Source organism: Silvimonas sp., assembly GCF_031291215.1.
Taxonomy (GTDB): Bacteria; Pseudomonadota; Gammaproteobacteria; order Burkholderiales; family Chitinibacteraceae; genus Silvimonas; species Silvimonas soli.
On sequence record NZ_JARLJK010000009.1, the window covers coordinates 1 to 56,995 of the forward strand.

Sequence of the window (56,995 nt, forward strand, 5' to 3'; positions counted from 1 at the left end):
AACTGATACTAATTGCCCGTGAGGCTTGATCCTATAACCTGAGCGTTGTTTCGGGTTGTGTTGGTGACGAGCTCGAACAGAAGTACGAAAGTACGAATCAACCCCAAGTAATACGATACGAACGAATTGAGTCGGTGGTGGGTCAGGGTGAAAACCGGACCGGCCACGCTAAACAGCAGGCTTTGTCTGCAGCTTCTTCCAGAATCAGAGCAGCGACGAATAACAGTCGTGACTCTAACCAGTTACGTCTGGCGACCATAGCGAGTTGGCCCCACGCCTTCCCATCCCGAACAGGACCGTGAAACGACTTAGCGCCGATGATAGTGCGGATTACCCGTGTGAAAGTAGGTCATTGCCAGACACCCCTTTGAACGCCCGGACAGGAACCTGTACCGGGCGTTTTGCTTTGCACCGTGCGCAAGGCGCGCAAGGCAAAAGGCAGTACGCAAGGACAAAGCCCCGCAGCGATGAACTGCGGGGCTTTGTCGTCTACTATTCCACCTCTAGATCATTAAGAGCCTGCCGCGCGTAATCTATGGTTTCTCCGGCAGTCAGTCCGATGGCGTTAGGGAAGGCTTTGACCCAGTTGTCGGCCGCCGCGCCATGAATAAATACAGCCACCCTTGCTGCGTACGGGGGGTCAAGCCCCTGGCCAAGCAAAGCCGTAATGATGCCGCCGAGAATATCCCCTTGCCCCGCCGCGGCCAGCGCGGCGTTGCCAGATGAATTGATCGAAGTTGTTGTGCCATCACAAACGACAGTGCCCGAACCCTTCAATACGGCAACGCAGGTGAATCTCCCTGCCAAATCACGGGCTGCGGAAAGCCGATCAGCCTGAACTGCCGCTGTTGTTGTGCCCAACAAACGCGCAGCTTCAGTGGGATGCGGTGTGATGACGGCACGGGTGCCACGCCTTTGGCATGCGCTGGCAAGTTTGCTATCGCCCGCGATAAGGTTCAGCGCATCCGCATCAATGACCAAGGGGCCTGGTTTGCTCAGCGCATCTTCCAGCAATTTATGCGCTTGTTCCGTACGTCCCAAACCTGGACCAATCAGATGCACATCACATTGCTGTTCCATTAACGCTTCGGCACTGTTGAGCATGAGCTCGGGATAAAGCGGGTCAAGACTCACGCCCTCACCGAGCAGACCAATGCGGACTTTGCCTGCTCCGAGTTTCAGCGCGGCCCGTCCGGCCATTAGCGCGGCTCCGGTCATGCCCTTTGCGCCGCCGATGATGCCAACCGTGCCGTAAGTGCCTTTGTGACTCTCTTGTTGTCGGCGCAGTGCGCCCGGAAGTTGTTTCAGAGCAAATAGCTGCAAGTCGGACTCGGGGAAGGCATCCTGTGATATCCCGAGGTCAAACACGGTGACGTCACCCGCATAATCCCGCCCATTGGCAGTATGCAAGCCGGGTTTGTCGCCGATGAAGGTGAGTGTCGCTTGAGCGGGGAGTGCGGCGCCGAGAATCGCGCCAGTATCAGCGTGCAACCCACTGGGAATATCCAGGGCTATCACTCGCTGGCGGGAGGCGATAATTGAGCTAAACAATTGTTGCAGATCAGTCGGCACATTGCGGCTAAGCCCGATACCAAACAATGCATCGATGACTACGCCGGCATCCGCTGTCCATTGTTCATCCAGCCGCCCGCCTGCTTGTTGCCAGAGTTTATGCGCATTGGCCGTCGGGGGGGATGCTTGCTCCGGATTGCCCACATAATGCACCCGCACCGAATATCCGGAGGCCTTCAAATGCCAGGCGACGGTGAGGCCATCGCCGCCATTGTTGCCTGGGCCAACCAGTACTGTGATGGGGGTCGTGAGTGCAAAACGCCGCTGAATCCAGTTGGCGGCAGCTTCGCCTGCCCGAGCCATGAGCGGGACACCTGCAGAAGCTTGAATCTGTTCGATTTCGCGCGTGATGCCTGCGCAATACAATGGGTGAGTCATGCAAAGCTCCAGAGCAACCAAACGGATTGCCCGGAATGATTAATTGGCGCGGGGGCGGGTTTTACAGAGCTAAGGCGCCGAAAGTGGTTGGGCGCTCAAGCAGCATTTGTACCTCATCCAGCCGGGCTCGTTCCCGCTCGTCGCGACGTGGATTCTGGCGCTCGGCAACTTTGGGGCGCACGTGTAACTTGATCTGGGTGTCGTCATACCAGAATGCCAAAGTCGGATACGAAGCATGCCGGTGTGCGGGGGGAGGTTCCAGATGCTGATATTCGATGCGTTCGTTCAGTAAAAAGATTTCAACGCTCTTCGGGTCGTCGGTATATAGCAACATGTTGATATCGGACTGCTCGCCAGCGACGCCAGACAAAACCGACCCTGTTAGATAGGGAGAGAACGGGCTCAGCAGGCGCATCATGCTTACCGCTTTTAGCCGTAGCTGTTTCAGGCTGTCGCCATGCTCTGGTTGATAGATCGACCGATAGCTTTCCAGCGCATCTTCGATTTCCTGATTGGATGGCAGAACGTGCGCTTCAGAGACCCCCAGTTGTCGCGCTGCTTTTTTCTTGGCTAACGCGAAATCATGCAAATGATCTTCGGCGATCATGCGTGCGGCATGATGTGCGATTTCTGCGCGCAAAGTCATGGTGTGACGATCGGCGGAAAATGCTTTACCCATGATGGTGGTTCTCCCGTTTGCAGTCAGATTGAGCAGGCAGGCAGTGATTTCACGTGCCGTCTTTTCAGCTGTAAGAAGCGTCAGGTCGGGAACCTCCGGGGCGTCATCTCGGGGGAAGGGTGAGATCGATTGCACTGGCAACGGACCTCACTTGCATAACAGTAATTCATTACGCGCATTTAAGCGAATCAGAACAGCAAATCCTTTATCTCATCCAGCGGTTGCGTGGCTGCAGTACCACTCCCCAGGCCCAGATCAGGGTTGGTCTGCGTGTATTCGCTAAAGAAATACTCAGTGCGATCACCCTTCTCGGTCTGAATGGTTTGGGCAACAAGGCCATTGGGTACTGGGTATTGCCGCTCCGGCATATCTGCCAGCACTTTACCCATATAACTGATCCAGATCGGTAGCGCAGCGGCACCGCCGGTTTCCGAGCCACCCAGTGAGCGAGGCTGATCAAAGCCCACCCAGGCAACCGTGACCACATCCGGGTTGAAGCCAGCGAACCAGGCGTCGTGCGTATCGTTGGTGGTCCCGGTCTTGCCGGCCAGATCCGTTCGGCCCAATACCCGCGCTTTTGAGCCAGTGCCGTAGCGCACGACATCCTGCATCATGCTGGTCATCACAAACGCATTACGGGCTTCGAGGGTGCGTTTGGCATTTTGCCCGGCGACTTGCGGTGCCATCTGCGCCAGCAAGTTGCCGCGACCATCCATGATCTTGTCTACATACCAGGAATAGACCCGGTAGCCAGTGTTGGAGAACACGGCATAGCCTTCCGCCATCTGCTGCGGTGTCACGCTACCGGCGCCCAGGGCCATGGTGAGATAGGCCGGGTTCTGTTGTACGGTGAAGCCAAAGCGGGTGTCAAATTGCTGAGCAAACTGCGGGGTGATCGATTGCAGGATGCGGATCGACACCAGGTTCTTGGAGTGCGTCAGCGCATTACGCACCGTCATCATGCCCTCGTACTTGCCATCGTAATTCTTGGGTTCCCACTTCTGCCCGCCAACCTGGTCCGGGTTGATCACGATTGGTGCATCGTTGATCAGCGTTGCAGGGGTAACCCCTTTTTCCAGCGCAGCAGAATAGACAAAGGGTTTGAAACTGGAGCCCGGTTGCCGCCAGGCTTGGGTGACGTGATTGAAGTTGCTGCGGTTAAAGTCAAAGCCGCCCACCATGGCTTTGACCGCCCCGTTCTGGCTGTTCAGTGAAATCAGCGCACCTTCGACTTGTGGCAACTGGCTAATCGCCCATCCGTTATCGGTTTGTTTGACCCGGATGATCGCGCCTGGCCGTATGCGCGCGGTGGGGTTGGCTTTGTCAGTTAATGCAAAACGCACAAATTTGAGCCCATCATCTTCAATAGTGATGTTCTCGCCACCTTTAAGCCACGCAGTGACGGACTTGGGTGAGGATTGCCGAACCACTGCTGCCAGCAAATCGCCCGAGTCCTTCACGTCAGCAACCGCATCGTCCAGCGCCTCTTCATTACCAGACTTGAAAAGATCAGGGTCAATAAAAGCCTCAGGGCCGCGATATCCATGACGAGTGTCGTAATCAATTAACCCCTTGCGCAGGGATTCATACGCGGCTGTCTGGTCCTTGCTGTCGAGTGTCGTGTAAACCTTGAATCCGGCGGTATACGCGGCATCCTTGTAACGGTCGACCATCATTTGTCGTACCGCTTCCGCAACATATTCGGCATGAACCGGGAAATCCTGGACCATACGTTTGATTTGCAGCGGCGTATTCAGTGCACTGGTGTACTGTTCGTCGGTGATGAAATGCAGCTCATGCATGCGCCGTAATACATATTGTTGGCGTAATGTAGCGCGTTTGAAATTGGCAACTGGATTATACGAAGAAGGCGCCTTGGGCAGTCCTGCCAACATGGCCGCCTCAGCAACATTTAATTGTTTTAGATCTTTGCCGAAATAGGTTTGTGATGCAGATGCAAAACCGTATGCACGCTGGCCGAGATAAATCTGGTTCAGATAAAGCTCAAGAATCTGATCTTTCGAGAGATTGTGCTCGATTTTGAATGCCAGTAATGCTTCGTTGAATTTACGGTTAAATGTTTTTTCGTTGGATAAATAAAAATTACGGGCAACTTGCATGGTGATGGTGCTAGCGCCGGATTGCGCATGACCGGACACGATATTTCCAGCCATCGCCCGCATTACGCCCACGTAATCAATGCCACCGTGTTGATAAAAACGTTCGTCTTCGGCGGCGAGCAATGCTTGTTTCATGACCGTTGGTACCTGATCAATGGGCACGAATGCGCGGCGTTCTTCACCGAATTCACCGATTAATATCTCATCGGCGGTGTATACCCGTAATGGGATTTTGGGGTGGTACTCGGTTAATGCTTCAAGCGACGGTAAACGCGGATATGTCAGAAGGACGGCAAAAAAAGCCAGACCAACGGCGAAAATAATAAGGCCGCCGAAGATGCCAACGCAAATAAGCAGGATTCGTTTTGTCATGTGTGGTTCATTAATGGCAGCATTACAGGCAATTTACGATATTCGCTGCCTGTTGCAAAAATAAACGTAAATTACAGGCGCTTCTTTACAGGTCTGGCCAGTGCTTGTTAGGATTTTCACGCATTCTGACAGGATATCATTCTACTTTCCTGTTTTTAAAAGGAAATTGTGTTGAATCTCGACTTTCTCAAACCAAAGGCGCCGCCATTGATCGGAGTGGATATCAGCTCCTCGGCCGTCAAGATGGTCGAACTGGGTCAAACCGGGCGCAATTACAGTCTTGAGCGCTATGTCATTGAGCCGTTGCCGAAAGATGCGGTAACCGATGGCAATATCGCTGATATGGACGCTGTGGCCGAGGCGTTGCGCCGTGCATGGCGGCAAATGGGATCCCGACTGAAAAATGTCGCGATTGCGTTGCCTGCTGCGTCGGTCATCACCAAAAAAATCCTGGTTCCGGGGGATTTGTCTGATCGCGATCTGGAAACCCAGGTCGAGACCGAGGCAAACCAATACATTCCCTTTTCGCTGGACGAGGTCAATCTCGACTTCCAGGTGCTGGGGCCTGCGCCCAACGTGCCGGAAGAATCCGAGGTCTTGATCGCGGCGGCGAAAAAGGAAAAAGTTGAAGAGCGCGTTGCTGCCATTGAGTCGGCCGGTCTGAAAGCTTTGGTGGTGGATGTCGAATCCTACGCGACACAAGCGGCCTTCGAATTGATGCGGCCACAGTTGCCCAGCAACGGTGACAACCAGATTGTGGCGGTGGTCGACATCGGCGCGACTGCGATGCACATGAATATTTTCAAAGATGGGCAATCGATCTATAGCCGGGATCAGGCTTACGCCGGAAACCAGTTGACCCAGGAAATCCAGCGCAAGTTCAACCTTTCTTCGGAAGAGGCAGAGTCCTCCAAGAAAAATGGTGGCCTGCCGGAAAATTACGAGCCCGAAGTGCTGCAGCCGTTCATGGACACCATGGCGCTGGAAATCTCGCGTTCACTGCAATTCTTTTACACGTCCAGCAATTACAACTCGGTTGATCACATCTTGCTCGCGGGTGGCTGCAGTGCCATTCACGGTCTGGATGACGCGGTCTCCAGTCGTACCCAAGTGACCAGCACCATGCGCGCCAACCCGTTCTACGGCATGGCGACAGGCAAGGTCCGCGGCAAGCAGATTCAGCTGGACGCACCTTCACTGTTGATCGCATGTGGTCTGGCCATGCGGAGGTTTGACCCGACATGATCCGCATTAACCTGTTACCGCACCGCGAACAAGCGCGTAAAGCGCGACATAACCGTTATCTGGCTGCTCTTGGATTTACTTTTGTGGCTTCTGCTGCAGTGGTGGCGTTGGGTTATTTCTTCTATCAGGCACGGCTTGATACGCAGAACGAACGCAATACATTCCTGACCCAGGAAAACGCCAAGCTGGACCAGCAGATTGCCGAGATTGAAAAGTTGAAGCTGGAAAAGCAACAGCTACTTGATCGCAAAAAGGTGGTTGAGCGCTTGCAGTCCAACCGTTCTGAAGATGTCAAAGTGCTGGACCAACTGACTCGCCAGACGCCTGAGGGTATCTATTTGAAGTCGGTAAAGCAGAAGGATGCGTTACTGGTCTTGAATGGCTACGCGCAATCGAACGCCCGCGTTTCAACCTTGATGCGCAATCTGTCTGATTCACCGGTGTTCGAGCAGCCCACGTTGGTTGAAGTGAAGTCGGCTCAGGTTGCCAACCAGCGCTTGTCCGAGTTTACGCTCAATGTCGCTATTACCCGGGTCACCGACGATGCGTCGGCACCCGCTGCTGCCGCGCGCCGTCCGGCATCTGCTGCCGGAGGAACCAAATAATGACTCTGGACGATTTGCGCAATCTTGATCCCAAGGATATGGGGAACTGGCCACGAGGCGCCCAGATAGGTCTGGCGGTGCTGGTGTTCGTGGTCGTGCTGGGTTTGGGGTATTTCTATCTGTGGAGCGATCAGATGGACCAGCTTTCTGCTGGACAACTGAAAGAAGAAGCGCTCAAGACTGAGTACCTGGATAAAGAAAAGAAAGCCATCAACCTGGAAGCATACAAGCAGCAGCTGGCGGAAATTCAGCAGTCGTTTGGTGCATTGCTGCGGCAACTGCCGACCAAGTCGGAAATGGAAACATTGCTGACCGAAATCAACCAGGCGGGTGTAGGGCGCGGTCTGCAGTTTGATCTGTTCAAGCCTGGTGCCGAGGTCAAAACGGCTGAGTTTGCCGAAATGCCAATCGACATCAAGATCACCGGCAGCTATCACGATCTCGCGGCATTTGTGAGCGATGTGGCGCAGCTTTCGCGCATCGTGACGCTGACCAATATCGAACTGTCGGTGCCAAAGTCGCCTGACATGCTGGCGATGTCTGCTGTAGCCAAAACCTATCGCGCGCTAGATGACAGTGAAGCGCAGGCGGTGCGCCAGGCTGAAGCTGCGGCGAAGAAGAAGAACAAATGAGGACCACTCGCATGGATTATCGAGAGAAACGCCTGATGGTGCGAGGGGTGGCAGTGTCGTTGCTGGCTTTGGCTTTGTCCGGCTGCTTTGGCGATCAAAACAGCGATCTCAAGGCCTGGATGCGCGAAAGCAGCGAAGGCATGCGTGGCAAAGTTGAGCCGCTGCCGGAAGCCAAACCGTATACGCCGTTTACTTATAACGCATTTGATGTGGCTGACCCGTTCAACCCACACAAAATGGATATGGCGCGCAAGGGCAACGGCGGCGTTACGCCAGATATGAATCGCCCTAAAGAAGCACTCGAAAGCTACGACCTCGAAAAGCTCACTTTTGTTGGCACATTGCAGCAAGCAAAAACGATACAGGCCCTGATTCGGGCGCCTGACGGCAATCTGTACCGGATCAAGGTCGGTAATTATATGGGACAAAATTTCGGCAAGGTACTCGCGATCAGCGAGACGGAAGTGAAGCTTAAAGAAATTGTCGAAGACAGCGGCGGAGACTGGGTGGAGCGCGATACGTCGCTTCCCCTGCAAGAGGCGGAGCAAAAGAAATGATCAAAGCATCGTTCCTGCAACGAGTGTTGCTGGCAAGCACTACGCTGGCAGCATCATGGACGTTTGCGGCAGATATTACCGCCGTGGATGTAACTACGGTCTCTGCAGAAAAGCAGGTGATCAAGCTGACCTTTAATGGCGCGGTGCCTACACCGACCAGTTTCTCGGTCAATACGCCGCCCCGGATCGCCTTTGACTTTGCCGGTGCCGCCAATCAGGCGGGCAAGAGCTCGGTTCAGGTCAACGGCAGCGCGTTGCGGCTGATTAATCTGGCCGAAGGCTCGGGTCGTACCCGTGTGGTGTTGAACCTGCAAAAGCAGGCTGGCTATACCACCAAGGTCGACGGGAACTCGTTCCTGATTACCCTGGATGGTTCGCAGTCCGCCGTGGCCCCTGAAGCGCGTCCGGTGCACTTTGCCGATGTTAAACCTTCAGCCACTACGCAATCGATCAAGGCTGTTGATTTCCGTCGCGGTGCCAACAACGAAGGCCGTCTGGTGGTCGACTTGTCTGACCCGAATGTGGGGATCGACATTCGCCCGCAAGGCAAGAGCCTGGTTGTTGATTTCACCAAGGCTACCTTGCCCAAGGCGCTGGAACGTCGTCTGGACGTGACCGACTTTGGTACGCCAGTGGTCAAGGTTGATTCATTCGCCCTGGGCGACAACGCCCGCATGGTGATCGAACCCAAGGGTAACTGGGAATATTCGGCCTATCAGACTGAAAACCGTTTCATTGTCGAAGTCCGGGAAAAACTGGATGAAGACAAGGCGGCCAAGGCCAAGCCTGTCTATAAGGGCGAAAAGCTGTCGCTGAATTTCCAGAACGTGGAAATCCGTACCGTGCTGCAAGTGATCGCCGAGTTTACTGGTCTGAATATCGTGACCAGCGACACGGTGAACGGCAACCTGACCCTGCGCCTGAAAGATGTGCCATGGGATCAAGCGCTGGATATCATTCTGCAAGCCAAGGGCCTGGATCAGCGTCGCAGTGGCAATGTGCTGTGGATTGCGCCACGTCAGGAACTGGCCGACAAAGAAAAGCAACAGTTTGAAGCCCAGAAGTCTGTGGATGATCTCGAACCTACACGTACAGAAGCCTTCCAGCTGAAGTACCAGAAGGGCGATGACATCAAGAAAATGCTGAGCGATGGTGGTCAGCAAATGCTGTCCAAGCGCGGCAGTGTGGTGGTCGATCCACGTACCAACACCTTGTTCATTCAGGATGTGTCGAGCAAGCTGGAGCAGATTCGCGCCATTATCAACAAGGTCGATATCCCGGTTCGCCAGGTGTTGATCGAAGCGCGGATTGTTGAAGCATCGGATACCTTTAGCCGTGAGCTGGGTGCCCGTCTGGGTTGGGCTGCCTTGGGTCACAGCGGTGGCACAACTATCGGCACGGCACCAAGTTTGAACAACTTCACCCAGACCGGCTCTTCGTCATCGTCCAGCAGCTCGTCGTCATCGTCCTCCAGTAGCACGCTTGGCGGGACTTCTGCGACCAATCTGCTGAACGTGAACCTGCCAGCAACCGGCTTGGGTGTGGGTAATGCCTCCACCTTTGCTCTGGTCGCAGCAAGCGCCAACTGGCTGGTCGGTCTGGAATTGTCCGCGCTGGAAGCCGACAGCAAGGGCAAGATCATCTCCAGTCCGCGTCTGGTTACCGCCGATCAAGTTGAAGCGGTGATTGAGGACGGTCAGCAGATTCCGTACTCGCAAAGTGCACAGAACGGCGCGACCACCATTGCGTTTAAAGATGCCACCTTGTCGCTGAAAGTCACTCCGCAAATCACGCCAGATGGCAATGTGATCATGGATGTGAAGGTCAACAAGGACAGTGTGGGGCAGACTACCGCTAACGGTCCGGCGATCAATACCAAGCACATTGAGACCAAAGTGCTGGTTGAGAACGGTGGCACGATTGTGATCGGTGGTATCTACACCCAGACACTGTCGAACTCGGTCAACAAGACACCGTTGTTGGGCGATATTCCGGTCTTGGGCAACTTGTTCAAATACAAGATTGATACCGATAACCGTGCTGAATTGCTGATCTTCATTACACCGAAGATTCTGCAGTCTGATCTGACCCTGCGTTAATCCGCCTGGGTTTAATGAAAAAAGGGAGCTTCGGCTCCCTTTTTTATTTTGCGGTGAACAGTCAGTTTGCATGCCCGGCCCCACGTGCCTTAGGCTAGCGGCTTCCTGTACAATCATATTTATGAAAATGCCAGGCAACTTCTTTCTGGTCGGCCTGATGGGCGCGGGTAAAACGACCGTCGGTCGCGCATTGGCGCGCGCTACCGGTAAAACCTTTTATGACTCCGATCATGAGATCGAAGCGCGTACCGGCGTGCGCGTGCCGACTATTTTTGAGCTCGAAGGCGAGGCCGGCTTTCGTGCGCGCGAATGCGCGGTGATTGCCGAACTTGCGGGCATGAAAGAGATCGTGCTGGCCACCGGCGGTGGTGCGGTGCTCAATCCGGACAATCGTGCCAGTTTGCGACGCGGCGGCTTTGTGATTTACCTGCGCGCCAACGTGGATGACTTGTACATGCGCACGGCCCACGACAAAAACCGCCCGCTGCTGCAAACGGCCAATCCTAAACAGCGTTTGGCCGAGTTGTTTGAAGCGCGCGATCCCCTCTATCGCGAAGTTGCTGATCTGGTCATCGATACCAGTCGGCAAACCGTCCAGCATTTGACTCATCAACTGTTGCAGCAACTGGAACACAAAGCGTATGCGCACCGTTAAGCTCGACCTTGGCACCGATTCTTATGACATTTTGATCGGCCGCGGGGTGCTGGCACAGGTAGATCGCATTACGGCGTTGCTGCCGCAACCACGCGTAGCCATCGTCACCAATACCACCGTGGCGCCGCTTTATCTGACGCCGCTGCAAGCAGGTCTCGAGGCCGCAGGCGTGCAGGTCTTCACGATTGTGCTACCCGACGGGGAGCAATACAAAACGTGGGAAACGCTGAATTTGATTTTTGATGGCCTGTTGCGCGCCCGCGCTGAACGCAAGACCACACTGATCGCGTTGGGTGGTGGCGTAGTGGGCGATATGACGGGCTTTGCCGCAGCGGTCTACCAGCGTGGCGTGCCGTTTATCCAGATTCCGACCACGCTGCTGGCGCAAGTGGACTCTTCCGTTGGCGGCAAAACAGCGATCAATCACCCGCTGGGCAAGAACATGATTGGTTCGTTCTACCAGCCCAAACTGGTGTTGGCGGATCTGGCCAGTCTGGATACCTTGCCCGCGCGTGAATTCTCCGCCGGCCTGGCCGAAGTCATCAAATATGGTTTGATTGATGATCTGGCGTTTTTTGAATGGCTGGAAGCCAACATTGAGCGCTTGATGGCGCGTGATACCGACGCGCTGGCATACGCGGTCGAGCGCAGCTGTCAGAACAAAGCACGCATTGTCGGCGAGGACGAAAAAGAACATGGCGTTCGCGCCTTGTTGAACCTGGGGCATACCTTTGGTCACGCCATTGAAACGGGCCTGGGTTATGGTGCGTGGCTACATGGTGAAGGCGTTGCTGCCGGAATGGTACTGGCTGCGCGTGCTTCGCTCGAACTCGGTCAGATCACCCAGACCGATCTGGATCGCATCATCAAGCTGATCGCGGCTGCGGGCTTGCCGACGATTGCGCCTGATTTGGGATTCGAGCGCTTCTCGGATTTGATGGCGCAGGACAAGAAGGTCGACGCTGGCAAAATCAAGTTCATCTTGCTGCGCAAGCTGGGTGAGTCCTACATCGGCTCGCTCACGCCGACGGTCATCGCAGCGGCCCTTCAGGCTGGCTGTTCTGCCGACGCAGTGGCTTCCAGCGCGGCGTAATCAGCCAGACTCTCACTCAGGGAATGGCGCATCTGGCCGATCAGCTCTGCCAGATGTTGCCCGTCATGCGCGTAAAGAGGTGATACGACATGTTCGAATACCTCAACCAGCGTGATGCGTTCCAGGGATATCGCCAGCAACCACGCGTCGTCGCTGACCTGTTCCACCCAACCTTTTTCCAGCATGCGTTCCAGCAAGGAGTGCGCGGTATCCAGCCCAAGGCTGACCTGGCGGCGTAGTGCGTCAATATGCATGATCTCGCCGCGATGGTGAGCCCGAGATAGCTCGACCAGCAAGCGCAAAGCCTGTTCGAAACGAATGCTGGCAAAGCTCTGCCAACGCCAGGCGTTGCCGTGCCAGTACGACAGGCTGGCGGAAAACACTGCGCCGCCCAATACTATCACCCAACACATATAGAGCCAGGTGAGAAAGATCGGGAAGCTGGCAAAGGCCCCATAGACCAGTTTGAGCGTGACAAATTGTTTGATATACAAGCCAAACAGCGCCTTCATCAATTCCAGCGCCACCCCGACCACCAGGCCCGCAGCGACGGCGTGACGCCGCGGTACGTAGCAATTGGGGATCATCTTGTACATCAGACTGAGCATGGCGAAGGTCACAAACCAGGGGCCGACGCGCACCGTGCTGTCGAAAATGCGAATCCCGCCGATCAAACCACCGCTGTGGTGGTAGATCCAGGAAGTCATGGATAAACTCAGGCCCAGCGCCAGCGGCCCCAGCGTGATGGCGGCCCAGTAAATCAGCGTTCTGGACAATAACTTGCGCTGGCGTTGCACGGCCCAGATCTGGTTGAACGTCTTCTCGATATTGAAGACCAGCAGCAATGCCGTGACGGCGAGGCCGATCGTGCCAAAGGCCGTGAGTTTTTCGGCGTTATCAGAGAACTGGCGCAAATAAACGCTGATGACCTTGCCCGAGGCATCGGGCACCAGGTTGGCTACGATAAAATAACGGAAGCGGGTGCTGTAATCGTCGAACATCGGAAACGCAGAAAACAACGTCAGCGCGATGGTGAACAGCGGAATAATCGCCAGCAAGGTGGTGTAGGTCAGGCTGCCGGCGGTTTGCATGCAGCGGTCTTCCAGCAAACGGCGCCCGACAAATTTTAAGAATCCCAGCAAGCGGCGCCAGAACTGCAGGGTGAGCAGTACCTCTAATTTTTGTTTTGCCAGCGCAGACACATTCATGAGTTCGGAAGCTTCCTGAATAAATGGCCCATCAAGGGGCCGGCGAGAATTTATAATACGCAAGTTTAACCATACCGCCGCAGTTTAGCCGCGCCATTGTCATGGAGTGCTTCACTGTCCGGTACACATTCTGTTTTCTGCATCTGGAGTTTTCGTTGGCCGATATCCTGGTTCTGTACTACAGCACGCATGGCGCAACCCGCCAGCTGGCACAACTCATTGCACGCGGTATTGATGCGGTGCCTGGCGCGACCGCGCGGCTGCGCACAGTACCGAAGATATCCACGGTATGTGAAGCCACCGAGCCCGCTGTGCCAGAAACTGGCGCTCCCTATGTCTCGGAGCAAGACTTGATCGAATGTGTCGGGCTGGCAGTGGGTAGCCCGACCCGATTCGGCAATATGGCTGCACCCATGAAGTACTTCTGGGATTCGACCATCAATGCCTGGCTGGCTGGCACACTGGCTGGCAAGCCGGCATGCGTGTTCACCAGCACGGGCTCCATGCATGGCGGGAACGAAGCAACCTTGCTGACCATGATGGTGCCACTGCTCCATCACGGCATGATCTTGCTCGGTACGCCGTATACCGAACCGGCACTTTCTGCCACCGATACGGGCGGCACGCCATACGGCGTGAGTCATATTGCCGGCATGCGCGGCGAACAGCCCATCTCCGAACATGAACGGCAACTGGCCGTTGCCCAAGGCAAGCGGCTGGCTGAAGTGGCCCTCAAACTGGCGGTGGCAGCATGAGCCCGGCAGTGCGGCGCGCGTGGGCGCAATGGACGTCTGTAGTGTGTGTGTTGCTGTTGATCGCGCTGTGTCTGGCGTGGGAGTTATGGCTGGCGCCTTTGCGGCCTGGTGGTTCTTCGTTCGCGTTCAAGGCTGTGCCGCTTCTATTACCACTGCGTGGTTTGCTGCATGGGCGCCGTTACACCTACCAGTGGGCGTCGATGTTTATTTTGCTGTGGTGGATGGAAGGCTTGATGCGCTCATGGAGTGACGTTGGCTTGTCGCGCAATCTGGCGATGATTGAAGTGGCCATCACCACGGTCGCGTTTTTTGCGATTTCGTATTACGCCAAGTGGACGCGGCCCAGCGTATTGAAGGCTGAAGCTGAAGCAGGAATGTAAAAGCGGGAAGTGGCTGGCTGAGGTATTGCAGAAGGGAAGGGGAAAATAGTGCCGGAGCCTTGGGGTTCGCCGCAGAACGTCTGGTTCTGTGCGCCCAAGGTGTCAAAGGTTTTGGTAAAACCTTCGCCTGTCCTGCCTTGTGGGCGGATGGATTCCGGCAACTCCGCACTGCGAGGTGAACCGGGTCAGCGGCCGCTGACCCGTTCGCAGAATGCGCCATTGCGCCGATAAGCGACTTACACGGGTTGCGGATGGGTACGTGTGATTTTGCTATGTAACTTGTTGACGGCTGAGATATACGCCTTGGCGCTGGCCACCAGAATGTCGGTATCGGCGCCCTGACCATTAACCACGCGGCCTTCTTTGGAAAGACGCACAGTCACTTCGCCCTGGCTGTCCGTGCCTTGGGTAATGGCGTTCACCGAATACAACTGCATTTCAGCGCCGCTGCTGACAATCGATTCAATGGCGCGGAAGGTTGCATCAATCGGGCCATCGCCATCACAGGTGGCGCGTTTTTCGGCGCCGTCATCAGCCATGACCAGCGTGGCACTTGGTGTTTCGCCGGTTTCCGACACCACCTTCAGCGATGTCAGACGATATTTCTCTTGTTCGATGGCGATCAGTTCGTCGGACACCAGCGCATGCAGGTCTTCGTCGAAAATCTCGCGTTTGCGATCGGCCAACTCTTTAAAGCGGGCAAAGGCCGCGTTCAACGATTCTTCGCTGGCCAATTCAATACCCAGCTCGCCCAACTTGGTCTTGAAGGCATTACGGCCCGACAACTTGCCCAAGGTGAGGCGGTTGGTCGACCAGCCGACCGATTCGGCACTCATGATCTCGTAGGTTTCGCGATGCTTGAGCACGCCATCCTGGTGAATACCGGATTCGTGAGCAAAAGCATTGGCACCCACAATCGCCTTGTTCGGCTGCACCGGATAACCGGTAATGGTCGAAACCAGCTTGGAGGTCGGCACAATCTGCGTCGCGTCGATACGGGTTTCCAGGCCAAAGACGTCCTTGCGGGTTTTCACCGCCATGACGATCTCTTCCAGGCTGGCGTTACCGGCACGCTCGCCCAGACCATTGATAGTGCATTCCACCTGACGGGCGCCGCCCAGCACGGCGGACAGCGAGTTGGCGACCGACATGCCCAAGTCATCGTGGCAATGTGCCGACCAGATCACTGAATCACCGCCCGGGGTCGCGGCGATCAAATTGCGGAAGAACGATTCGGTAAAGTGCGGGACGGCATAGCCGACGGTGTCGGGCACGTTGATGGTTTTGGCGCCAGCCTTGATCACTTCGCCAAAAATACGGGCGAGGAATACCGGGTCAGAGCGCAGCGCGTCTTCGGCGGAGAATTCGACATCATCTGTGTATTCCAGACCAATCTTCACGGCTTTCACTGCGGCCTCGACCACTTGGTCCGGCGTCATGCGCAGCTTCTTTTCCATATGGATCGGGCTGGTGGCAATAAAGGTATGCACCCGGCCACGTGCGGCGTGTTTGATCGCTTCACCGGCAGCGCGTACATCACGCTCGTTGGCGCGAGCCAGCGAACAGATGGTGGATTCCTTGATGATTTCCGCAATCAGGCGAATCGACTCGGCATCGCCCGGGCTGGCGGCAGCAAAGCCGGCCTCGATGATGTCGACACCCAGGCGTTCCAGTTGGCGGGCGATACGGATTTTTTCTTCGCGAGTCATCGACGCGCCGGGCGATTGTTCGCCGTCACGCAATGTGGTGTCGAAAATAAACAAACGATCGCCCATATTCGGTGTGCTCCGTGTGCTCGGCGCGGTGGAAGCGCCGGTAAAGAAAGACTGGATGTCGAAAGATCGCCCCTGGCTGGCGGCGAGTCGGGTAAGACGGTTCAGTGCGGAGAGGGGCATGCTGCCGCGTTCACGCCATTTGTAGATGGCGGCGCGGGACACAGGATCGTCAGGGGAAAGGCGGTTGAGCGCATCGGCCAGCTCGCTGGGGCCGCCAAAGTGCTCGATCAGACGTTCAATGTCCACAGACATGTCATGCTCCAGACCAGTAATTGGACTCAAGCATAAAACGCTGTGGACATTTGGTCAAACGGTTTTGTCGAATTTCAGAACGAAATGACAGTTAGCTTGACCGGTTGGACATTAATTACTACAAAATGTCTAATTTTCTGGAGGCGCCGAGTGGCTATTGCTACGTTCAACGGGTTTTTTACCCCGGCGCAGCATGTTCCAGGCCGACATGACATAGCCCGATGCGCCATAAGCAATAAACAGGCAGAACAAGACCAGCGGCGGCTTGGCGACAATCAGCATCAACAGCAGCAACATGACCAGCAGTGCCACAAACGGCACGGTCTTGCGCATATTGATTTCCTTGAAGCTCCAGAATTTGACGTTAGACACCATGGTCAGACCGGCAAACAGCGTGAAGAACAGCGCAATAAATGGCAGGGCATCGCTGAGCGGCGCCAGTTCTTCAGCGTATTCGTGGCTAATCCACACCAGGCCTGCGACCAGCGCGGCGGCCGAAGGGGAAGGCAGGCCCTGGAACCAGCGTTTGTCGCCCGTTTCCAGATTGGTATTGAAGCGTGCCAGGCGCATGGCGGCACCGGCGCAATAAACGAACGCGACCATCCAGCCAATCTTGCCGAAGTCGCGCAGCGCCCATTCGTACACCACCAGTGCTGGCGCCACGCCAAACGAAACCATGTCCGACAAGCTATCGAACTCAGCGCCAAAGGCGGATTGCGTGCGAGTCAGGCGCGCTACGCGGCCATCCAGCCCGTCCAGGATCATGGCAATGAAAATGGCCACGGCGGCGGGCACGAACATTTTGTTCATTGATTGAACAATGGCGTAGAAGCCGGAGAACAAGGCGGCCAGCGTGAACAGGTTAGGCAGCAGGTAAATACTTTGGCGGCGCAGAGTAATGGGGCGTTTGGATTGCATCGGCTATCCCTTATTGTTTGTAATGGTGAAAGCGCTAACAGAACCATTCTGTCGCGGCCTTGGCCGGGTATGGGCTGAAACGGTTGTGTTAGCGACCTGGAACGCTCCAGGTCAACAAGGTCTGCCTTGTTGGGCAGACCTTGCCGGGCTGACGGTGGAGATGAGACTTCCCGCCGTCATGACTCATACTGAATGCGGGTTTATTGCAGTTCGGCAAGGATGGTTTCGGTGGCCGAAACTTTGTCGCCAATCGTCACTCGCGGCTTGGCAGTGAGCGGCAAGTACACGTCAACGCGCGAGCCAAAGCGGATAAAACCGTAACGCTGGCCGCGAGCCAACTGATCGCCCACTTTGGCGTAGCAAAGAATACGGCGGGCTACCAGGCCAGCAATCTGCACAAAGGTGATCTGCGTGCCGTCGGCCAGTTTGGCCAGCACGGCATTGCGCTCATTTTCTTTGGAGGCTTTATCCAGCGCGGCGTTCAGGAACGAACCGGCGTTGTATTCGATATGTTCGATGGTGGCATCAACCGGGCTGCGGTTGGAGTGCACGTTAAACACGTTCATGAATACGCTGATCTTGAGCGCTTCGACCTTGCGGTACGGGTCCATGGCTTTTTCGACGACCACGATACGGCCATCAGCCGGGCTCAGAATAGCCTTGGGGTCGGCCACGATAACGCGAGGCGGATCGCGGAAGAACTGCACGACAAATACGGCAATGATCCAGAACGGAATCGACCATGCGCCAGCGAGCGCAGTCACCACGATGGCGACGATCAGGCTCAGGGCGATAAAGGGCCAGCCTTCGCGTGCCAGGATCGGATGTGGATAGTGCTTGTTCAAATTATTCCCCGGTACAAATTCGCAAAGAGCGAATTGTAACTCAGGGGCTGCTGATACGGGACGCCACGGTGTCGGGCGGCACACCAGCAGCCGCCGTCCGGGCATTCCAGCGCGCCCGGGTCAGACCATAACAATAAACATCTTCCGGATTGCCGCGGCTGGAGCCCCAGCCGGGACGCAGACCTTCACGCTGCATGCCCAGTTTTTCCAACAACGTGATCGAGGCGATATTGCGCGTGAACACTGTCGCATCCAGCCGACGTAGCGCCAGAGCGTCGAAGGCGTATTCGACCAATGCTCGTACCGCTTCGCTGGCATAGCCCTGTCCTTGCCACGGCAAGGCAATCCAGTAGCCCAGTTCGGCGCGGTGCTGTGGCACCAGATCGTGCAACTCAACACAGCCTATCACCTGGCCGTTGCCACGCAGGCGGATAGCCAGGTAAATGGCCTGCCGGTTCTGATAAAGGTCGGGATGTGTGGCTATCCAGCGCTGGGCTGCGCCGTCAGGATAGGGCCAAGGTGCATTGTCCAGCATCTCTATCAGCGTCGATTCGCCGGCGAATAGCTGTACATAAGCGGCGTCGGTTGGCGTGAACGCAGTCAACAACAAGTTGGTCGTGACCAACAACGGAAAATCGCCCACGGCATTATCCAGAAGAAACACTACTCTGGATAATGCGCATGGGCGACTTGAGGTTGACCGGCTAGTTACCGCTGGGCGAGTTTTGAGTGGCGGCGTGAGTAACCGAAATACACCACAAAGCCAATCAGTAGCCAGATGCCAAAGGCTTGCCAGGTAATCGCTTGCAGGTTGCTCATCAAGAACAGGCAGAAAGCGATGCCCAGCAGCGGCAGGAACGGCACGCCTGGGCAACGGAAGGCGCGATGCAGCTCGGGCCGGGTTTTGCGCAAGACAATCACTGCTACCGAGACCAGCGAGAACGCGGTCAAGGTGCCGATATTGATCAGTTCGGCCAGGATATTGAGCGGAATCAGCGCGGCGATAATGCCGAACACGATGCCGACGACCCATGTCGTGATAAACGGCGTGGCAAAGCGCGGATGTACTTTGGCCAGTTTTGCCGGCAGCAAGCCATCGCGCGACATGGCAAAGATCACGCGGGTCTGGCCATACATCATCACCAGAATCACCGTTGTCATGCCCAGGATGGCGCCCAGATCGATAAACCCGGCTACCCAGTTCTGCCCGGCATATTGCAATGCCAGCGAGACCGGGTGATCGACACCGGCAAACTGCTGGTATGGCACGATACCGGTCATGATGGCGGAAACGGCGACATACAAAATGGTGCACACTGCCAGCGAACCGATAATGCCAATAGGTAGATCCCGCTTGGGGTTTTTGACTTCTTCGGCGGCGCTGGAAACGGCGTCAAAACCAATAAAAGCAAAGAACAGCAAGGCCGCGGCGTTAAACATGCCATGGAAACCAAACGGCATGAACGGGGTCCAGTTGGCAGGTTTTACGTAACCTACGCCCACCACAATAAACAGCAGCACCACACCAATCTTGATCGCCACCATGATGTTGTTCAGGCGCGCAAAGCCCGCCACGCCAATTGAAACCAGCGTGGTGATCGCCATCATGATGAGGAAGGCGGGCAGATTAAACAGCGTATGCTTGCCCGGAACAGCACCTGGCGCGGCGGTCAGAATGGTGGGTAAATCAATACCAAAGCCGTGAATCAGCGACTGGAAATAACCTGACCAGCCCACGGAAACCGCCGACGTAGCCAGACCGTATTCCAGCATCAAATCCCAGCCGATAATCCAGGCGACCAGTTCGCCCAGCGTGGCGTAGGAATACGTGTAGATAGAGCCGGAAACTGGAATGGACGACGCGAATTCGGCATATGCCAACGCAGACAAGCCGCAGGCGATGGCGGCGATGACAAACGACAGCGTGAGCGCTGGACCTGCAGTCAGCGCGCCAGTGCCGGTCAGAACGAAAATGCCGGTGCCGATAATCGCACCGATGCCCATCAAAACCAGATCGGTTGGACCAAGGGCTTTTTTGAGGCCAGACACGCCGGATTGACTCGCGGCCACCATGGCGTCGATATTTTTGGTACGGAATAAACTCATGATTTCAGCTTTCGAAGATTGCGGCGGGACCGCCGGGTGCAAACTGCAACCCGGCTGCGTCGATTGCTCGCCTCGTGGGCTAACAGGAGCGGCGTAGCATTCCAGATGCCGGGGTGTGGCCGGGAATGGACGCCGGGTAGATGAACAGGACGGCCAGTCATACGGGTTGACCGATTCGCTGGCGCTGTCAAGATTCACTTGATGGGGTGTTCGCACAGTACATGCTTTGGTTTGGGCTTGTAAGGTTGAAAATCCCCACTTGCTTTCCTGGGTTTTCTATAGTTCAACTGTGCAAAAAATGGGCAATAAGTTTGCCCTATCGCGCCAGATTGTTTGCCATCCGGCACAGCAAAAGGATGCTTGAATGTGGAACGAAATCGTCGCTGAACTGGCTACAGTTATTGAGCGGCCACTGCAGTTTCGCCGGGCCGAAGTGGTGGCCGGAGGGGATATCAATGAGGCATGGCGCTTGCGCACTGACCAGGGCGACTGGTTCGTCAAACTGAACCAACACAATCGCCGCGAGATGTTTGAGGCCGAGCGAGAAGGTTTGTTGGCACTGGCTAAAGGGATTCACGTGCCGTCACCCGTGGTTTGTGGTGTGGCGGCGGGAAGTTCGTTTCAGGTGCTGGAATGGCTGGATTTACGGCGGCGTGGCGATGAAGCACAACTTGGCCAGCAACTGGCGCAACTGCATCGGCTAAGCGCAGCGAGCTTTGGCTGGCAGCGTGACAACACCATCGGTTCCACACCACAGCCCAATGGCTGGATGGACGACTGGGTCGAGTTCTATCGTGAGCGGCGTTTGCGGCATCAGTTTGATCTGGCGGCCAGCAACGGGTTGGCGCTGCACGATACCGAGCCATTGCTTGATGGGCTTAATGATTTCTTCGGCCAGCGCAAAGTAGTGCCTTCGCTGTTACACGGTGATCTGTGGGGCGGCAATGCGGCGTATCTGCCGGATGGCAGCCCGGTGGTGTTTGACCCCGCCTGCTACTATGGTGACCGCGAAGCAGACTTGGCGTTGACCATGTTGGTTGGTGGATTCAGCCCGGCGTTTTATCAGGCTTATCAGGCAACGTGGCCGCTGGATAGCGGCTTTGAACGGCGCCGCGATCTTTACAATCTTTACCATGTGGTCAATCACGCCAACATGTTTGGCGGCGGCTATGTGCATAGAGCGCAGACGATGATTGACGCGCTGCTTGTGAACATTTCGGCTTGACGCTACCTGCCGGTTTTACCGTTTAATGCTGCTCCGCCGCAAATGCCATCGGCAAGACGGCGTGCAGCGAATATATATAAAACAAATACATAACAATCGATCGCCCAGATCGTGAACTTGACCCACTCCAGGAGAATGCATGCAAGCAACCTTGCACGCCATGATAGATGCATCCCCCGAGCGCGCCCCGGAGTTGCTGCGGCAACTGGTTGCGGCCATGCGGCCACGCCGGGTAGACGACACGCAAGCCGCCATCAACAGCGTGCGCTCGTTGGCGTATTTGCTGGAGCAATCGCCCCAAGCTCGTGCCGCCGTGCGCCGTTGTCTGCTGTCGGTGCTGTCGCGCAGCGAGCAAGTGCAGTTCTTTGCCGACACCGGCATTTTGTCGAACGAGAGTTTTTTTGCCGCGGTATCGCGCCGCATTGGCGACCGCATCCTGCCGCCCGCGCCCATTCCCGGCTCGCTGCGCGATCTGTTTGGCAGCGTGTTTTTTCGGCATAACGATTACATCTGGCTCGAGGCGATTCCGCAGGACATCTGGTTTAGCCTGGGCCGGGCGCTGCATATCGAAGAGGAAACCGACTTCGAGCAAATCGGGCGGATTCGGGTGCAAGTGCTGGAGGCCATTGAGGTCCTGTCGACGCGCATTGCCGCGATCGGGCTTGAGCCGGAGATCGTGCGCAATCATCCAGACGCCAAGCGTTTTGTGTCGCCGTTCGTGCGGCAGAATCTGGAAGTCCATACCTTCATCGAACACAACCTGCAGGCAATGACCAACAAGGTGCCGCCGCAGGAAGACGAGCGCCACATTCTGGTATTGCTGGAACAGTGTGAAGAAGTGGTGGTGCGGGTGCGCAAACACGCGCTGCGCAACGGGGTATCGGTGAGCCTCACGTACCATCTGCTGCGCCTCACTCAGCATATTGAACGGCTTAAAGCCCTGCTGCGGGTGGTTTCAGTATCTCGCACCAAGGAAAAAGGCGAAGCCATGCTGGGCGTCAGTATCGCCCTGGTCCGTGCCGAAAACCGCAAACACTCCTTGCGGGACGTGTTCGCTGAAAATACCGAATTGCTGGCGCTGCAGGTGACTGAACATGCCAGCCACACCGGCGGCCACTACATTGCCGAGTCGCGCAAGGAATGGCGCAACATGTTCCGCTCGGCCGCGGGCGCCGGGTTGATTGTCGGCTTTATGGCGCTGTTCAAGCTGCTGGTGGCCAAAGCGCACTTGCCGCTATTGCTGGAAGCGCTGGTTTTCGGCTTGAACTACGCGTTTGGTTTCATGCTGGTGCATATCGTTCATTGCACTATCGCTACCAAACAACCGGCGATGACGGCAGCGAAGATTGCCGCCACGCTGCATGAAGGCACGCGCTCGGGCAAGCTTAAGCCGGAAGACATCAACCAACTCAGTGAGTTGATCGTCAAAGTCTTTCGCACCCAGTTTGTGGCGATCATGGGCAACGTGCTGGTGGTGCTGCCAACCGCGTTGCTGATTGCGCTGGCGTGGGTCTGGGTAACCGGTAGCCCGGTGGTGGACGTCGACAAAGCCCAGCATCTGTTGCACGACCTGAATCCGATCCAGAGCCTGGCTTTGTTTCACGCTGGTATCGCCGGGGTATGCCTGTTTCTGGCCGGATTGATCTCGGGTTATTACGACAACAAAGCGTTGTATAACCAGATTCCGCAACGGATCGCTGCCTTGCCGTGGCTGAACAGGCTGGCCGGCGAATCGCGCGCCAGGCGGCTTGGTACTTACATTGGCGACAATCTGGGCGCGCTGGCTGGTAATTTCTACTTTGGCTTGATGCTGGGCACGATTGGTACCATAGGCGTACTACTGGGCTTGCCGATTGATATTCGCCATATCACTTTCTCGTCTGCGTATCTGTCGTTTGCCGCAGTGAGTTATGACTTCACGCTGGACTGGCACGTAGTGGCCATTTCGGCGGTCGGCATCGCGCTGATCGGCTTGATCAACTTGCTGGTGAGTTTCGGGCTGGCGCTGTGGGTGGCGCTGCGTTCGCGCAAACTGACCCTGCGTTCGACTCGTCCCATTGTTGGCAGACTGCTGCGACGCGCGTTGACTCGTCCACAGGACTTCCTGATTCCGCCGCGCGCCAAACCGGAAGAAACCAGGGTTATCGAATTAACAGGAGAATCCGTTGTTGAGTGGGTACAACACCGTCGTGCAAGCACTGGTCGATGAAGGCAAGTTTGTCTGGCCAGGGTTTTTGAATCCGCAACAGGTCGCCGCACTGCGGGCCGATATGGACGCGCTCCAGGCTGATTTTCGCCCTGCCGGGATCGGGCGCGAGCAAGGTTATCAGCGTGATATCAGCATTCGTGGGGATGAAGTCCTGTGGCTGGACAACGATGCGCCGCTCGCGGTGCCGGTGCTGGACCAACTGGAAGAATTGCGCCAGGCCTTCAATGCCAGTCTTTATCTGGGACTGGTGGAATTTGAAGCCCATTTCGCGGTCTATCCGGCCGGTGGCTTTTACCAGCGCCATCTGGACCAGCACCGCAACGCTGATACGCGGGTTGTGACCTTCGTGCTGTACCTGAACGAAGACTGGCAAGATAGCGATGGCGGCCAGCTGCGCATTTATCTGGACAGCCAGGACCATGGTCGCACGCAGGATGTGACTCCGCATGGCGGTACGCTGGTGCTGTTTCTGTCTGACCGCTTCGAGCATGAAGTGCTGCCGGCGACACGAGAACGCCGCTCACTGACTGGCTGGTTCCGGCGGCGGCCAGTGTGAATGTTGCGGCGTCAGGTGCTACCTGAAGCAACTATAATGTGTTGATTCCTTGTGAAAATTCATACGTACTTCAGCATCCGGAGATAGCCATGAAACTGCGCAGCACCCTTGTCATTGCTCTTGCCGCTACCTCGCTCGCGCTGGTCGGTTGCGCCAGTGATTCGGCCAACACTTACACTCGCAGCCAGGCCATGCGTACCTCTACGGCGCAGGCGGGGATTGTGGAAAGTGTTCGTAACGTGCGCATTCAGAATGACACTAATGCAATCGGCACCATTGCGGGTGGCGTGATTGGCGGGGCAGCTGGTAGCCAGATTGGCGGTGGCAACGGCGCGATTGTGGCGGGTGTGCTGGGCGCGATTGCCGGTGGGGTAGCGGGTAACCAGATCGAAAAGAACTCATCGACGCAGGCTGCGCTGGAAATTACCGTGCGCCTGGATAACGGCCAACGCTTGGTGATTACCCAGGCGGCGGACATGAGCTTCTCGGCCGGGCAACGGGTTGACGTGATCAGCGACGGCCAGACCAGCCGCGTGGTGCCAGTGCAGCGTTAAGCCGTTATTTCCCTGGTTATTATCCGCACAAAACAAAGGGCCGATGATTCGGCCCTTTTGTTTTGGTATTGCCTGCGAGCCCGCTTTAGCGGCCCAGACGCTGGCAGATCGTCGATACCGCACCAGCGGCATTGAGTGTGTAAAAGTGCAGACCAGGCACGCCAGCAGTCAGCAGACGGTCGCATAGCTCGGTAATGAAATCCAGACCCAAAGCGCGGATCGATGCGCTGTCATCACCAAACGATTGCAGGCGCAGCTTGAGCCAGCGCGGAATTTCCGCCCCGCACATTTCCGAGAACCGATTGAGCTGATTGAAATTCTGGATCGGCATGATGCCTGGCACTACCGGAATCTTCACCCCGCGCGCGGTCACTTCATCCACAAAGCGGAAGTAGGCATCGGCATTGAAGAAATACTGTGTGATAGCCGAATCCGCGCCGGCGTTGACCTTGTTCACAAAGTTGCGCAGGTCAGCCTCGGCACTGGCGGATTGCGGGTGATATTCCGGGTAGGCCGCCACTTCAATGTGGAAATGATTGCCGTGTTGTTCGCGGATAAACGCCACCAGTTCGTTGGCGTAACGGAACTCACCGACATCCACCATGCCTGACGGAATATCGCCACGTAAAGCCACGATATGGCGAATGCCGTTGTCACGATAGCGTTGCAGAATCTCGGCCACGCTGGCCCGGCTGGAGCCGATACAGGACAAATGCGGCGCCGCTGCCAGCCCTTCGGACTGGATGTCCAGCACAGCATTGAGCGTGCCATCCTGGGTGGTGCCGCCCGCGCCAAAGGTCACCGAGCAATATTCTGGCTTGAACTGCGCCAGCTGCCGCCGCGTAATCCGCAGTTTGTCGGCGCCCTCGGTGGTTTTGGGCGGAAAGAATTCAAAGCTGATGGGCGTCTGGCTCACGATGTCTTGTCATATCTTCTAATAACAACGGGGCATCTTAACACTGAGCATCCATTGCTGGCTCGCCGCCAGCTTCATGCCGCCGTGAGTCCGATGCATGTAGGACATTTCAAACAAACGAATGCGGCGAGCATCCTATGACTGATTTGTGCGAATGTACCTACAATGATGTTTATTCATTCACGCCAGAGCCAGGTTTAGCCCGAGCGCCAATGCAAAACGCCCAACATGATTTGCCCGAACTGACCCGCAGTGATCTCGGCGTCCACTTTGCCCGTTTACGGAAGGCACAGCGCGCCCAGCCGTTTCCCGACTGGTCACAGCGGGCGGCGAGGTTGCTGGCATTGCGGCGGCTGCTTCTGGAAAATCGTCAGGCCATCATCGCCGCCATCAATAACGATTTTGGTCAGCGTCCGGCTCAGGAAACCGAGCTGCTGGAATTGGCGCCAACGCTGGCTGGTATCGCCCATGCATTACATGCCGGTCCACGCTGGATGAGGGCGCGTCGGCGAGCCACGGGCTGGCAATTATGGCCAGCGCGGGCGCAGGTATTGCCGCAGCCGCGCGGTGTGGTTGGCATTGTGGTGCCCTGGAATTACCCGGTATTTCTGGCCTTTGGGCCGTTGATTGCCGCATTTGCTGCCGGTAACCGGGCGCTGATCAAGTTGTCTGAGGCATCGCCGGCGCTGTGCCAGTTACTGCAACAGCTATGCCCCCACTATTTTGCGCAAGACGAACTGGTGTTCCTGGGCGGCGATGTCAGCCAGGCCAAGGCGTTTGTCGAGTTGCCGTTTGATTATTTGCTCTTTACTGGTTCGACCAGCGTCGGGCGCAGCGTTATGCAGACTGCTGCGAAAAACCTGACGCCGGTGACGCTGGAGTTGGGCGGCAAGTCGCCTGCGTTGATACTGAATGACTACGATTTTGAACAGGCGGTCTCGCGCATCTTGTACGGCAAGCTGGTGAATGCCGGGCAAACCTGCATCGCACCAGACTATGTATTGCTGCCGCGTGGGCGCGAGGCTGATTTTATTGCCATCGCCAAACGCTGGACACAACGACACTACCCGGATTTTCCGCAAGACTTTGCCTCAATGGCGACGCCTGCGCAGTATCAGCGGATGCAGAAGATCCACGACGATGCATTGACGCTGGGCGCGTTAGCTCATGCCTTGGTGCCGCCGCAGGCCAATTCGGCGGAGTCCCGGTTTTTTACGCCATATGTGTACACCGGCGTGCCCGACGATGCGCGATTGTTGAACGAAGAACTCTTTGGACCGTTATTGCCGCTCGTGCCGTATGACGATCTGGAACAAGCACTGAGCTATATCGACCAGCGTCCGCAGCCACTGGCGCTGTATGCATTTACCCGGTCGCGCAAGAAACAGACTCGCATCCTGCGAGAAACACAGGCCGGTGGCGTCACCATTAACGACACCTTGTTGCATATCGCCGCGGCTGATCTGCCGTTTGGTGGTGTGGGGCAAAGCGGGATGGGCGCATATCACGGCCAGGCCGGGTTTGACACGTTCTCACATCTGAAACCGGTGCTGCGCCAAGGCGTAGTGCGAGCGATGGATTGGCTGGAGCCACCTTATGGCGATGTGTTTGCTCGGGTAATCCGATTGTTGTTGAAATGACAAATTACCGCTGTGACGGTGTAAGACAGCCAGGCAACTTGGCGCGACCCTGGCTATAACAAGCATGTCCCGCACAGTGCATCTGGCTGGCGCTGGCTTATATTGAAGGAATGTATCAGGGGGAAAGTAATTCGGCACCCGCCGAACCAGTTGCTGCATCCGCGCGGCAATATGGACGGAACGCAGATTCCGGGATTGACGGTGTTGCATACCGATAATGTCACTTGATAGGAGAACATCAATATGAACAAGAAATGGCTCGTTATCCCCGCAGCAGTTGCTCTGCTTTTCGGTGCCCAGGCTTACGCTGATGAAATGCCTGCTACGGGTGGCTCAGCTGGCGCCAACGCCAAGACTCCAGAGGAACAACGCCAGGCAGTTCGCGCTGTGACCAAGGACACGCTGGAGACGGTTTACAAGAAGCATCCGACTGCCAAGGATGCCATTGCCAAATCCGCCGGTTATGCTGTCTTTAATAACGGCAGCGCGACCATATTGTTTGCGGGTGCCGGTGGTGGTGAAGGCTTGGCGGTGAACCAAAGCGATGGGCATGAAATATTCATGCGTATGGTTCAAGTCAAGGGTGGCTTGGGTCTGGGTATCAAAAATACCCGGTTGGTGCTGATATTTCCGAACAAAGAAGCTTTCCACAAGTTTGTGACCAAAGGCTGGGTGTTTGGTGGTGAAGCGGGCGCGTCGGCCAAGGCGGGTGATACAGGTGGTGGTTTTGAAGGTGCTCGTGCCGTTGGGGAAGGCGTTTACGCTTACCAGTTCACCGAAAACGGCGCTGATGCTGAAGTTACCGTGTCCGGCACCAAGTACTACGTGGACAAAGACCTGAACAAAGGCAAGAAATAAGCCTGCCAGCGTTCTGCGCTAACCCGCGAAGGGTGTAAAAAAAGGGGCCATGTGCCCCTTTTTTCATGCCGGCAAGCGGCTGATCAAGACCTGATCGATCTTGTGATGGTCAATATCCACCACCTCAAAACGGAACCCGCCGTATTCCACTGCCTCGGCTTTCTTGGGGATACGTTTGAGCTTGAGCATCAAAAAGCCCGCCAGCGTGTCGTAGTTCTCTTCATCGGGCATTTCGTTCAGTTCAATGGCACGCTTCAGATCGCCAATCGGGGTCATGCCATCGACCAGCCAGGAATTCTCATCGCGGCGCACGATCTGGTCTTCATCACTGTTATCGACGATGCTGCCAATCAACTGGCCGGTGACGTCATTGAGCGAGATCACGCCCACGACCAACGCATATTCGTTGATGATCACTGCGAAGTCTTCACGGGTTTCGCGGAATCGATCCAGTACGTCGGCCAGCGATAATGTATCGGGCACCACCAGCACGGTTTTGACGGCGATTTCGCGCAGCGTGGCAACCAGTGCTGCTTGCGGATTTTTCAGGATGGCATGCAGCAAATCTTTGGCATCGATATAGGCAAACACGGTGTCGATACTGCTGTTCTCGCACAGCGGAAACTTGGCGTGCGGCTGGCTGGCGATCTTCTGGCGGATGGCGGCATCCGTATCGGTGAGCGAGAAATAAACTACGGCTTCGCGTGCGGTCATGGCAGAGGGTAAAAAGCGTTCGGCCAGTTCAAACACGTTTTCAATAAAGCGGTGTTCCTGCTTGTGCAGCGTTCCTGCCTCGGCTCCGGCGTCGACCAGAGCCACGATCTCGCCGGCGGTGACAGTTTCTGAGCGCTGGGCGGGCATGCCCAGCATTTTCAACACCATTGTGGCGACGCCGTTAAACAACAACACGAATGGCATCAGGATCAACGAACACCAGCGCATTGGCCGCACGATGGCCACCGCCACCTGTTCTGGCGCCACCATGCCGAGGCGCTTGGGAATCAGATCCGCAAACTGGATGAACAAACCGGTGGTGATCAAAAAGGTGCTTAGAAAGGCCAGCTTGGCGGCCAGCGCCGGGTCCAGCGAGCCAAACAGTCGCAACAGCAGCGGCGAGAAAGTGGCGTCCCCCACAATCCCGCCCAGAATGGCCACGGCATTGACGCCAATCTGCACCACGGTAAAGAAGTCTCCGGGCTTTTCTTGCAGATCGATCACCGCTTGCGCGCGTGGCTCGCCTTCTTCGGCCAGCATTTGCAGTTTGAATTTACGCGCGGAGGCTAACGAGATTTCCGACATCGAGAAGAAGGCGGATAACGCGATCAGCAGAACCAGCAAAAAGAGACCTGTTGATATGCTCAATGGATACCCCGATGGCCGAAGATTATTAGTGTCGTATTCGCAAAATAGCGCATATCGATACAAGTTGTGAGGAACTCTTGCCGCAGAGGTTCATGTCAAGGGGGTAAGGTCAGACTTCCAGTGTGACAGGTGCGGCATTCAGATTGATGACCATGGCTGCCACAAGGTACAGCGCCCACATGTGGCCAAATAAAAAACGGGGCTGAATCGCCCCGTTTTTTAACTCACCAGCCGTTGTTTACAAGCCTGCATCAGCGCGCAGCGCTTCGGCCTTGTCGGTGCGTTCCCAGCTGAAATCCGGCTCTTCGCGGCCAAAGTGACCATACGCGGCAGTGCGTGTGTACACCGGGCGCAGCAGATCCAGCATTTGCACAATGCCCTTGGGGCGCAGGTCGAAATGCTTTTTGATCAAATCAACGATTTGTTCATTGGACAGCTTGGAAGTGCCCCAGGTATCGACCATGATCGAAACTGGCTTGGATACGCCAATCGCGTAGCTGATCTGCACTAGACACTGCTTGGCAATGCCCGCAGCGACAATATTCTTGGCGACGTAACGACCGGCATACGCAGCGGAACGATCCACCTTGGATGGGTCTTTACCCGAAAACGCGCCGCCACCGTGTGGTGCTGCACCGCCGTAGGTGTCGACGATGATCTTGCGGCCAGTCAGACCGCAATCGCCCATCGGGCCACCAATCACGAAACGGCCAGTCGGGTTGACCAGATATTTCGGGTTGTTTTGCAGCCATTCCGGTGGCAACACCGGCTTGATCACTTCTTCGATGACCGCTTCGGTCAATTGCGCGTGCGAGACATCCGGGTGGTGCTGGGTCGACAACACAATCGTGTCGACGCCAATCACCTTGCCGGTATCTGCATTGTATTTGAGCGTGACTTGCGATTTGGCGTCCGGGCGCAGCCATGGCAGACGGCCATCTTTGCGCAGTTCGGACTGGCGTTGTACCAGACGGTGCGCATAGTAAATGGCGGCAGGCATCAGTTGCGGGGTTTCGTCGCAAGCGTAGCCAAACATGAGCCCCTGGTCACCCGCGCCTTGGTCCAGATCCATGCCCTGGCCTTCGTTCACGCCTTGGGCGATGTCGGGCGATTGCTTGTCGTACGCCACCAGCACCGCGCAGGTTTTGTAGTCAAAACCGATGTCGGAATGGTCGTAGCCGATGCGCTTGATGGTGTCACGCGCAATCTGGATGTAATCGATATTGCCGGTGGTGGTGATTTCACCCGCCAGGACCACAAGGCCCGTATTTACCAGTGTTTCCGCAGCCACGCGCGCGTACTTGTCCTGTGCCAGGATCGCGTCGAGAATGGCGTCGGAAATCTGGTCTGCAACCTTGTCCGGGTGTCCTTCGGAGACTGACTCAGAGGTAAACAGGAATTCACTCATGGGCTATATGGTCCTTTAATGCCATGTCTGTAATGGTTGAAAGTCGCTAGAATCCGGGTTTTGCCCGAAAGGTTATCCACACATGCTTGTGCGCTTGTTCAGACCACTTGCATATATTCCATTATGCATCCTGCAAGCCGTTGGCTTTGCATTGGGCTGGGTCGCGTGGTGGACTTCCCCGACTTATCGCCGACGGCTCGATGACAATGCGAGGCGGGCAGCGCAATTTGATACAACCATAGATTATATCCGATTAAGGCGCTCAAGTATTGCCGAGCACGGCAAGGGCGCTATGGAATTGCTGGCTGCGTGGCTGCGCAAGCCGCAGCACGTATCGAATATGGTCAAGCGTACGCAAGGCTGGGAGCACGTTGAAGCCGCCTTGCAAAAGCCGGAGCCCATCATTTTTGTGTCGCCGCATCTGGGTGGGATCGAAGTGTGTGGCGTGTATCTGGGCTGGAATATCCCGCGCATCATGGCAGCGCTGTATCGACCGCCCAAGATCAAATGGCTGGAACCCATGATGCTGGCAAGCCGCGATCGGGCCAATGGTCGCGCGGCACCGGCCAATGCCCAGGGCGTGCGCCTGCTGCTGAAAACCCTGCGTGAAAAGCAGACCATCTATATCCTGCCGGACCAGGCGCCGGGGGCGGGTGATGGCGCATGGGCTCCGTTTTTCGGGCATCGCGCTTATACCATGACGTTGCTGCCGCGGCTGGCGCGCAGCAATAAGGCGACGGTACTGTTCTGCTTCGCAGAGCGCTTGTCGTGGGGGCGCGGTTACGTGATGCACGTTGAACCAATGCAGGGCAGTTTTAATGGCGAACCTGCGCGCGACGCCGCTTTGCTCAATCGCAATCTGGAACGGCTGATTTTAAAAGCCCCGGCTCAGTATCTGTGGAGCTATAACCGTTACAAGAGTCCGGCCGGTGCGCCGGAGCCGGAGTCTGAATGAGTTTCCCCGCCCGTTTGCTGGCTGCGTTTTTCTGGCTGCTGCATTTATTGCCGTTTACCGTGCTGCGCTGGCTGGGTGCGGCGTTGGGCAGCTTGCTTTATCTGGTTGCCGGAAGACGGCGGCGCATCGGCATGACCAATCTGCGTCTGTGTTTCCCGGAATGGACTGACGGCCAGCGTAGCAAAGTCATCCGTGAGCACTTTCGCTTGTTGTCGACCTGCCTGCTCAGTTACGGCGTGCTGTGGTTTGGCTCGAAAAAGCGGGTAGAGAAACTGGTCCGTCGCGAAGGCTACGAGCACTATCTGGCCGTGCAGGATCAATCGATCATTCTGCTGGCACCGCATTTTATCGGGCTGGATTACGGCGGCATCCGCCACACCATTGATCACTGGGGTGCCAGCATGTATTCGGCATCGCACCAGAACCCGATGGATGAGTTGCTGCTGATGGGTCGCAGCCGCTTTGGCAAACCGCTGCTGATCAAGCGTAACGATGGCATCCGCGCCATTGTCAAAGCACTGCGCCAACACACGCTGCCGTTCTACTACCTGCCTGACCAGGATATGGGCCCGAAGGAATCTATCTTTGCGCCGTTCTTTGGCATTCCGGCGGCGACGATTCCGGCGTTGTCACGCTTGTCGCAACTGGGCCGAGCGGTGGTGGTGCCCATGATTACGCGGCTGGAAAAAGACGGTTTCGTCACGCGCTATTATCCGGCGTGGACCGACAATTTTCCGTCTGATGACCTGCTGGCCGACACCGCGCGCATGAACCGGTTTATTGAGGACCGGGTGCGTGAAATCCCGGCGCAGTATTACTGGCTGCACCGGCGCTTCAAAACCCGGCCCGAAGGCGAGAAGTCGCCGTATTGATGCGGGCGGTGCATGGTGGATTGGCTTCGCCAAACCCACCTTGGCGAACTACATAAACGGCAGCGGATTGCGGGTAATGGCCACGCAGATAATCCACGCAAACACTGCCAGCGCCGCAATCAAAGCGAGTACCCGCGTGCGCTTGGTGCGGCCACGTTTCAGGGCGATTGTCCCCAATACGATGTAAATCACCAGTCCGATCAGTTTGGCCGTCAGCCACGGTTGCTGCCCCGGATATTGGTGGCTGATGATCACCAGCGTAACGCCAGCGAGGAGCAGCGCGCTATCGACCACGTGAGGTGTTACTTTCAGCCAGGTGGACTGCAGGCGCGGCGAATTGGCCAGCATCAGGCCGCCGCGGAACACAAACAGCAGACCGGAAAGAGCCACGCACAGCATGTGGATATGCTTGATTGCCAGGTAATACACCATGTTTTCTCCGTGTTTTGGGGCGCGGCGCGCAGTTGATGCCTACAATTCTGGTATTCTGCCGGGTTCGCTTGCAGGCGGCCAGTTACAGGGAGATGAACACCATGACCGATGAATCGACGCCAGACGTTCCCGAGCAGGGCGCGACCGCGCCAGACGAATCGATGCGCCTGTCCAAGCGCATGGCCGCACTGGGCATCTGCTCGCGCCGTGAGGCCGATGACTATATAGAACGCGGCTGGGTTCGTGTGGATGGCGTGGTCGTCAACATTCTGGGCAGCCGCGTATTGCCAGGCCAGGAAATCACGCTGGATAAACCGGCGCAGCAAGCGCAGGCCAACCGCGTCACCATCCTGATCAACAAGCCCGTCGGCTTTGTTTCCGGTCAGGCCGAGCGTGGTTACAAACCAGCTTCCGTGCTGGTGACGCTGGATAACCACTGGGATGGCGATCTCTCCGGCGTGCGCTTTCATCCGCAGCATTTGCGCGGTCTGGCGCCGGCTGGTCGGCTGGATATCGACTCGGTGGGCATGCTGGTTCTGACGCAAGATGGCCGCGTTGCCAAAACCCTGATCGGAGAAGACTCGCCGGTCGACAAGGAATACCTGGTGCGCGTGGCAGGCGCTTTGTCGGAAGAGGGCCTGCGGTTGCTCAATCACGGTCTGGAGCTGGATGGTGCGGCGCTCAAACCGGCCAGCGTGACCTGGCAAAACAAAGACCAGTTGCGGTTCATTTTGCGTGAAGGCAAAAAACGCCAGATCCGCCGCATGTGCGAACTGGTCGGTTTGCGTGTGGTCGGGTTGAAGCGGATTCGCATTGGTAATGTGCGTTTGGGTCAGTTGCCGCCCGGCAAGTGGCGTTATCTTGCCGCGAACGAGCATTTCGACTAATCCGCATTTTTGCTGATCAGGAGAACGCCATGTTGCATCTCGCCCAAAAAGCCCTGGTCACCGGCTTGCTGGCGCTGCCCGCGCTGGCTTGGGCCACGCCAGAGCAAATCAATGGTCGCTACGAATGCGCTAACGGCCAGGCTTTTACCGTGCAATCGAATGCCGAAATGACCCACGTGCGGATTCGCTATGCCTATCGCATTCTCGATCTCGCGCAAACGCCAGTGGCCTCTGGCGCGGCTTGGGGCGATGGCGAATGGCTGTGGCATAGCAAAGGTGCAGACAGTTTTCTGGAACACGACGGCAATATGATTGCTTCCGAATGTCACAAAGTGGGCGATTGATGCAGCGGATCGATTTGCTGCTGGTCAGTCTCGGTCTGGCCTCGTCACGCACCGCTGCACAGGGTTTGCTTGAGGCCGGGCGCGTGGCCGTGGAAGGCAAAACGGTCACCAAGGCTAGTCTTAAGGTGTTCGATGATGCCGCCATCACGGTTATTCCTGATGCGGCGGATCGCTTCGTGTCACGCGGCGGTTTAAAGCTGGCGGGGGCGCTGGCCCATACCGGACTGGATGTGACTGGCATGCTGGCGCTGGACGTGGGCATCTCTACAGGCGGCTTTACCGATTGCCTGTTACAGGCAGGTGCGCGCCGGGTGGTGGGGGTGGAGGTGGGGCATGACCAATTGCATCCGCGTTTGCTACAAGACCCGCGCGTGCAGCAATTTGAAGGCGTCAACGCCCGTCATTTGAACGCCGAACTGATCGCTTCTGCGCTGGATGCCGCGATTGACCTGGTAGTTGGCGATGTCTCGTTTATCTCGCTGACGCTGGTTTTGCCGGCCATTGCCAGCGTTATCAATTCGGGCGCGCGACTGCTGTTTCTGGTCAAACCGCAATTTGAAGTCGGGCCGCAAAAAGTGGGTAAAGGCGGCATCGTGCGCGATGAGTCCTGCTATCCGGAAGTCGAACAGAAAATTCGTTCTGCCGCGCACGCCGCCGGCTTTACGGTACTGGATTACCTGCCCAGCCCGATTGCCGGCGGCGACGGTAACCGCGAGTTTTTCATCTACGCGGTATACCGCTAACGCACAGCCCTCCTGGCTGCTGGCGACGGCTTATTGATCCGTGCAGTTGATCATCCACGGCGTGCCGAACTTGTCTTTTACCATGCCAAAACCTTTGGTCCAGAACGTGGGGCCAAATGGCATGGTTATCTGGCCGCCATCAGCCAGCGCGTTGAAATAGCGCTCACCTTCTTCCACCGTATTGACATTCAGCGAGAGCGTGAAGCCATTCTTCTGGGCCGTGGCGCGCTCGGGCGTACAGTCCATGGCCATAAGCTGTGTATCGCCTATCGAAAAGTTCGAATGCAGAATCTTTTCAGCCCACGCCGGGTCAGTGGCTTGATCCGCCGGAGCCTCCTTGTAGCGCACCACATATGTGGTCTTGCTACCCAATGACTGGCTGTAAAACGCCAGTACTTCTTCGCAGTTGCCGTTGAACGTGAGGTAGGTCTGAACTTGCATGGGAATGCTCCTGTAGCAATAAGGAAATGTGCACCCGGTTGGGTTGGGATGCGACCATATCGACCGTGAATTTTCTCAAACTTGCCAAGTTAAATGCAACAAATCGTAAGTTTCTGCCAAAATCGGGAAAGTATAAAAATCGATCAACCGCTTCCCGCCGATAAAAATCATGCTGACATATTGTCGCTCTGCCCTGTTTTTACTTGCCATCGCCGGGGTGCAAGCTCACGCGGCCACGGTTTCTTCCTTCTCCCCGCAAAATGAAGTCCGCGAAGTACAGCAGGTGCGCGCGACTTTTTCCGCCCCGATGATCCGTTTGGGCAGCGTCGGCGCGGCTGCACCATTTGATGTCGATTGCGCGCAAAAGGGTGACGCGCACTGGATTGATGACCAAACTTGGGTGATGGATTTTCCGCAAGGCTTGCCGGGCCAGACTGCCTGCCGTTTCAATGTTAAGCCCACGCTCAAGACATTGGCGGGCGAAGAGATAACCGGCACGCGGCAGTTCCGTTTCACCACCGGGCCGTTGGCGGTAGTGGAAAGCGCACCGGATAGCGGCAGCGAGATCGACGAAGACCAGACTTTTGTCTTGCGTTACAACGGCAAGATCACCGGTCCAATTCCTCTGTTTTGCCAGGTAGAAGGCTCACCCGAGCGCCTGCCAGCCCAGCGTATCAGCGCTGCCGACAAAGCCACCCTGATCAAGCATCTGGATTGGCAAAAACAGGCGGCCAATATTGATGCTATCGATTGCGGCCAGCGTCTGCCCGCAGGCAAGAAAGTAAAACTGGTGCTGGAACGCCCGGGTAGCAAAGAAAAACAAACGCTGGATTTCACCGTGCGCGAAGCGTTTACCGCATCATTTACGTGTGAGCGCGAAAGTGCCAAGGCGGCGTGTATTCCGCTGCGCCCGGTCACGCTACGGTTCTCGGCACAGGTACAGCGCAAGCTGGCCGAGCAAATTGTGCTGCAAACGCCCGATGGCGAACGCAAACCGGATTTCGGCCGCGACAGCGGCGGCACCGTTTATGAAGCCACTTTCAAGCCGCCGTTCGCGCCCAGCGCCGCCTTCAAAATCAAATTGCCGGATGGTTTTGTTGATGAGAACGGTCGTGAATTGACCAACCAAGCGGCCTTCCCGCTGGCTTTCAGTACTGCACTGGCACCGCCTCTGGCCAAGTTCGCCGCTGCGCCGTTCGGCATTGTGGAACTGAACGCCGATCCGGCCATTGCCGTAACCTTGCGGGACGTTGAAGCCGACCTCAATGTGAAACAGATTCAGGTTGGGGTGGATAGCCTGACCGTCACTGATGACCAGTCCATGATGACCTGGCTGGCCAAAGTGCAGAATTGGCACGAGTCCTACGCGCACATCAAGGGCAAAGATGTTGAAACACGGCGCCTGAGCTTGTTGGCAGGGCAGAAGGGCGTCCAAAGCATGCCCGTCCCGACTTCGCCAGATAAAAACGGTAAATGGCCATTCTCGGTGGTCGGCATTCCGGCCAAAGAACCGGGCTTGCATGTGGTAGAACTGCAATCGCGCCTGTTGGGTAAATCGTTGCTGGGGCTGGAAGCGCCGATGTACGTGCGCACCGCTATGTTGATCACCAACTTGGGAGTACATCTGAAGCGGGGGCGCGAAAACGCTGCGGTGTGGGTGACCACGCTAGATCGGGCCCAGCCGGTGGCCGACGCGCAAGTCAGCATCTATGACTGTCGCCGCACTTTGCTGTGGCAAGGCAAAACCGACAGCAAAGGCGTAGCCAGTATTGATCATGCGCTGGAGGAATACGGCAACTGCCCGCCCGGTTCGCTTGATGGTCTGTTTGTGACCGCACGCAAGAAGGATGCCCAAGGGCGCGACGACGTGTCGTTTGTGCGTTCTGGCTGGAATCAGGGCATTGAATCCTGGCGCTTCCCGGTGCCGACCGACATGAGCCCGCAGCCTTCTGTGCGCGCCACCACCGTGTTTGATCGCCCATTGTTCCGCGCTGGCGAAACGGTATCGATGAAGCACTTCATGCGCGTGGAAAACAGCAAAGGCCTGGCCTTGCCCCGCGCCAGCCAGTTGCCAGACCAGTTGGTGATCACTCACGATGGCAGCGGTCAGGAATTCAAATATCCGCTGACGTGGCGCCAGGGGCGCTATGCCGAATCGACCTTTGCCATTCCCAAAACCGCCAAGCTGGGCATGTATTCTGTCTCGCTGACCCGCAAACCCAATCGCGGCGCGGCTGACAAAGGTGCGGCCAGTATTGATCGCGATGGCATCACGCTCTACACCGGCACCTTCCGGGTGGAAGAGTTCCGGCTGCCGGTGATGAGTGGTCAGCTCTCGGCCGATGCCAAAACCACGGTCGCCCCGACTAGCGTGCCGCTGAATGTGTCGTTGTCTTATGGTACTGGTGGCCCGGCCAAGGGCTTGCCGATTCAGGTCAGTGCCATGCTGCGCGACCGTTATGACCGGGTCGAGGGTTATGACAACTTCAGCTTCTCCGCGCCGGAAACCGCGCGTGGGGAGCAGCAGAAATCGCTCGATGGCAAAGTGGTGCTGGATAAATCCGCGCTTACGCTAGATGCCAACGGCAATGCCAAGACCGCCGTGAAAGATCTACCCAAGCTCGACCGTCCTTACGACATGGTGATGGAAGCCACCTACGCCGATCCGAATGGCGAGGTACAAACGCTCTCGCGCACGGTCGCGCTGTGGCCGAGCGCAGTGCGCATCGGCCTGAATGTGGACGACTGGGTTTCGGTGGGCAAGAGTGCCGGGCTCAAAGCGGTGGTGCTCGATACCAATGGCAAACCGGTGGTCGGGCGTAATGTGACCGTCAAAGCCGTGGAACATGAGTATCTTTCCAGTCGCAAACGGTTGGTGGGCGGCTTTTATGCCTACGATCACCAGGAAAACACTAAAGATCTGGGCAACGTTTGCGATGGCAAAACGGACTCGCGTGGCCTGGTGTTCTGCGACATCTCGCTCAAAAACGAAGGCAGTATTGAGTTGATTGCCCAGACCGATGATGGCGCCAGCCATCCGGCCAGTGCCTCGCAACGCATCTGGGTTACGCGCGAAGGTGAGATGTGGTTTGACGTCGACAACAATGACCGCATCGACGTTTTGCCAGAAAAAACCAGCTATCAACCCGGCGATACCGCCCGCTTGCAAGTCCGTATGCCGTTCCGCAAAGCCACAGCGTGGCTGGCGATTGAACGCGAAGGCGTTATCGAAACCCGCGTGGTGGAGCTGAGCGGTAAAGACCCGTCGATTGATCTGAAAATAGAACCGCAATGGGCGCCGAATGTGTATGTATCGGTGCTGGCAGTTCGTGGCCGGGTGCGCGAAGTGCCGTGGTATTCGTTCTTTACCTGGGGCTGGCGTACGCCGCTGGATTGGTGGGATGCCTTCCGCAACGAAGGACGTGACTATCAAGCACCGACGGCAATGGTCGATTTGTCCCGGCCTGCCTTCAAATATGGCATGGCTGAACTCACCGTCGGCACCGCAGGCCACAAACTGGCGGTGACGGTAACGCCGGATAAACAAACCTATTCGATCCGCAAAACCGCCACGGTGAAGGTTCAGGTCAAGCTTCCCAACGGTCAACCGGCACCGGCTGGCTCGGAAGTAGCGTTTGCCGCGGTGGATGAAGCCTTGCTGGAACTGCAGCCGAACACTAGCTGGGATTTGCTCACCGCCATGTTGCAACGACGCAGCTACGGCGTAGAGACCTCTACCGCGCAACTGCAAGTGGTGGGTAAACGCCACTTCGGTCGTAAAGCGCTTGCACCCGGCGGCGGTGGCGGTTTCGCACCAACGCGTGAACTGCTGGATACGTTGCTGACATGGCAGCCCCACGTGGTGCTGGATAAAACCGGTAGCGCCACCGTGACCGTACCGCTGAACGACGCGCTGACCCGCTTCAAGCTGGTAGCTGTGGCGGACAGTGGTGATGCGTACTTTGGCACTGGTTCGGCCAGCATTACCGTGACGCAGGATGTGCAGATCACCTCCGGCATTCCGCCACTGGCGCGCTCGGGCGATCAGGTCGACGCCGGTATCAATATCCGCAACGGCTCAAGCCGCGTCATGACCATGCTGGTCGAGGCGCAAGCTGCAGGCTTGCCACCGTTGAATGCGCAAACCGTGCAGATTCCCGCCGGCGAAGCGCGTGAGGTGAAATGGCCGGTGACGGTGCCAGCAGGTATCTCCAGCCTGCAATGGACGCTCTCGGCCAAAGAGCAAGGGGGCGAGAAGGCACAAGACAAGCTGGCCTTCAAACAGGATATTGAGCCAGCTACACCAGTGACCGTACAACAAGCCACCTTGCGCCAGATTACCGGTGAAGTATCGATCCCGGTCGGTTTGCCACAAGGGGCCGAGCCGGGGCGTGGCGGGGTGTCGGTGCAATTGCAGGCTAAACTGGGCGGCGATATGCCCGCCGTGCGCGACTGGTTCTTGCGCTATCCATATTCGTGCCTGGAACAACGCTCGTCCATTGCCATTGGCTTGAACGACAAAACCCGCTGGGATGCCATCATGGCTGACCTGCCCAGCTATCTGGATGCCGATGGTCTGGCGCAGTATTTCCCGGTGCAGGAGGGCAGTCGCTCCATGGGCAGCGATACGCTTACTGCATATTTGCTGGCGGTTTCCAACGACGCAGGCTGGAAGATTCCCGATGACTCGCGCGAACGCATGCTCACGGCCTTGACCAATTTTGTTGAGGGCAAGCTCAAGCGTGATCTGTGGATGCCGCGTGACTCGGGCGATGCTCGCCGTCTGGCCGCGCTGGAAGCATTGTCTCGCTATGGTCGGGCACTGCCACGGCAACTGGATACGCTCACCGTGCAGCTCAATAGCTGGTCGACCGGCATGGTGATCGACTGGATGTCGCTGTTGCAGCACATGCCGACCGCACCGGATCGCGCCGCCAAACTGGCGCAGGCCGAGCAGCTATTGCGCGGACGACTCACCTATCAGGGCACGCGCATGGTGTTCTCCACCGAGCGTGACGATTACTGGTGGTGGCTGATGGGCAACGCAGATGTGAACTCTGCCCGCCTGGTGCTGGTGGCCAGCCAGATGCCGACCTTCAAAGACGACATGCCACGCTTGCTGACCGGCTTGCTTGGTCGCCAGGAGCGCGGCGCGTGGTGGACGACCAATGCCAATGCCTGGGGCTCGCTGGCGGTGCGGCATTTCAGCGCGCAATTTGAAAGCCAGCCGGTCACTGGGCAGGTCAATCTGGCGCTGGGTAACAGCAAGCAATCGGTGACGTGGCAGTCCGCCTTGCCGCCCAAGGTGGATTTGCCGTGGCCCGCCAACGGCCAGGGCACGCTGGGGCTGACGCAACAGGGCACCGGCTCCCCGTGGGCAACAGTGCAGGTTTCAGCGGCATTGCCGCTCACCGCACCGCAAACCGCCGGTTATCGCATCAAGAAAACCGTCACGCCGGTTGAGACCAAAGTTGCCGGTCAGTATTCGCGCGGCGATGTGGTGCGGGTGAAGCTGGAGATTACTGCCCAAGCCGATATGACCTGGGTAGTGGTCGATGACCCGGTGCCGACTGGCGCCAGCATTCTGGGCAATGGACTGGGGCGTGATTCGCAAATTGCCACGCAGGGCGAGCAGCAATCTGGCGATGCATGGCCAGCCTATGTGGAACGCCGCTTTGCCGGATATCGGGCTTATTACGAGTACATCCCGCGCGGCAGCTTTACGGTGGAATACACCATGCGGCTGAATAACACCGGCACCTTCAAATTGCCGCCGTCGCGGGTTGAGGCCCTGTATGCGCCCGATGTCTTTGGTGCTGCTCCCAATGCGGTGTTCAAGGTGAACGATGCACGCTGATCGATGGGCTGCGCGGCTGGCGCTTGTGCTGGCGCTGGTCGCCGCCCCTGCTTTGGCGCTGCCGGATTTCCAGTCAGTGAAATCCGGCTGGCGCTCGTCAGATGTGATTTTGCTGGATCGCACCGGCCAGCCATTGCAGCGGGTCCGCGTCGATCAGGCCGTGCGCAAGCTCGACTGGGTGACCCTGCCGGAAATCTCGCCGGCCATGCGCCAGGCGCTGGTGTTGTCGGAAGACCGCAACTTCTATCAGCACAGCGGGGTCGATTGGTCCGCCGTGGCGGCAGCCAGTTGGGGCAATTTGTGGAACAGGCGCACGCGCGGCGCCTCCACCTTGACCATGCAATTGGTGGGTTTGCTGGATGACGATCTCAAGCGCGGAACACAAGGGCGCTCACTCACCCAAAAGGTACAGCAGGGAATTTCGGCACAATGGCTGGAACACAGCTGGACCAAGGCCGAGGTGCTGGAGGCTTATCTCAACCTGGTGAGTTTTCGCGGTGAGATTGTCGGGCTGGACGCACTCTCGGCCTCGCTGTTTGAGAAGTCGCCATCCGGTCTGGATGCGCATGAATCGGCCATTGCGGTGGCCTTGATCCGTGCGCCCAATGCGGCTCCTCCCAAAGTAGCCCAACGCGCTTGCGGCATCTTGCACGACATGGGCCGCAAAGAGGGTTGTGACCAGATCGCGGTAGAAACGCAGATCGCCTTGGCGCGCCATGGCAATGGCTATCAGCAAGATGAACAACTGGCCCCGCACTTTGCCCGCAAGCTGCTGGCACGCTCAAAACTACCGCCTGGTGTACCGATCCGGACCACGCTGGATGCCAATCTGCAGCGCTTTGCCACCGAAACTTTGCGGCGGCAGCTGACTGAACTACGCCAGCGCAACGTGGAGGATGGCGCGCTGGTGGTGCTGGATAATCGCAGTGGCGATATCCTGGCGTGGGTAGGTTCCAGCGGCGATTTATCCAAAGCGGGCGCGGTCGATGGTGTGACCTCGCTGCGCCAGGCCGGCTCTACGCTCAAGCCATTTCTCTACCAGATCGCCCTGGAAGGACATTGGCTCACTGCCGCATCGCTACTGGACGACAGCCCGCTGGACCTGCAAACCGCCAGCGGATTATATGCGCCCCAGAACTACGACAAGGATTTCAAAGGCCCAGTGTCCGCCCGTACCGCGCTGGCCTCTTCGCTCAACACGCCTGCTGTGCGCACCATCGAGATGGTTACGCCCAACCGCTTGCGTGAGCGTTTGTACGCGCTCGGGCTGACCAGCTTGAATGAATCCGGCGATTATTATGGATACAGCCTGGCGCTGGGTGCGGCTGATGTGCGGCTGCTGGATCTGGCCAATGCCTATCGCACCTTGGCCGATGGTGGTCTGCAGAACCCGACCCGTTGGCTGAGCGCAGATCCCAAGCCACAAGCGGTGCGTTTACTGGATGAAAAAAGCAGCTTCATCATTGGCGATGTCCTGTCCGACCGCACCGCCCGCGCCCGCACTTTTGGCTTGGAAAGCGCGCTGGCTACGCGGTTCTGGACCGCTGTCAAAACCGGCACCAGCAAGGATATGCGTGATAACTGGGCGGTGGGTTACTCGCAGCGCTATGCGGTGGCGGTGTGGGTTGGCAATGCTAGTGGCGCGCCGATGTGGGATGTCTCCGGCATGCACGGTGCCGCGCCGGTGTGGCTGGAAGTGATGGGCCGCCTGCATGCCAATACGCCATCGCGTCCGCCCACTGCGCCTGTTGGTGTCGAGATGCGGCAGGTTCGGTTTGAAAACACAGTTGAAGCCACTCGCCGCGAGTATTTTCTGCCGGGCACTGCCCGCGACATCGTGTACTCCGCCGATGCAGATCAGCGCGCCAAACCGCAAGGCATCAGCAATCCGGTTGATGGCTCGGTTTACGCGCTGGACCCGGATATTCCACCGGCTAACCAGCGAGTGGTATTTCGGGCCGATGGCGTCGGCCAACCGCAGTGGTGGCTCAACGGCAAACTGCTGGGTAAAGGCAGCGCGCTGGCGTGGTTCCCGCTGCCGGGGCGGCATGTGCTGGAGCTGCGTGACAATCGCAAAGTGATCGAACAAGTCCATTTCGAAGTGCGCGGCGCATTTCTGAAGCAAAGCCCGCCTGGAAAGAAGGCAGCGAAGCGGCAGAGTTAGCGTGCGGCTGTGTGTTCTTGGAAATAAAAAAGGCTACCCGGGCGGTAGCCTTTTTTTTCGCGGGCCTGTTGTGAGCGGATGCTGCGGCCTTGAGTGGTTCTTGTTAGTTGGTGCTGTCAGGCGCCGGTTTGGGCATAGGGTGACGCATCACGCCATTTGCACCGCCTTGGGTTCCGCCGGCTCCCACGCCGTCAGCCAATACGCTGCCTGCAGTCAAACCGGTAAATGCCAAAACCACAAGAGACACGATGAGACGCTTCATGATGATTCTCCTTGCTGGTCAAAAAGGAGGGCTGTTGTGGCCCTTGTTATCATCTACGTCGGTTTCGTCCGGATGGATGCGCTGCGCTTGGCGGTACTGATGGACGGCTAGCCGTGAGGGCTTCTGTTTCTCGCACGGACATGAAAAAAGCCGGCTGGGGAGCCGGCTTTTCTAATTGCGCTGCGATGATGGAATCAATCGTCGTCGCTATCATCGTTTGGATCGTATGGCTGTTTGCCATACATTTTTTCCCCTGCGGCCACATCCACCAGCAACGCTTGCACCGCAGGTTCATGCGGGAAGCGTTCGATTTCGTGGCGGTAATAACCCAGGCTATCCGGGAACGAATAAATTGCCTGGCGAATGCGTTCGTGCGCCTTGGCTTGATCGCCTAACAGTGCGCGCATGATGGCCTCATCCGACAACTGGCCCGGATATGGATGGATGCGATCCAGTTGGGCAACAACGCCAAGCTTCCAGGCGATGTCGTCCCGGTTGGCCACGATGAAGTTCGACAGACCAAATTCGGCAAAGTAATCCAGCAGCGGGTTATGGCGCATTTGCTCCAGGATATGGATGCGGCGTTCATTCTCTTTGGGCTTGCTGGAGCTATCCATGATCGGATAAAGCTGGATATAAAACGCGGTACCGGCAATACCCAGAGCCAGTGCGGCGAGGCCGGTCAACATGCCACCCATGCGGGACTGCACCATCGACAGGCCGCCTTTGGGCGCGTTGTCGAACATCAGGTACAGCATCAGCGCAAACGGGCCGAAGAAGTGGAAATACCACAGCGGGTATTCCACCAGGCTGTGCAGGATGGACACGATCACCAGCGACGCACCAAACACCGCCACCGTATCGTGTCGTCGACCCCACAGTGCAGCAAAGGCGAGCAAGAGCGGCACGACGACGACGACGGTGCCGATTACGCCGGTTTCTGCCATCAGGTTCAGTAGCGAGTTGTGGCAATGGGTAAACAACACCGGTTCAACGACCTTGGCAAAGGCCGGAATTACCTGCAAGCGCACGCTTTCCGCGCCATAGCCGCCCCAGCCTACGCCCAGCACCGGATGCTCCAGGAATACCATCCAGGCCTTGTGCCATTCCACCAGACGACGGGCGCCATTGGAGTCCAGCCGGTCCAGCCCGGTCGGGACTTCATTCTTGGCGTGCAAGGAGGCTTGCATGACTTCGTTGATCAGTGGCGCCACGAACTGCATGGCCAGAATCAATACTGCCGCCCCGAACAGGAAGCCGGCAAAGCGGCGGTTTTTGCCATGCGTGGTGAAGAACAGCACGCCACCGAATACCAGCCAGGCACCGGCGTACAGGAAGATGGAGCGCGAACCACACCATGCCATCGACAAGGCCAGCCACGCCGCCAGAATCCAGAAGGCCCAGCTTTGCAAACGGCGATGCGCCGTCAGCCATGCCGCCGCAGCCAGACCCCAAGCCAGATAATGGCCGTACATGTTTTTCTGGCCAATGTTGCCAAAAATCAGGCGCGGGCCATGCTCCAGCAACTGCACAATCTGCGGCACTGAAATGCCGGTATTGAACAGCGCACCCACCAGCAAGCCCCACGCCAGCGCAACGGCCAATGGCTCAATGCCATGTTCGTCACGGGCCAGCGACAGGCTCCATACGGCCAGACCAGCCGTAATCAGATAACTGAGTGGAATGGTGCGCTCAGACCAGTAAATAACCGGCAGGGCCACAATCTGGATCAGCAACACCGCGGCCAGAGCCAGCCACGGCCAGCTCATCCACGGCGGGGCACTGCGGCGCAAGGTATTAGGCAGTGCCGCCGCAGCCATGATCAGCAGGGCGCAGAAACCAAAAGCGGCCAGTTCTGACGGGAACACCGGATTGGGCGGATAACGGAATGGAATGCCACATGGCACAGCGGCCAGCAGAAATAACAGTGCCTGATAAATGCGAAGTGAAGCGGGAGTTTTCATTGTTCTTGTGGGTCGGTGTTGGGAGGAGCGCCGCGCCCGGTCCAGCGGGCGACGATGCAACCGGCTTCATACAACAGCCAGAGTGGGACGGCGAGCAGACATTGCGAAAGCGGGTCGGGCGGAGTGACGACCGCAGCGACGATAAACGCACCCACAATCACATACGGGCGCCAGCTCACCAGTTTTTCTACGGTAACCACGCCGATGCGAACCAGCAGCACGATGGCTACCGGCACTTCGAAGGTGATGCCAAAAGAAATAAACAAACCCAGTACAAAGCTCAAGTACTGGTCGGAATCCGGCAGCCAGGTCATGGATGACGGAATGTGCGTGGCGACGAAGCCAAACACGGTTTTAAACACAAAGAAATAAGCGAACGCCATCCCGCAGACAAACAGCAGCGTGGACGACACCACCAGCGGTCCGATCATGCGTTTTTCGTGGGCATAGAGGCCGGGTGCGACAAAGGCCCACAGCTGGTACAGGCTGTGAGGCATGGTGATCACCACCGCCGTCATGGCCACGATTTTTACCTGCAGCAAGAACGGTGAGGCAATGCCGATGGAAACCAGTTTCTGCCCCGGCAGCACGGCCGTCAGTGGCGCCACCAGAAAGTCATACAGCTGCTGCGAGAAGTAAAAGCAGATGGCAAAGCCGACAAAGAACACCAGCGCGCTGCGCACAATGCGCGTGCGCAACTCGATCAGGTGGACCAGCAGCGGCTGAAAGTTATCCTGGGTCATGACTCAGCGACGATCACGCGCCGGCGGTTGCTCGGCGGGCGGAGTGTAAAAGAGATCAAGCTGACGCTCGTCATGCTCGGGGACAAGTTCTGCGGCGGGTTCGGCGTGCGGCGCGGCGCTGGCAACGGAAGGCGTTGCTGCCACCACAGGTTGTTCAATTTGCGGCTCCAGTGCCATATCTTCGGGCGTGGCAACATGTGCGGGCTCCATCATCGCTGGTGTAGCAATGGTGGGCGTGGCGACTTCGGGTGTCGCGCTGAGCAACGCGGCTTTGGCGTCAGCCAGTGGCTGATGGATTGTGTTGCGTAAGGCGGTGCCTTCAGCGCGCATCTCGGCCTCAATCTTTGCCAGTTCGCTTTGTGCGATCTCGCGATCCAGATCGGCTTTAACGCTGGACGCAAAGCGCTGCGCGCGCCCCACCAGCAAGCCCAGTGTGCGCGCTACTTTTGGCAACCGCTCCGGGCCAATGACAACCAAGGCCACCGCACCGATCACGGCCATCTCACCCAGACTGATGTCGAACACGAGTAATTTCCGTCAGCAGGGCGGTTTAGCGTTTGTCGCGTTCGGCAGTGTCAATGACGCGGCCAGTTTCAGGCTTGGTATCGGCTGGCTTGGCTGCTTCGCCTTCACCGTTGATGCCTTCCTTGAACCCACGCACGGCAGAACCCAGATCCTTGCCAACATTACTCAGTTTCTTGGTACCAAAAATCAGTACAACCACGACCAGCACAATCAGCCAGTGCCAGATGCTTAAAGAACCCATTTGTTTGCTCCAGGCGGCGCAAAGCCGCACGTTCATTAAGGTAACAACAGAAAGATCGACTTACTGCGTTTTGATTTCAGCCAGATTCGGGGTCATGGCGTTACCGCCAAAGACGTGCACGTGCAGATGGAAGAAAGTCTGCCCACCCGCGTGACCGGTATTGATCACGGTGCGAAAGCCATCCGCCAAACCATGTTCGTCGGCAAGTTGCGGTGCCAGCAGCAACATCTTGCCCAGCAATGCCTGGTGACGCGGCAGGGCATGTGCCAGTGAATCAATGTGGACTTTGGGCACAATCAGAAAATGCACTGGCGCGACCGGATGGATGTCGTGAAAAGCCACGACTTCATCATCTTCATAAATTTGCTTGCTGGGGATTTCACCGCTGGCCAGCTTGCAGAACAGGCAATCAGTCATTGTTATTCTCCATGTACACCAGACGTCTAACCACGCCTACGCGAGTAGCCGGTTAATCCGGCCGGTGCCGGTATCAGTACAACGATATTTTGGGGCAGTCCGTTGCGTACTTACGTGTACTTAATCGTGCGCCGGGCGTGAGGCTTTTTCCTCGATACCCGAAATGCCTTCGCGGCGGGCCAGTTCGGCGAGCACATCTTCTGCGCTCAAGCCTTCGTGGGCCAGCAATACCATGGTGTGGAACCACAAATCTGCAACTTCACGTACCAGGTGCAGCTTGTCGCCATCTTTGGCGGCCATGATGGTTTCGACCGCTTCTTCTCCCACCTTTTTCAAGATAGCTTCCTGGCCTTTATGAAACAGCTTGGCGACATAGGAAGTGGACGGGTCTGCGTTACGCCGCGCGGCGAGTGTCTCAGACAGGCGTTCCAGAATCTCGGCGGAAACCATACTTCGCTCCAGGTACAAAGGGTCAATTATAGGGTGGTTTGATTACGAAAGGACGGCGGGGTTGCAGGCAGCATGTTTTAAGATGTACGAATCAACCCGGGCAATTTGAAAAGCCCGTCTTGCGACGGGCTCCGGGGCGACCATTCAACGGTTCATGCCGACGACCTTTAGTGCGAATGCTTGCCGTAAATGCTTGCCGGGTCTTTCAGCACCGCGTCTACCACTTCCCATTCAGCGCCGACGAGTTTACGGAAAAAACAGCTTTCGCGTCCGGTGTGGCAGGCAATTCCGCCATCTTGCTGGATGATGTAGATCAAGACATCGCCATCGCAATCGAGCCGGATTTCCTTGATGTGCTGGAAATTGCCGGATTCTTCCCCTTTGTGCCACAACTTCTGGCGTGAGCGGGTCCAGTAATGCGCGGTGCCTTTTTCGGCAGACAGGGCAACGGCATCTCGATTGGCAAAAGCAAACATCAACACGCGGCCAGTGTGCTCGTCCTGGGCGATGACCGGCACCAGCCCGGCATCATCAAATTTGATTTCATCCAGCCAGCTCATAAACGCACCTCGATCCCGGCATCGCGCATGGCTTCTTTGGTCTGGCGCACGGTGTATTCACCAAAGTGAAAGATCGACGCGGCCAGCACGGCATCGGCATGGCCCAGGGTCACGCCCTCGACCATATGCTGTAAATTGCCCACGCCGCCAGAAGCAATCACCGGAATATCCACAGCGTCGGACACCGCACGGGTCAGCGGCAGGTTGAAACCGATCTTGGTGCCATCGCGATCCATGCTGGTCAGCAGGATTTCGCCAGCGCCCAGTTGCTGCATCTTGATTGCCCACTCCACCGCGTCCAGGCCGGTAGCGTTGCGACCACCGTGGGTGAAGACTTCCCAGCGATCATTCGTGCCTGACACAGCCTTGGCATCAATCGCCACCACAATCGCCTGGCTGCCAAATTTGGCGGCGGCATCCGCGACCAGTTGCGGGTTGGTGATGGCGGAGGTGTTGATACTGATTTTGTCGGCACCCGCGTTCAGCAAACGCCGGACGTCTTCTACCTTGCGCACGCCACCGCCTACCGTGAGCGGGATAAACACTTGCGAGGCGACGGCTTCAATGACGTGCAGAATCAGATCGCGATCATCCGAAGACGCTGTGATATCCAGAAAGGTGAGCTCGTCGGCACCTTGTTCGTCGTAACGCTTGGCGATTTCAACTGGATCACCCGCATCGCGCAGCTCAACAAAGTTCACACCCTTGACCACGCGGCCAGCGGTGACATCAAGGCAAGGGATAATGCGTTTGGCTAGTGGCATGTCAGCTTCCGGGCCCGGGAAAAAAAGTGCCGGCGTGTTGCACCGGCATTTTTCTTTGCGAGGGCTGCAGGGTAAAGGTCAGGCAGCAACCGCTTCGTCGGCGAGGTCTTGCGCGGCTTTGAAGTCGATGGTGCCTTCGTAAATGGCACGACCGGTAATCACGCCTTCAATGCCTTCGCTTTCGACTTCGACCAGCTTGCGTACGTCATCCAGATCGGTCAGACCGCCAGATGCGATCACCGGAATGGTCAGCGCCTGCGCCAGCTTGACGGTGGCTTCAATGTTGACGCCAGAGAGCATGCCGTCGCGGCCGATATCGGTGTAGATCACGCTTTCCACGCCGTAATCCTGGAAGCGGCGGGCCAGATCAACCACATCGTGCTCGGTAATCTTGGACCAGCCGTCGGTGGCAACGCGGCCATCTTTGGCGTCCAGTCCGACGATGATGTGGCCAGGGAAGGCATCGCATGCTTCGTGCAAGAAACCTGGAATCTTGACCGCAGCGGTGCCAATGATGACGTAATCGATACCGGCATCGAGATACTGCTCGATGGTGTTCAGATCACGAATACCGCCACCCAGTTGCACCGGAATCTCGCCATCGACTTCGGCCAGAATGGCTTTGATGGCGTCCAGATTCTTGGGCTTGCCGGCAAATGCACCGTTCAAATCCACCAGATGCAAGCGGCGACCGCCAGCATCCAGCCAGTGGCGAGCCATGGCAGCGGGTTTTTCAGAAAACACGGTTGCGTCTTCCATGAGGCCCTGGCGCAAACGTACGCAGTGGCCGTCTTTCAAATCAATCGCGGGAATAATCAGCATGATGCAGAAACTTCAATGAAGTCAGGTTGTTAGAGGAGTCACCCGTTTAAGGGCGACCATCCCAGTGTACAAAATTTCGCAGCAATTGCAGCCCGGCATTGTGACTTTTCTCCGGATGGCATTGAATTGCGAAAATATTGTCGCGCGCAACGGCGGCGGCAAACCGGTAAGGGTAAGCCGATTCAATCACTGTGATGTCGTCAGAAGGCTTGAAGTGATAGCTGTGGACAAAGTAAAAGCGGTCACCATCCGGAATGCCTTGCCACAACGGGTGCTCACGCGTGATGAACATCTCGTTCCAGCCCATGTGTGGCACTTTCAGCTTTTGGCCGTGCTCGTCATGCATCAGGTCTTTGGGAAAGCGCATTACTTCACCGGCAAATACGCCCAAGCCCGGCGTCTGGCCTTCTTCGCTGTAATCAAACAGCAATTGGGCGCCCACGCAGATGCCGAGGAACGGTTTTTGGGTGGCAGCGTCCAGCACCGCTTGTTTCAGACCGCTTTCCTGCAAATGGCTCATGCAGTCCGGCATGGCGCCTTGCCCGGGGAAAACCACTTTGTCAGCGGCTGCGACCTCGATAGGATCGTCAGTCAGCACGATGCTGGCGTCATCACCGGCAACGTGTTCAAGGGCTTTGGTGACGGAATGCAGATTGCCCATTCCGTAGTCAACGATTGCAATGCGCATTTCAGATATTCAACGCTAGAAAAGTCGGTTAACCGACCAGGGTGCCTTTGGTGGATGGCGTAATGCCAGCCATGCGTTCATCGTATTCGATTGCCATGCGCAATGCACGGCCGAATGCCTTGAAGATGGTCTCGGCCTGATGGTGGGCGTTTTTGCCCTTCAGGTTGTCGATATGCAGACTGATTGCCGCGTGGTTTACAAAACCGCGGAAAAATTCGCCAAACAGATCAACGTCGAAACCGCCAATCATGGCACGGGTGTATTCCACGCCGTATTCCAGACAGGGCCGACCAGAAAGATCAATCACCACGCGCGACAAGGCTTCGTCCAGCGGCACATAAGCGTGGCCGTAACGGCGAATGCCTTTCTTGTCACCCACCGCTTTGGCAAAAGCCTGGCCCAGCGTAATGCCGACATCTTCCACGGTATGGTGGGCGTCGATGTGCAAATCACCCTTGGCCACGATATCCAGATCGATCAAACCGTGACGGGCGATCTGGTCCATCATGTGTTCCAGAAACGGCACGCCGGTGTCGAATTTGGATTTGCCTGTCCCATCCAGATTGATGGAGACGGTGATCTGGGTTTCAAGAGTGTCGCGGGTAACCTGAACTTGACGCATTGTGTTCTCGTAATCAGCAATAGCCCTTGTGGGCGCAATTGGCGTAATTGTCCACGAGTTGGTCATGCGCGTGAAGCAAAAGCGGGCATTGAACGCGTTAAAACGCCGTAAATGGCAATAAATGGCACCAAATCAGGCTGCAACCCGGTCGCCGTGGCTCGGCGGTAGCGACGTAACCAGAAAATGCGCGTCGATTTGCGATGGGTTCTGTACTTGATGCGGGACGCCAGCGGGGACTTCAACCCCTTCGTGCTGACCGAGTAAAACGGTGCTGCCTGCGATTTCGATCTGCAATTGGCCACTCAAAACATAGAAAAACTGGCTTGAGTGCTGGTGATAGTGGCGCTGCTCCGAACCGCCCGGGCCGATCCGTTCCTGAATGATCGACAGTGCAGGATTACGCACCAGATGCCAACCATCTTCGCCATCACCCCAGTTGTAATGCGTGGCGTTTTGGGTAGAGATTTTCCCGGTCATTTCTTTTTCTTGTTTTTACTGGTCGCAGCCCTCAAACCCGCACCAATGCCTTCTCGCGACCAATCGCGAATCGCCTCTGGGTCTTCCAAGGTGTTTTCCGGCAGCGGGTAGTACGACATGGTTTGCTGGCAACCGTCTTTCATCCGGTACATAAACGGTTGCAACTGCTCGGCCTCAAAACGCGGGCGACTGGTGTCGTCCACTTTTACGTAAAACACGTCGTCAGCGATGAGAGCAAAAAAGACCTCATCACAATACAGCCCGTAGCCGCCGAACATGGATTTGACGCGGATGTGGCCCAATGGCGCCAACTGCTCGACGAGCCATTCCAGATATTCACTTTTTGCTGGCATTGCAGATCACCCTCGGGCCGGTGTTATCAGTGCAGTGCTAACCCGGCTGGACGCCCGGCCGGGCTCTTGAGATTAACTCTTACTGATTATTGATCGTTCAAGCGATACTCGGCTGCACGTGCGTGCGCTTGCAAGCCTTCGCCATGCGCCAGTGTGCTGGCGATGCGACCCAGACTTTGCGCGCCTTCGGCGGAAACCTGAATCAAGCTGGAGCGTTTCTGGAAGTCATACACGCCCAGCGGGCTGGCAAACCGTGCGGTACGGGCGGTCGGCAATACGTGATTTGGCCCGGCACAGTAATCGCCCAGGCTTTCCGAGGTGAACTTGCCAAGGAAGATCGCGCCAGCGTGCTTGAGCTTGGGCAGCCAGTTTTGCGGATTATCTACCGACAACTCCAGATGCTCCGGGGCAATCCAGTTGGCGATGTCGCACGCTTCATCCAGATCTTTCACCTGGATCAGCGCACCGCGACCACTGAGCGACGCGCGGATAATATCGGCACGCGGCATTTCGGGCAGTTGGCGTTCAATGCTGGCAGCCACTTTCTCGATAAAGTCAGCGTCCGGACACAGCAAAATGGCTTGGGCGATCTCGTCATGTTCGGCCTGGCTGAACAAATCCATGGCTATCCAGTCTGGATCGGTCGTGCCATCGCACACCACCAGAATTTCTGACGGCCCGGCTACCATGTCGATACCGACAATACCAAATACGCGGCGTTTGGCGGCGGCAACGTAGGCATTGCCGGGGCCGGTAATCTTGTCGACTTGCGGGATGGTTTGGGTGCCATAGGCCAGTGCGCCAACCGCTTGCGCACCGCCGATGGTGAAGGCACGGGAAACCCCGGCGATATAAGCCGCGGCCAGCACCAGATCGTTACGTTCACCACGCGGTGTCGGGACGACCATGATGATTTCGCTCACGCCCGCGACGTGCGCGGGAATCGCGTTCATCAACACGGACGACGGATACGACGCTTTGCCGCCTGGCACGTAAATGCCAACGCGATCCAGCGGTGTAACTTGCTGACCCAACAGCGTGCCGTCTTCGTCGGTGTACTGCCACGACGACATTTTTTGATGCTCGTGATACTTGCGTACACGTGCGGCAGCGGCTTGCAGGGCGTCTTTCTGCTGTTGCGGCAGACGCTCGAATGCGGCTTTGAGTTCGTCTTGCGACAACTCCAGTTGCGGCATGGCATCGACACTCAGGCCATCAAAACGCTGGGTGTATTCGATAACTGCGGCATCGCCCCGATGTTTGACGTCGTCCAGAATCGCGGCGACACGGGTATCGACTTCCGGGTCTTGGGAAGATTCAAAGGCGAGCAGTGCAGCCAGCTCGCTCTGGAATTGGGGGGCGCGTGAATCGAGACGGCGGATCATGGCAAACATCCGGTTTTATGCAAAGGAGAGTGATTATACCGGCTGCATCCCCGACGTTGCGAAACCACTTGTTCACAATCTGGACAGGCAGGGGTTAGGGGCGGGAATCGTTTGAAATGGCTGGATCGGTTTTATCCGGTCAGACCGCACATGAAAACGCCCTCATCCATGAGGAGTGAGGGCGCTGGTCTTTATTGCAACTGCGGCTTCAGGCGGGGTTACGCGCTGCAACCGTGGCGGCGAACGTATCAATAATCGGCTGCAGGCGATCTTGTTTGAGCTTGAGTGCGGCCTGGTTCACGATCAGCCGTGAACTGATATCGCGGATATCTTCCACCGCCACCAGGTTGTTGGCCTTCAGCGTGCCACCCGTAGAAACCAGATCGACAATCGCATCGGCCAAACCCACAAGCGGCGCCAGTTCCATCGAGCCGTACAGCTTGATCAGGTCAACGTGCACGCCCTTGGAGGCAAAGTGCTCGCGTGCACATTCGGTGTATTTAGTGGCAATGCGCAAGCGTGCCCCTTGTTTCACCGCGCCTTCATAATCAAAGCCGTTCTGCACGGCGACCATCAGCTTGCATTTGGCGATTTCCAGATCCAGCGGCAGATACAAGCCCGCGCCGCCGTGTTCCAGCAGCACGTCTTTACCCGCCACGCCCAGATCGGCCGCGCCATATTGCACGTAGGTGGGGACGTCGGTGGCACGCACGATGATCAGGCGCACATCTTCGTGATTGGTGCCAATGATCAGCTTGCGCGAGCTTTCTGGTGCCTCGCTTGGCACGATGCCAGCGGCAGCCAGCAGCGGGACGGTTTCTTCAAAAATGCGGCCTTTGGACAGCGCGATCGTAATCATATGTTGTCTTGCTCTGTTTATAGAGTGGCGGATAAAACCCAGCGAAGCGGTGATGGCAAGGCGTGCGAAACGCAGACAGTACAAAATGGTACGGCAAGTGAGTACAACGCAGCCAGCAGGGTTTTATTTGCCGCTCTTATTTGAAGAGTTTCAGGTTCAGTGGGTAACGTGACGGCCAGCCATTGATGGCTTTGGCGCCTTCCCACAGACAAAACATGGCGGAGCCGATGGCCACCCACCAGATCGGAAATACATTATGCAACGCGTACGACAAGATCATGGCGAGCGCGTAAAAACAACCCATCAATAACTGGAAGTTGGCGACCTGCACCGCGTGTTGTTCCACATACTCGGAATGCACGCGGGCAAATTGCAGCACCAGAAACGGAATGATCAACGCCAACACCGGCATCGGCAGGTACGGAATCCAGAAAATGCCGGACAAATGCGTGAGCATGGCGATGGTTTTCTCGACGCCGGTGGGCGGTTTGAGTTTGCCGTCGCTGTCGTCGCTGGCCGGTTTCGGGTTGAGTGTCAGCATCAGGCAATCCGCTCGATTTGTGCGCCGATCCCGCCCAGCTTGGCTTCGATATGCTCGTAGCCGCGATCCAGATGGTAAATGCGATCGACGATCGTTTCACCTTGGGCGATCAGACCGGCAATGACCAGCGACGCCGAAGCGCGCAGATCAGTGGCCATGACGGTGGCGCCAGACAGTTTTTCTACGCCGCGAACGATGGCGGTGTTGCCCTCGGTGCTGATGTTGGCTCCCATCCGCGTCAGTTCCGGCGCGTGCATGAAGCGGTTTTCAAAGATGGTTTCGGTCATGACGCTGGTGCCATCGGCGATGGCGTTGAGCATCATGAACTGCGCTTGCATGTCGGTTGGGAACGCCGGGTAGGGCAGCGTGCGCACGTTCACGGCTTTCGGGCGCTGTTTCATGTCCAGCGCAATCCAGTTGTCGCCCGCTTCGATATACGCACCGGCTTCACGCAGTTTGTCCAAGACCGCTTCCAGGATGTTGGCACGGGTATTGCGCAATACCACGCGGCCTTGCGCGGCGGCGGCGGCACACAGGAATGTGCCGGTTTCAATGCGGTCTGGCACTACGGCGTGGGTGGCGCCATGCAAGGATTTCACGCCTTCAATGGTGATGGTATCCGTACCGTGGCCGCTGATTTTAGCGCCCATGGCGATCAGGCATTCGGCCAGATCAACCACTTCCGGTTCGCGTGCGGCATTCTCGATGGTGGTGATGCCTTCGGCCAATGTTGCTGCCATCAGCAGGTTTTCAGTGCCGGTCACGGTCACCATGTCGGTGACGATGCGAGCACCTTTGAGCTTGCCAGACGCTTTGACATAACCGTGTTCGATAACGATCTCGGCACCCATCGCTTGCAGGCCCTTGATGTGCTGGTCCACCGGGCGGGCACCAATGGCGCAACCACCGGGCAGGGACACTTGCGCTTCACCAAAACGGGCCAGCGTTGGGCCGAGCACCAGGATCGATGCGCGCATGGTTTTCACCAGGTCATACGGCGCGCACAGGTTGGTGATGGCATTGGCAGTCAGTTCGTATTCGTGAACGTTATCGGTCATCACGCGCACGCCCATGCCTTGCAACAACTTCTGGGTGGTTTTGACGTCGCGCAATTGCGGCACGTTGGTCAGGCGCAGTGTATCGGCGGTGAGCAGGCCCGCACAAAGAATCGGCAATGCTGCGTTCTTGGCGCCAGAAATGGTGATTTCGCCTGCCAGCGGATGGCCGCCGATGATTTTCAGTTTTTCCATGATCTTTGCCCGCTCCTGCGGGAATGCGGTTAGCGTGAGCAGCCGTTAGCGGCTGCTTCGGTATGAGTTATCTGGACTGTGCTCAGAGGTATTTCCACAGCAACCAGGCCGCGATGGCGATCAGCCAGGGCAGATTGGTCAGTGCGATCAGCTTCTGGGTGCTGCGGTCGCGCGTTGTGCGCTGGGTCCGGTTGGCTTCTTCGATGCGGGCTTTGTCAGCGGCGATGCCATCGAGATTGAAGCGATCAGGATCGCTCACCGGTTGGCCCATTCTGCGGGCGTGAGCGTTTTTTCCAGCGACAGCGCATGCAGTTCGCCAGAATCGATCACGTCTTTGAGTGCCTCTTTGACCAGGCGATGTCGTGCCAGCAGGCCCAGCCCTTCAAAACGGGGCGAAGCCAGG

General features: G+C 57.0%; 55 protein-coding genes, 1 rRNA gene and 1 pseudogene (1 of these 57 cut by a window edge). 23 read left to right on the top strand and 34 right to left on the bottom strand.

The window, feature by feature from the left end:
- Positions 1–247 precede the first annotated feature (247 nt).
- Positions 248–361: ribosomal RNA gene (gene rrf / locus P4L78_RS00165) — 5S ribosomal RNA — on the top strand.
- Positions 362–492: 131 nt separating this feature from the next.
- Here rrf and P4L78_RS00170 read toward each other — a convergent pair.
- From P4L78_RS00170 to P4L78_RS00180, 3 genes are all read right to left on the bottom strand, one after another.
- The gene (locus P4L78_RS00170; RefSeq protein ID WP_309326204.1) at positions 493–1,950 is read right to left on the bottom strand and encodes an NAD(P)H-hydrate dehydratase; all 1,458 of its coding nucleotides are present in this window, start codon (positions 1,948–1,950) and stop codon (positions 493–495) included.
- Between the two features lie 61 nt (positions 1,951–2,011).
- Complete coding sequence (locus P4L78_RS00175; RefSeq protein WP_283150969.1) at positions 2,012–2,629, bottom strand: hypothetical protein; 618 nt, start codon at positions 2,627–2,629, stop codon at positions 2,012–2,014.
- Positions 2,630–2,817: 188 nt separating this feature from the next.
- Positions 2,818–5,121: a penicillin-binding protein 1A gene (locus P4L78_RS00180; RefSeq protein WP_309326206.1), complete on the bottom strand. Its 2,304-nt coding sequence runs from the start codon at positions 5,119–5,121 to the stop codon at positions 2,818–2,820.
- Positions 5,122–5,289: 168 nt separating this feature from the next.
- On the opposite strand from P4L78_RS00180, the gene P4L78_RS00185 reads away from it, so the two are divergent.
- From P4L78_RS00185 to aroB, 7 genes are all read left to right on the top strand, one after another.
- On the top strand, positions 5,290–6,366 hold the full coding sequence (locus P4L78_RS00185; protein WP_390901573.1) for a type IV pilus assembly protein PilM: 1,077 nt from the start codon (positions 5,290–5,292) through the stop codon (positions 6,364–6,366).
- Complete coding sequence (locus P4L78_RS00190; protein ID WP_283150966.1) at positions 6,363–6,971, top strand: PilN domain-containing protein; 609 nt, start codon at positions 6,363–6,365, stop codon at positions 6,969–6,971. Before P4L78_RS00185 ends, P4L78_RS00190 begins: the two co-directional genes overlap by 4 nt.
- Positions 6,971–7,603, top strand: a complete 633-nt coding sequence (locus tag P4L78_RS00195) for a type 4a pilus biogenesis protein PilO (protein ID WP_283150965.1) — start codon at positions 6,971–6,973, stop codon at positions 7,601–7,603. The genes P4L78_RS00190 and P4L78_RS00195 overlap by 1 nt, the downstream gene beginning before the upstream one ends.
- 53 nt (positions 7,604–7,656) lie before the next feature.
- Positions 7,657–8,160, top strand: a complete 504-nt coding sequence (locus P4L78_RS00200; protein WP_283150964.1) for a pilus assembly protein PilP — start codon at positions 7,657–7,659, stop codon at positions 8,158–8,160.
- Positions 8,157–10,259, top strand: coding sequence for a type IV pilus secretin PilQ (gene pilQ, locus P4L78_RS00205; RefSeq protein WP_309326207.1), 2,103 nt, complete (start codon positions 8,157–8,159; stop codon positions 10,257–10,259). The genes P4L78_RS00200 and pilQ overlap by 4 nt, the downstream gene beginning before the upstream one ends.
- A gap of 127 nt (positions 10,260–10,386) precedes the next feature.
- Positions 10,387–10,914 (top strand): shikimate kinase, encoded by a 528-nt coding sequence (locus P4L78_RS00210; RefSeq protein WP_283151419.1) that lies wholly within the window; start codon positions 10,387–10,389, stop codon positions 10,912–10,914.
- Positions 10,901–12,007, top strand: coding sequence for a 3-dehydroquinate synthase (aroB, locus tag P4L78_RS00215; RefSeq protein WP_309326208.1), 1,107 nt, complete (start codon positions 10,901–10,903; stop codon positions 12,005–12,007). Before P4L78_RS00210 ends, aroB begins: the two co-directional genes overlap by 14 nt.
- Here aroB and P4L78_RS00220 read toward each other — a convergent pair.
- The gene (locus P4L78_RS00220; RefSeq protein WP_283150961.1) at positions 11,962–13,215 is read right to left on the bottom strand and encodes a YihY family inner membrane protein; all 1,254 of its coding nucleotides are present in this window, start codon (positions 13,213–13,215) and stop codon (positions 11,962–11,964) included. The genes aroB and P4L78_RS00220 overlap by 46 nt on opposite strands.
- Positions 13,216–13,370: 155 nt before the next feature.
- On the opposite strand from P4L78_RS00220, the gene wrbA reads away from it, so the two are divergent.
- Together wrbA and P4L78_RS00230 are read left to right on the top strand one after the other, a co-directional pair.
- Entirely contained in the window at positions 13,371–13,970 is a 600-nt protein-coding gene (wrbA, locus tag P4L78_RS00225; RefSeq protein WP_309326209.1) for an NAD(P)H:quinone oxidoreductase, read from the top strand.
- Complete coding sequence (locus P4L78_RS00230) at positions 13,967–14,350, top strand: DUF2069 domain-containing protein (protein WP_283150959.1); 384 nt, start codon at positions 13,967–13,969, stop codon at positions 14,348–14,350. The genes wrbA and P4L78_RS00230 overlap by 4 nt, the downstream gene beginning before the upstream one ends.
- 236 nt (positions 14,351–14,586) lie before the next feature.
- Here P4L78_RS00230 and P4L78_RS00235 read toward each other — a convergent pair whose 3' ends face one another.
- The 5 genes and pseudogenes from P4L78_RS00235 to P4L78_RS00255 form a co-directional block, all read right to left on the bottom strand.
- Positions 14,587–16,377, bottom strand: coding sequence for a 2-isopropylmalate synthase (locus tag P4L78_RS00235; RefSeq protein WP_283150958.1), 1,791 nt, complete (start codon positions 16,375–16,377; stop codon positions 14,587–14,589).
- A gap of 129 nt (positions 16,378–16,506) precedes the next feature.
- Positions 16,507–17,295 carry a CDP-diacylglycerol--serine O-phosphatidyltransferase gene (gene pssA / locus P4L78_RS00240; RefSeq protein WP_283150957.1) on the bottom strand — a complete coding sequence of 263 codons (789 nt, stop codon included), beginning with the start codon at positions 17,293–17,295 and terminating at the stop codon, positions 16,507–16,509.
- A 206-nt stretch (positions 17,296–17,501) separates the two neighbouring features.
- Positions 17,502–18,140 (bottom strand): annotated as a pseudogene (locus tag P4L78_RS00245) (phosphatidylserine decarboxylase); the annotation flags it as partial.
- Between the two features lie 40 nt (positions 18,141–18,180).
- The gene (locus P4L78_RS00250; protein WP_309326210.1) at positions 18,181–18,783 is read right to left on the bottom strand and encodes a GNAT family protein; all 603 of its coding nucleotides are present in this window, start codon (positions 18,781–18,783) and stop codon (positions 18,181–18,183) included.
- Positions 18,784–18,848: 65 nt separating this feature from the next.
- A complete protein-coding gene (locus P4L78_RS00255) occupies positions 18,849–20,246 on the bottom strand; it encodes an amino acid permease (protein WP_309326211.1) in 1,398 nt (465 codons plus the stop codon).
- A gap of 364 nt (positions 20,247–20,610) precedes the next feature.
- Here P4L78_RS00255 and P4L78_RS00260 point away from each other — a divergent pair, with 364 nt between their 5' ends.
- The 4 genes from P4L78_RS00260 (at position 20,611) to P4L78_RS00275 (ending at position 24,790) form a co-directional block, all read left to right on the top strand.
- Complete coding sequence (locus P4L78_RS00260; RefSeq protein ID WP_309326212.1) at positions 20,611–21,471, top strand: fructosamine kinase family protein; 861 nt, start codon at positions 20,611–20,613, stop codon at positions 21,469–21,471.
- 139 nt (positions 21,472–21,610) lie between these two features.
- Positions 21,611–23,680 carry a site-specific recombinase gene (locus P4L78_RS00265; protein WP_309326213.1) on the top strand — a complete coding sequence of 690 codons (2,070 nt, stop codon included), beginning with the start codon at positions 21,611–21,613 and terminating at the stop codon, positions 23,678–23,680.
- Positions 23,640–24,236, top strand: coding sequence for a 2OG-Fe(II) oxygenase (locus P4L78_RS00270; RefSeq protein ID WP_309326214.1), 597 nt, complete (start codon positions 23,640–23,642; stop codon positions 24,234–24,236). The genes P4L78_RS00265 and P4L78_RS00270 overlap by 41 nt, the downstream gene beginning before the upstream one ends.
- 89 nt (positions 24,237–24,325) lie before the next feature.
- The gene (locus P4L78_RS00275; protein WP_309326215.1) at positions 24,326–24,790 is read left to right on the top strand and encodes a glycine zipper 2TM domain-containing protein; all 465 of its coding nucleotides are present in this window, start codon (positions 24,326–24,328) and stop codon (positions 24,788–24,790) included.
- A gap of 85 nt (positions 24,791–24,875) precedes the next feature.
- Here the strand turns inward: P4L78_RS00275 and metF are convergent, their stop codons facing one another.
- Entirely contained in the window at positions 24,876–25,706 is an 831-nt protein-coding gene (gene metF / locus P4L78_RS00280) for a methylenetetrahydrofolate reductase [NAD(P)H] (RefSeq protein ID WP_309326216.1), read from the bottom strand.
- Between the two features lie 212 nt (positions 25,707–25,918).
- Between metF and P4L78_RS00285 the strand changes: the two genes are divergently transcribed.
- Positions 25,919–27,346, top strand: coding sequence for a coniferyl aldehyde dehydrogenase (locus P4L78_RS00285; RefSeq protein WP_309326217.1), 1,428 nt, complete (start codon positions 25,919–25,921; stop codon positions 27,344–27,346).
- A 243-nt stretch (positions 27,347–27,589) separates the two neighbouring features.
- The gene (locus P4L78_RS00290) at positions 27,590–28,204 is read left to right on the top strand and encodes a YSC84-related protein (protein WP_309326218.1); all 615 of its coding nucleotides are present in this window, start codon (positions 27,590–27,592) and stop codon (positions 28,202–28,204) included.
- A 63-nt stretch (positions 28,205–28,267) separates the two neighbouring features.
- On the opposite strand, the gene P4L78_RS00295 is transcribed toward P4L78_RS00290, so the two are convergent.
- Positions 28,268–29,542, bottom strand: a complete 1,275-nt coding sequence (locus tag P4L78_RS00295; RefSeq protein WP_309326219.1) for a hemolysin family protein — start codon at positions 29,540–29,542, stop codon at positions 28,268–28,270.
- Positions 29,543–29,804: 262 nt separating this feature from the next.
- Positions 29,805–30,974, bottom strand: a complete 1,170-nt coding sequence (metK, locus tag P4L78_RS00300) for a methionine adenosyltransferase (RefSeq protein WP_283150945.1) — start codon at positions 30,972–30,974, stop codon at positions 29,805–29,807.
- An 82-nt stretch (positions 30,975–31,056) separates the two neighbouring features.
- Between metK and P4L78_RS00305 the strand changes: the two genes are divergently transcribed.
- Together P4L78_RS00305 and P4L78_RS00310 are read left to right on the top strand one after the other, a co-directional pair.
- Positions 31,057–31,929: a lysophospholipid acyltransferase family protein gene (locus tag P4L78_RS00305; RefSeq protein ID WP_309326220.1), complete on the top strand. Its 873-nt coding sequence runs from the start codon at positions 31,057–31,059 to the stop codon at positions 31,927–31,929.
- The gene (locus P4L78_RS00310) at positions 31,926–32,801 is read left to right on the top strand and encodes a lipid A biosynthesis lauroyl acyltransferase (RefSeq protein ID WP_309326221.1); all 876 of its coding nucleotides are present in this window, start codon (positions 31,926–31,928) and stop codon (positions 32,799–32,801) included. The genes P4L78_RS00305 and P4L78_RS00310 overlap by 4 nt, the downstream gene beginning before the upstream one ends.
- A gap of 48 nt (positions 32,802–32,849) precedes the next feature.
- On the opposite strand, the gene P4L78_RS00315 is transcribed toward P4L78_RS00310, so the two are convergent.
- Complete coding sequence (locus P4L78_RS00315) at positions 32,850–33,233, bottom strand: SirB2 family protein (RefSeq protein WP_309326222.1); 384 nt, start codon at positions 33,231–33,233, stop codon at positions 32,850–32,852.
- Between the two features lie 101 nt (positions 33,234–33,334).
- Between P4L78_RS00315 and P4L78_RS00320 the strand changes: the two genes are divergently transcribed.
- Genes P4L78_RS00320 through P4L78_RS00330 form a run of 3 tightly spaced genes read left to right on the top strand, consistent with a single transcriptional unit; the run spans position 33,335 to position 35,207 of the window.
- The gene (locus tag P4L78_RS00320) at positions 33,335–34,120 is read left to right on the top strand and encodes a pseudouridine synthase (RefSeq protein WP_309326223.1); all 786 of its coding nucleotides are present in this window, start codon (positions 33,335–33,337) and stop codon (positions 34,118–34,120) included.
- A 29-nt stretch (positions 34,121–34,149) separates the two neighbouring features.
- A complete protein-coding gene (locus tag P4L78_RS00325) occupies positions 34,150–34,464 on the top strand; it encodes an MliC family protein (RefSeq protein ID WP_309326225.1) in 315 nt (104 codons plus the stop codon).
- Positions 34,464–35,207 (top strand): TlyA family RNA methyltransferase, encoded by a 744-nt coding sequence (locus P4L78_RS00330; RefSeq protein ID WP_309326226.1) that lies wholly within the window; start codon positions 34,464–34,466, stop codon positions 35,205–35,207. The genes P4L78_RS00325 and P4L78_RS00330 overlap by 1 nt, the downstream gene beginning before the upstream one ends.
- Before the next feature lie 30 nt (positions 35,208–35,237).
- Here the strand turns inward: P4L78_RS00330 and P4L78_RS00335 are convergent, their stop codons facing one another.
- Positions 35,238–35,648 (bottom strand): VOC family protein, encoded by a 411-nt coding sequence (locus tag P4L78_RS00335; RefSeq protein WP_283150938.1) that lies wholly within the window; start codon positions 35,646–35,648, stop codon positions 35,238–35,240.
- A 169-nt stretch (positions 35,649–35,817) separates the two neighbouring features.
- On the opposite strand from P4L78_RS00335, the gene P4L78_RS00340 reads away from it, so the two are divergent.
- Positions 35,818–41,505, top strand: a complete 5,688-nt coding sequence (locus P4L78_RS00340; protein WP_309326227.1) for an MG2 domain-containing protein — start codon at positions 35,818–35,820, stop codon at positions 41,503–41,505.
- Positions 41,495–43,669, top strand: coding sequence for a penicillin-binding protein 1C (gene pbpC, locus P4L78_RS00345; RefSeq protein WP_309326229.1), 2,175 nt, complete (start codon positions 41,495–41,497; stop codon positions 43,667–43,669). Before P4L78_RS00340 ends, pbpC begins: the two co-directional genes overlap by 11 nt.
- Positions 43,670–43,772: 103 nt before the next feature.
- On the opposite strand, the gene P4L78_RS00350 is transcribed toward pbpC, so the two are convergent.
- From P4L78_RS00350 to P4L78_RS00445, 20 genes are all read right to left on the bottom strand, one after another.
- A complete protein-coding gene (locus P4L78_RS00350; protein WP_283150935.1) occupies positions 43,773–43,931 on the bottom strand; it encodes a hypothetical protein in 159 nt (52 codons plus the stop codon).
- 194 nt (positions 43,932–44,125) lie between these two features.
- The gene (locus tag P4L78_RS00355; RefSeq protein ID WP_309326231.1) at positions 44,126–45,895 is read right to left on the bottom strand and encodes a Wzy polymerase domain-containing protein; all 1,770 of its coding nucleotides are present in this window, start codon (positions 45,893–45,895) and stop codon (positions 44,126–44,128) included.
- Entirely contained in the window at positions 45,892–46,638 is a 747-nt protein-coding gene (gene tatC, locus P4L78_RS00360; RefSeq protein ID WP_283150933.1) for a twin-arginine translocase subunit TatC, read from the bottom strand. The genes P4L78_RS00355 and tatC overlap by 4 nt, the downstream gene beginning before the upstream one ends.
- 3 nt (positions 46,639–46,641) lie before the next feature.
- Positions 46,642–47,163 (bottom strand): Sec-independent protein translocase protein TatB, encoded by a 522-nt coding sequence (tatB, locus tag P4L78_RS00365; RefSeq protein WP_309326232.1) that lies wholly within the window; start codon positions 47,161–47,163, stop codon positions 46,642–46,644.
- A 25-nt stretch (positions 47,164–47,188) separates the two neighbouring features.
- Positions 47,189–47,404: a Sec-independent protein translocase subunit TatA gene (gene tatA / locus P4L78_RS00370; RefSeq protein ID WP_309326233.1), complete on the bottom strand. Its 216-nt coding sequence runs from the start codon at positions 47,402–47,404 to the stop codon at positions 47,189–47,191.
- Positions 47,405–47,464: 60 nt separating this feature from the next.
- Positions 47,465–47,821: a histidine triad nucleotide-binding protein gene (locus P4L78_RS00375; RefSeq protein ID WP_283150930.1), complete on the bottom strand. Its 357-nt coding sequence runs from the start codon at positions 47,819–47,821 to the stop codon at positions 47,465–47,467.
- A gap of 120 nt (positions 47,822–47,941) precedes the next feature.
- Positions 47,942–48,271, bottom strand: a complete 330-nt coding sequence (locus P4L78_RS00380; protein ID WP_283150929.1) for a phosphoribosyl-ATP diphosphatase — start codon at positions 48,269–48,271, stop codon at positions 47,942–47,944.
- A gap of 167 nt (positions 48,272–48,438) precedes the next feature.
- Complete coding sequence (hisI, locus tag P4L78_RS00385; RefSeq protein ID WP_309326234.1) at positions 48,439–48,831, bottom strand: phosphoribosyl-AMP cyclohydrolase; 393 nt, start codon at positions 48,829–48,831, stop codon at positions 48,439–48,441.
- Positions 48,828–49,595: an imidazole glycerol phosphate synthase subunit HisF gene (gene hisF, locus P4L78_RS00390; protein WP_283150927.1), complete on the bottom strand. Its 768-nt coding sequence runs from the start codon at positions 49,593–49,595 to the stop codon at positions 48,828–48,830. Before hisF ends, hisI begins: the two co-directional genes overlap by 4 nt.
- A 78-nt stretch (positions 49,596–49,673) precedes the next feature.
- Complete coding sequence (gene hisA, locus P4L78_RS00395; RefSeq protein ID WP_283150926.1) at positions 49,674–50,417, bottom strand: 1-(5-phosphoribosyl)-5-[(5-phosphoribosylamino)methylideneamino]imidazole-4-carboxamide isomerase; 744 nt, start codon at positions 50,415–50,417, stop codon at positions 49,674–49,676.
- Positions 50,418–50,463: 46 nt separating this feature from the next.
- Entirely contained in the window at positions 50,464–51,105 is a 642-nt protein-coding gene (gene hisH / locus P4L78_RS00400) for an imidazole glycerol phosphate synthase subunit HisH (protein WP_283150925.1), read from the bottom strand.
- A 28-nt stretch (positions 51,106–51,133) separates the two neighbouring features.
- A complete protein-coding gene (gene hisB / locus P4L78_RS00405; RefSeq protein WP_283150924.1) occupies positions 51,134–51,727 on the bottom strand; it encodes an imidazoleglycerol-phosphate dehydratase HisB in 594 nt (197 codons plus the stop codon).
- Between the two features lie 132 nt (positions 51,728–51,859).
- Positions 51,860–52,204, bottom strand: coding sequence for a cupin domain-containing protein (locus tag P4L78_RS00410; protein ID WP_309326235.1), 345 nt, complete (start codon positions 52,202–52,204; stop codon positions 51,860–51,862).
- Complete coding sequence (locus P4L78_RS00415) at positions 52,201–52,557, bottom strand: TfoX/Sxy family protein (RefSeq protein WP_309326236.1); 357 nt, start codon at positions 52,555–52,557, stop codon at positions 52,201–52,203. Before P4L78_RS00415 ends, P4L78_RS00410 begins: the two co-directional genes overlap by 4 nt.
- Before the next feature lie 86 nt (positions 52,558–52,643).
- On the bottom strand, positions 52,644–53,942 hold the full coding sequence (gene hisD, locus P4L78_RS00420; protein WP_405051490.1) for a histidinol dehydrogenase: 1,299 nt from the start codon (positions 53,940–53,942) through the stop codon (positions 52,644–52,646).
- A gap of 208 nt (positions 53,943–54,150) precedes the next feature.
- Positions 54,151–54,801 carry an ATP phosphoribosyltransferase gene (hisG, locus tag P4L78_RS00425; RefSeq protein ID WP_283150921.1) on the bottom strand — a complete coding sequence of 217 codons (651 nt, stop codon included), beginning with the start codon at positions 54,799–54,801 and terminating at the stop codon, positions 54,151–54,153.
- Positions 54,802–54,937: 136 nt separating this feature from the next.
- On the bottom strand, positions 54,938–55,342 hold the full coding sequence (locus P4L78_RS00430; RefSeq protein ID WP_309326237.1) for a DUF4870 domain-containing protein: 405 nt from the start codon (positions 55,340–55,342) through the stop codon (positions 54,938–54,940).
- Entirely contained in the window at positions 55,342–56,592 is a 1,251-nt protein-coding gene (gene murA / locus P4L78_RS00435; RefSeq protein WP_283150919.1) for a UDP-N-acetylglucosamine 1-carboxyvinyltransferase, read from the bottom strand. Before murA ends, P4L78_RS00430 begins: the two co-directional genes overlap by 1 nt.
- 82 nt (positions 56,593–56,674) lie before the next feature.
- Positions 56,675–56,851 carry a hypothetical protein gene (locus P4L78_RS00440; RefSeq protein WP_309326239.1) on the bottom strand — a complete coding sequence of 59 codons (177 nt, stop codon included), beginning with the start codon at positions 56,849–56,851 and terminating at the stop codon, positions 56,675–56,677.
- Positions 56,848–56,995: the 3' portion of a BolA family protein gene (locus tag P4L78_RS00445; protein ID WP_283150917.1), read on the bottom strand. It continues 92 nt past the right edge of the window; 148 of the gene's 240 nt are visible here — the last part of the coding sequence; its start codon lies off the right edge, out of view — the gene reads right to left on this strand; its stop codon occupies positions 56,848–56,850. Before P4L78_RS00445 ends, P4L78_RS00440 begins: the two co-directional genes overlap by 4 nt.

Coding starts and splice junctions, on each gene's coding strand:
- P4L78_RS00170 (WP_309326204.1), bottom strand. CDS start 1,950: ATGACTCACCCATTGTATTGCGCAGGCATCACGCGCGAAATCGAACAG.
- P4L78_RS00175 (WP_283150969.1), bottom strand. CDS start 2,629: ATGGGTAAAGCATTTTCCGCCGATCGTCACACCATGACTTTGCGCGCA.
- P4L78_RS00180 (WP_309326206.1), bottom strand. CDS start 5,121: ATGACAAAACGAATCCTGCTTATTTGCGTTGGCATCTTCGGCGGCCTT.
- P4L78_RS00190 (WP_283150966.1), top strand. CDS start 6,363: ATGATCCGCATTAACCTGTTACCGCACCGCGAACAAGCGCGTAAAGCG.
- P4L78_RS00195 (WP_283150965.1), top strand. CDS start 6,971: ATGACTCTGGACGATTTGCGCAATCTTGATCCCAAGGATATGGGGAAC.
- pilQ (WP_309326207.1), top strand. CDS start 8,157: ATGATCAAAGCATCGTTCCTGCAACGAGTGTTGCTGGCAAGCACTACG.
- P4L78_RS00210 (WP_283151419.1), top strand. CDS start 10,387: ATGCCAGGCAACTTCTTTCTGGTCGGCCTGATGGGCGCGGGTAAAACG.
- aroB (WP_309326208.1), top strand. CDS start 10,901: ATGCGCACCGTTAAGCTCGACCTTGGCACCGATTCTTATGACATTTTG.
- P4L78_RS00220 (WP_283150961.1), bottom strand. CDS start 13,215: ATGAATGTGTCTGCGCTGGCAAAACAAAAATTAGAGGTACTGCTCACC.
- P4L78_RS00230 (WP_283150959.1), top strand. CDS start 13,967: ATGAGCCCGGCAGTGCGGCGCGCGTGGGCGCAATGGACGTCTGTAGTG.
- P4L78_RS00235 (WP_283150958.1), bottom strand. CDS start 16,377: ATGTCTGTGGACATTGAACGTCTGATCGAGCACTTTGGCGGCCCCAGC.
- pssA (WP_283150957.1), bottom strand. CDS start 17,295: ATGCAATCCAAACGCCCCATTACTCTGCGCCGCCAAAGTATTTACCTG.
- P4L78_RS00255 (WP_309326211.1), bottom strand. CDS start 20,246: ATGAGTTTATTCCGTACCAAAAATATCGACGCCATGGTGGCCGCGAGT.
- P4L78_RS00260 (WP_309326212.1), top strand. CDS start 20,611: ATGTGGAACGAAATCGTCGCTGAACTGGCTACAGTTATTGAGCGGCCA.
- P4L78_RS00265 (WP_309326213.1), top strand. CDS start 21,611: ATGCAAGCAACCTTGCACGCCATGATAGATGCATCCCCCGAGCGCGCC.
- P4L78_RS00275 (WP_309326215.1), top strand. CDS start 24,326: ATGAAACTGCGCAGCACCCTTGTCATTGCTCTTGCCGCTACCTCGCTC.
- P4L78_RS00285 (WP_309326217.1), top strand. CDS start 25,919: ATGCAAAACGCCCAACATGATTTGCCCGAACTGACCCGCAGTGATCTC.
- P4L78_RS00290 (WP_309326218.1), top strand. CDS start 27,590: ATGAACAAGAAATGGCTCGTTATCCCCGCAGCAGTTGCTCTGCTTTTC.
- metK (WP_283150945.1), bottom strand. CDS start 30,974: ATGAGTGAATTCCTGTTTACCTCTGAGTCAGTCTCCGAAGGACACCCG.
- P4L78_RS00305 (WP_309326220.1), top strand. CDS start 31,057: ATGCTTGTGCGCTTGTTCAGACCACTTGCATATATTCCATTATGCATC.
- P4L78_RS00310 (WP_309326221.1), top strand. CDS start 31,926: ATGAGTTTCCCCGCCCGTTTGCTGGCTGCGTTTTTCTGGCTGCTGCAT.
- P4L78_RS00315 (WP_309326222.1), bottom strand. CDS start 33,233: ATGGTGTATTACCTGGCAATCAAGCATATCCACATGCTGTGCGTGGCT.
- P4L78_RS00320 (WP_309326223.1), top strand. CDS start 33,335: ATGACCGATGAATCGACGCCAGACGTTCCCGAGCAGGGCGCGACCGCG.
- P4L78_RS00325 (WP_309326225.1), top strand. CDS start 34,150: ATGTTGCATCTCGCCCAAAAAGCCCTGGTCACCGGCTTGCTGGCGCTG.
- P4L78_RS00330 (WP_309326226.1), top strand. CDS start 34,464: ATGCAGCGGATCGATTTGCTGCTGGTCAGTCTCGGTCTGGCCTCGTCA.
- P4L78_RS00335 (WP_283150938.1), bottom strand. CDS start 35,648: ATGCAAGTTCAGACCTACCTCACGTTCAACGGCAACTGCGAAGAAGTA.
- P4L78_RS00340 (WP_309326227.1), top strand. CDS start 35,818: ATGCTGACATATTGTCGCTCTGCCCTGTTTTTACTTGCCATCGCCGGG.
- pbpC (WP_309326229.1), top strand. CDS start 41,495: ATGCACGCTGATCGATGGGCTGCGCGGCTGGCGCTTGTGCTGGCGCTG.
- P4L78_RS00350 (WP_283150935.1), bottom strand. CDS start 43,931: ATGAAGCGTCTCATCGTGTCTCTTGTGGTTTTGGCATTTACCGGTTTG.
- P4L78_RS00355 (WP_309326231.1), bottom strand. CDS start 45,895: ATGAAAACTCCCGCTTCACTTCGCATTTATCAGGCACTGTTATTTCTG.
- tatC (WP_283150933.1), bottom strand. CDS start 46,638: ATGACCCAGGATAACTTTCAGCCGCTGCTGGTCCACCTGATCGAGTTG.
- tatA (WP_309326233.1), bottom strand. CDS start 47,404: ATGGGTTCTTTAAGCATCTGGCACTGGCTGATTGTGCTGGTCGTGGTT.
- P4L78_RS00375 (WP_283150930.1), bottom strand. CDS start 47,821: ATGACTGATTGCCTGTTCTGCAAGCTGGCCAGCGGTGAAATCCCCAGC.
- P4L78_RS00380 (WP_283150929.1), bottom strand. CDS start 48,271: ATGGTTTCCGCCGAGATTCTGGAACGCCTGTCTGAGACACTCGCCGCG.
- hisI (WP_309326234.1), bottom strand. CDS start 48,831: ATGAGCTGGCTGGATGAAATCAAATTTGATGATGCCGGGCTGGTGCCG.
- hisF (WP_283150927.1), bottom strand. CDS start 49,595: ATGCCACTAGCCAAACGCATTATCCCTTGCCTTGATGTCACCGCTGGC.
- hisA (WP_283150926.1), bottom strand. CDS start 50,417: ATGCTGATTATTCCCGCGATTGATTTGAAAGACGGCCACTGCGTACGT.
- hisH (WP_283150925.1), bottom strand. CDS start 51,105: ATGCGCATTGCAATCGTTGACTACGGAATGGGCAATCTGCATTCCGTC.
- hisB (WP_283150924.1), bottom strand. CDS start 51,727: ATGCGTCAAGTTCAGGTTACCCGCGACACTCTTGAAACCCAGATCACC.
- P4L78_RS00410 (WP_309326235.1), bottom strand. CDS start 52,204: ATGACCGGGAAAATCTCTACCCAAAACGCCACGCATTACAACTGGGGT.
- P4L78_RS00415 (WP_309326236.1), bottom strand. CDS start 52,557: ATGCCAGCAAAAAGTGAATATCTGGAATGGCTCGTCGAGCAGTTGGCG.
- hisD (WP_405051490.1), bottom strand. CDS start 53,942: ATGATCCGCCGTCTCGATTCACGCGCCCCCCAATTCCAGAGCGAGCTG.
- hisG (WP_283150921.1), bottom strand. CDS start 54,801: ATGATTACGATCGCGCTGTCCAAAGGCCGCATTTTTGAAGAAACCGTC.
- P4L78_RS00430 (WP_309326237.1), bottom strand. CDS start 55,342: ATGCTGACACTCAACCCGAAACCGGCCAGCGACGACAGCGACGGCAAA.
- murA (WP_283150919.1), bottom strand. CDS start 56,592: ATGGAAAAACTGAAAATCATCGGCGGCCATCCGCTGGCAGGCGAAATC.